The organism is Shewanella sp. 10N.286.52.E4 (genome assembly GCF_041468785.1).
Lineage (GTDB): Bacteria > Pseudomonadota > Gammaproteobacteria > Enterobacterales > Shewanellaceae > Shewanella > Shewanella electrodiphila.
Genome location: NZ_JBFRJJ010000022.1, coordinates 351313 through 396954, shown reverse-complemented (window position 1 = coordinate 396954; position 45642 = coordinate 351313). Strand labels below are relative to the sequence as shown.

40 protein-coding genes (1 of these 40 only partly in view) are annotated in these 45642 nt (G+C 40.2%); 22 read left to right on the top strand and 18 right to left on the bottom strand.

What is annotated here, in order from left to right:
* The first annotated feature begins 692 nt into the window (after positions 1-692).
* From AB4153_RS13485 to AB4153_RS13470, 4 genes are all read left to right on the top strand, one after another.
* On the top strand, positions 693-1364 hold the full coding sequence (locus tag AB4153_RS13485) for a hypothetical protein (protein WP_371997774.1): 672 nt from the start codon (positions 693-695) through the stop codon (positions 1362-1364).
* 43 nt (positions 1365-1407) lie between these two features.
* Positions 1408-2037 carry a hypothetical protein gene (locus tag AB4153_RS13480; protein ID WP_371997773.1) on the top strand — a complete coding sequence of 210 codons (630 nt, stop codon included), beginning with the start codon at positions 1408-1410 and terminating at the stop codon, positions 2035-2037.
* Positions 2038-2342: 305 nt separating this feature from the next.
* The gene (locus tag AB4153_RS13475; RefSeq protein WP_371997772.1) at positions 2343-3239 is read left to right on the top strand and encodes a multidrug transporter; all 897 of its coding nucleotides are present in this window, start codon (positions 2343-2345) and stop codon (positions 3237-3239) included.
* A gap of 127 nt (positions 3240-3366) precedes the next feature.
* Positions 3367-4518, top strand: a complete 1152-nt coding sequence (locus tag AB4153_RS13470) for a YdiY family protein (RefSeq protein WP_371997771.1) — start codon at positions 3367-3369, stop codon at positions 4516-4518.
* A gap of 57 nt (positions 4519-4575) precedes the next feature.
* Here AB4153_RS13470 and AB4153_RS13465 read toward each other — a convergent pair whose 3' ends face one another.
* The 3 genes from AB4153_RS13465 to AB4153_RS13455 are packed head-to-tail and all read right to left on the bottom strand — an operon-like array spanning position 4576 to position 6700.
* Positions 4576-5271, bottom strand: coding sequence for a phosphatase PAP2 family protein (locus AB4153_RS13465; RefSeq protein WP_371997770.1), 696 nt, complete (start codon positions 5269-5271; stop codon positions 4576-4578).
* On the bottom strand, positions 5271-6314 hold the full coding sequence (locus tag AB4153_RS13460) for a ketopantoate reductase family protein (RefSeq protein ID WP_371997769.1): 1044 nt from the start codon (positions 6312-6314) through the stop codon (positions 5271-5273). Before AB4153_RS13460 ends, AB4153_RS13465 begins: the two co-directional genes overlap by 1 nt.
* 11 nt (positions 6315-6325) lie before the next feature.
* Positions 6326-6700, bottom strand: a complete 375-nt coding sequence (locus tag AB4153_RS13455) for a VanZ family protein (RefSeq protein ID WP_102529898.1) — start codon at positions 6698-6700, stop codon at positions 6326-6328.
* Between the two features lie 169 nt (positions 6701-6869).
* Between AB4153_RS13455 and AB4153_RS13450 the strand changes: the two genes are divergently transcribed.
* The 4 genes from AB4153_RS13450 to AB4153_RS13435 all read left to right on the top strand — a co-directional run bounded on the left by AB4153_RS13450 (position 6870) and on the right by AB4153_RS13435 (position 10958).
* Entirely contained in the window at positions 6870-7355 is a 486-nt protein-coding gene (locus AB4153_RS13450; RefSeq protein WP_102529897.1) for a YajQ family cyclic di-GMP-binding protein, read from the top strand.
* 101 nt (positions 7356-7456) lie between these two features.
* Positions 7457-7633: a plasmid segregation protein ParM domain-containing protein gene (gene parM, locus AB4153_RS13445; RefSeq protein WP_371997788.1), complete on the top strand. Its 177-nt coding sequence runs from the start codon at positions 7457-7459 to the stop codon at positions 7631-7633.
* Between the two features lie 353 nt (positions 7634-7986).
* Positions 7987-9699, top strand: a complete 1713-nt coding sequence (locus AB4153_RS13440; RefSeq protein WP_371997768.1) for a hypothetical protein — start codon at positions 7987-7989, stop codon at positions 9697-9699.
* Between the two features lie 89 nt (positions 9700-9788).
* Positions 9789-10958: a BamA/TamA family outer membrane protein gene (locus AB4153_RS13435; protein ID WP_102529895.1), complete on the top strand. Its 1170-nt coding sequence runs from the start codon at positions 9789-9791 to the stop codon at positions 10956-10958.
* A gap of 98 nt (positions 10959-11056) precedes the next feature.
* Here the strand turns inward: AB4153_RS13435 and AB4153_RS13430 are convergent, their stop codons facing one another.
* From AB4153_RS13430 to AB4153_RS13415, 4 genes are all read right to left on the bottom strand, one after another.
* The gene (locus AB4153_RS13430) at positions 11057-12466 is read right to left on the bottom strand and encodes an AmpG family muropeptide MFS transporter (RefSeq protein WP_229368080.1); all 1410 of its coding nucleotides are present in this window, start codon (positions 12464-12466) and stop codon (positions 11057-11059) included.
* Positions 12467-12586: 120 nt separating this feature from the next.
* Positions 12587-12925, bottom strand: a complete 339-nt coding sequence (locus AB4153_RS13425) for a hypothetical protein (RefSeq protein WP_102529893.1) — start codon at positions 12923-12925, stop codon at positions 12587-12589.
* 412 nt (positions 12926-13337) lie between these two features.
* Positions 13338-13922: a peptidylprolyl isomerase gene (locus AB4153_RS13420; RefSeq protein WP_229368078.1), complete on the bottom strand. Its 585-nt coding sequence runs from the start codon at positions 13920-13922 to the stop codon at positions 13338-13340.
* Between the two features lie 39 nt (positions 13923-13961).
* Positions 13962-14528 carry a YajG family lipoprotein gene (locus tag AB4153_RS13415; RefSeq protein WP_102529891.1) on the bottom strand — a complete coding sequence of 189 codons (567 nt, stop codon included), beginning with the start codon at positions 14526-14528 and terminating at the stop codon, positions 13962-13964.
* A 324-nt stretch (positions 14529-14852) separates the two neighbouring features.
* On the opposite strand from AB4153_RS13415, the gene AB4153_RS13410 reads away from it, so the two are divergent.
* Together AB4153_RS13410 and AB4153_RS13405 are read left to right on the top strand one after the other, a co-directional pair.
* A complete protein-coding gene (locus tag AB4153_RS13410) occupies positions 14853-15878 on the top strand; it encodes a DUF2804 domain-containing protein (RefSeq protein WP_102529890.1) in 1026 nt (341 codons plus the stop codon).
* A 55-nt stretch (positions 15879-15933) separates the two neighbouring features.
* Entirely contained in the window at positions 15934-16842 is a 909-nt protein-coding gene (locus AB4153_RS13405; protein ID WP_102529889.1) for a sterol desaturase family protein, read from the top strand.
* Between the two features lie 271 nt (positions 16843-17113).
* Here the strand turns inward: AB4153_RS13405 and AB4153_RS13400 are convergent, their stop codons facing one another.
* From AB4153_RS13400 to AB4153_RS13375, 6 genes are all read right to left on the bottom strand, one after another.
* Positions 17114-18415 (bottom strand): MFS transporter, encoded by a 1302-nt coding sequence (locus AB4153_RS13400; RefSeq protein WP_371997767.1) that lies wholly within the window; start codon positions 18413-18415, stop codon positions 17114-17116.
* Positions 18412-18759: a cupin domain-containing protein gene (locus AB4153_RS13395; protein ID WP_102529887.1), complete on the bottom strand. Its 348-nt coding sequence runs from the start codon at positions 18757-18759 to the stop codon at positions 18412-18414. Before AB4153_RS13395 ends, AB4153_RS13400 begins: the two co-directional genes overlap by 4 nt.
* A 9-nt stretch (positions 18760-18768) precedes the next feature.
* The gene (locus AB4153_RS13390) at positions 18769-21162 is read right to left on the bottom strand and encodes an alginate lyase family protein (RefSeq protein ID WP_371997766.1); all 2394 of its coding nucleotides are present in this window, start codon (positions 21160-21162) and stop codon (positions 18769-18771) included.
* Between the two features lie 2 nt (positions 21163-21164).
* Complete coding sequence (locus AB4153_RS13385; protein ID WP_371997786.1) at positions 21165-23399, bottom strand: polysaccharide lyase 6 family protein; 2235 nt, start codon at positions 23397-23399, stop codon at positions 21165-21167.
* 501 nt (positions 23400-23900) lie between these two features.
* The gene (locus AB4153_RS13380) at positions 23901-24317 is read right to left on the bottom strand and encodes a hypothetical protein (protein WP_371997765.1); all 417 of its coding nucleotides are present in this window, start codon (positions 24315-24317) and stop codon (positions 23901-23903) included.
* Positions 24308-24511, bottom strand: coding sequence for a hypothetical protein (locus AB4153_RS13375; protein ID WP_371997763.1), 204 nt, complete (start codon positions 24509-24511; stop codon positions 24308-24310). Before AB4153_RS13375 ends, AB4153_RS13380 begins: the two co-directional genes overlap by 10 nt.
* Positions 24512-24824: 313 nt before the next feature.
* On the opposite strand from AB4153_RS13375, the gene AB4153_RS13370 reads away from it, so the two are divergent.
* Positions 24825-25565, top strand: coding sequence for a FadR/GntR family transcriptional regulator (locus tag AB4153_RS13370; RefSeq protein ID WP_102529884.1), 741 nt, complete (start codon positions 24825-24827; stop codon positions 25563-25565).
* 1179 nt (positions 25566-26744) lie between these two features.
* Here the strand turns inward: AB4153_RS13370 and AB4153_RS13365 are convergent.
* Positions 26745-27881, bottom strand: coding sequence for a methyltransferase (locus AB4153_RS13365; protein WP_102529883.1), 1137 nt, complete (start codon positions 27879-27881; stop codon positions 26745-26747).
* Positions 27882-28045: 164 nt separating this feature from the next.
* Entirely contained in the window at positions 28046-29617 is a 1572-nt protein-coding gene (locus AB4153_RS13360) for an arylsulfatase (protein WP_102529882.1), read from the bottom strand.
* A 215-nt stretch (positions 29618-29832) separates the two neighbouring features.
* Here AB4153_RS13360 and AB4153_RS13355 point away from each other — a divergent pair, with 215 nt between their 5' ends.
* The 7 genes from AB4153_RS13355 (at position 29833) to AB4153_RS13325 (ending at position 37734) form a co-directional block, all read left to right on the top strand.
* Positions 29833-30813: a MoxR family ATPase gene (locus tag AB4153_RS13355; protein ID WP_303512255.1), complete on the top strand. Its 981-nt coding sequence runs from the start codon at positions 29833-29835 to the stop codon at positions 30811-30813.
* Positions 30814-30819: 6 nt separating this feature from the next.
* Positions 30820-31767, top strand: coding sequence for a DUF58 domain-containing protein (locus AB4153_RS13350; RefSeq protein WP_303512256.1), 948 nt, complete (start codon positions 30820-30822; stop codon positions 31765-31767).
* Between the two features lies 1 nt (position 31768).
* A complete protein-coding gene (locus AB4153_RS13345; RefSeq protein ID WP_371997761.1) occupies positions 31769-32359 on the top strand; it encodes a DUF4381 domain-containing protein in 591 nt (196 codons plus the stop codon).
* A 1-nt stretch (position 32360) separates the two neighbouring features.
* The gene (locus AB4153_RS13340; RefSeq protein ID WP_371997759.1) at positions 32361-33551 is read left to right on the top strand and encodes a VWA domain-containing protein; all 1191 of its coding nucleotides are present in this window, start codon (positions 32361-32363) and stop codon (positions 33549-33551) included.
* Entirely contained in the window at positions 33544-35328 is a 1785-nt protein-coding gene (locus AB4153_RS13335) for a VWA domain-containing protein (RefSeq protein ID WP_371997757.1), read from the top strand. Before AB4153_RS13340 ends, AB4153_RS13335 begins: the two co-directional genes overlap by 8 nt.
* Before the next feature lies 1 nt (position 35329).
* Positions 35330-36712, top strand: a complete 1383-nt coding sequence (locus AB4153_RS13330) for a BatD family protein (RefSeq protein WP_371997756.1) — start codon at positions 35330-35332, stop codon at positions 36710-36712.
* Between the two features lie 71 nt (positions 36713-36783).
* The gene (locus AB4153_RS13325; RefSeq protein WP_371997755.1) at positions 36784-37734 is read left to right on the top strand and encodes a LysR substrate-binding domain-containing protein; all 951 of its coding nucleotides are present in this window, start codon (positions 36784-36786) and stop codon (positions 37732-37734) included.
* Positions 37735-37839: 105 nt separating this feature from the next.
* Here AB4153_RS13325 and AB4153_RS13320 read toward each other — a convergent pair whose 3' ends face one another.
* Entirely contained in the window at positions 37840-38862 is a 1023-nt protein-coding gene (locus AB4153_RS13320) for a hypothetical protein (RefSeq protein ID WP_371997753.1), read from the bottom strand.
* Between the two features lie 74 nt (positions 38863-38936).
* Complete coding sequence (locus AB4153_RS13315; RefSeq protein ID WP_303512271.1) at positions 38937-40238, bottom strand: anaerobic sulfatase maturase; 1302 nt, start codon at positions 40236-40238, stop codon at positions 38937-38939.
* A 222-nt stretch (positions 40239-40460) separates the two neighbouring features.
* On the opposite strand from AB4153_RS13315, the gene AB4153_RS13310 reads away from it, so the two are divergent.
* Genes AB4153_RS13310 through AB4153_RS13300 form a run of 3 tightly spaced genes read left to right on the top strand, consistent with a single transcriptional unit; the run spans position 40461 to position 43507 of the window.
* Complete coding sequence (locus tag AB4153_RS13310) at positions 40461-41309, top strand: formylglycine-generating enzyme family protein (protein WP_371997752.1); 849 nt, start codon at positions 40461-40463, stop codon at positions 41307-41309.
* Positions 41310-41355: 46 nt separating this feature from the next.
* Complete coding sequence (locus AB4153_RS13305) at positions 41356-43050, top strand: alkaline phosphatase family protein (protein ID WP_371997751.1); 1695 nt, start codon at positions 41356-41358, stop codon at positions 43048-43050.
* Between the two features lie 46 nt (positions 43051-43096).
* Positions 43097-43507: a hypothetical protein gene (locus tag AB4153_RS13300; RefSeq protein WP_229368010.1), complete on the top strand. Its 411-nt coding sequence runs from the start codon at positions 43097-43099 to the stop codon at positions 43505-43507.
* Between the two features lie 24 nt (positions 43508-43531).
* Here the strand turns inward: AB4153_RS13300 and AB4153_RS13295 are convergent, their stop codons facing one another.
* A complete protein-coding gene (locus tag AB4153_RS13295; RefSeq protein ID WP_371997749.1) occupies positions 43532-44053 on the bottom strand; it encodes a prepilin-type N-terminal cleavage/methylation domain-containing protein in 522 nt (173 codons plus the stop codon).
* Between the two features lie 234 nt (positions 44054-44287).
* Here AB4153_RS13295 and AB4153_RS13290 point away from each other — a divergent pair, with 234 nt between their 5' ends.
* Positions 44288-45642, top strand: the 5' portion of a protein-coding gene (locus tag AB4153_RS13290) for an ABC transporter transmembrane domain-containing protein (protein ID WP_371997785.1). Its footprint extends 385 nt past the window's final position; the window shows 1355 of its 1740 coding nt (coding positions 1-1355); the start codon lies at positions 44288-44290; its stop codon lies off the right edge, out of view.

Here is a 45642-nt window from a genome sequence, read left to right as displayed (position 1 = left end):
TTCGGCAAGCTACAAAAATCACTAACGCTTACGATGGGGCGTCCCTTCCCCTCGAAAGCTAGCCAGACATCCATGTCTGGACTCACGCGACTTTCTTGCTTACCTCGATTCAAATTGAATCTTCTAGCTAATTAAAACTAGATATTTTAGTTTTTTAAATTGACACGAATACAGTCAAATCGAAGAGATGAAAATTCGGGTGTAAGCACCGCGGTGACCGTCCATGACATGGACGTCATGGCCGAGCTTTCAGGGACCTTTTGATTTAAATAAAGAATGCAGCGTATCGCAGTTGTATCTGCACGATAGCCTGCGGCAGGCAATGGGTTAAATTACAGTCATGGACTACTGAAATTGAGTCAATGTAAATGAAGTATAAAGTTGATGCTAGTAACTCGTTTATGCCCCTTTGCGAGTTACATCCGATAAGCAGTACAGATAAGTAACATGCCCGTTGACCTACTTTTACGAATCGATAAGTGACTGCTGCTGATTACTTCTGATAAGGCATCAATTTCAATGCTCACTTTGCAAATATTTGTGCTCGTTTATCCAATACCACTCTGGTAGAGTGCATATAAATCAATAGCTTTACTTTAGTAAGGCTTAAATAATAGGTTTATTAAATGTGCATGCGCGCTTGCCAAATAAACGCGCATGCGCACTATACAAATGTTAGGTTCTTAAGGAGATTGAGCATCGATTATTCGAATATACCACTAGCACCAATTGCTACTGTGGTTGCTGCACTTATAACTTCACTTATTGCTTTTGTGAACCTGACTCTTAGTAAGGAACAAAAAACCTCAGAGTTTAGGCAAGCGTGGATAGATGGTTTACGTAATGACTTATCCGTATTTTTGTCTTCTGCGCGAGCTTTGTGTCGAGTTATGCAAGAGGTGCGAAGTCCACAAAGCGCAGATGAAGACGTTGAGTGTTTTAGGTTTAATAACGATCAAGTTGGAAAAATGAGATTTGAAGGCGCTGAAGCGCTATATCGTATAAAACTACGATTAAACAAAAGTGAACCTAAACATATCAAACTCAATGAATTGCTTACGTCTGCTACAACAATTCAGAATCAAATAAACATTGCTAAGGGTACGGATTACACTGAAGCCCTTAATGCTATAGAGAATGCATCGTCATATTCTCAAGATATTTTGAAAGATGAGTGGGAAAGGGTTAAAAGCGGAGAAAAATCATTTCGAGTGGCTAAAAATATAGTTATGCCATTAATAATGGCCATTTCTTTAGTCTTTATTACTGCTTTGCTGTTTAACTCACCAGAACCTAACAAGAAAATAAACAAGGACAAAAAACAGTTGGCTTTTGCTCCTGCGTCGCTTATTTTAACCAACTAATTTTTGCCTGTTATTTAGGCGTTATGTTTCAAAGGAGTAGTAGTTGTTACCTAAAGAAAAAATCTTGTTTCTTTGCGCATTTTTAGTCGCGGCATTTGCTGTAGTAACATACTTTTTCAACTTTCATTATGGATTTTCTAGTGAAGCAGCTGACTGGGGGAGTTTTGGTAGTTATTTGGCAGGAACAATTACAATTCCATTTAGTATCGTAACGTTGTATTTTATATATAAAACATATGTAGCTACTGAAAATACTTTAACAAGCAATTTGATCTCAATTAGAGCTTCTGAAGCTCACGATGCAATACGTGAAGCTTCTAATTTTGTAGAACAATCTCTAGATAATACGGTTTTATTCCAAGATAATGAAGTTACCTTTAGAGACTTGCACAATGATTTATCAAAATTTAAGCATATTCCAACACTTATAGAAACAGATCATATTTTCAAGCATCGCTACCGAATTTCTGTAGCTAAACCTATTCTTTGTCTCTATGATTTTTTAAACGCAGCAGAAAGTCAATTTGGAATAACGCCAACAATTCGGTTCTACAAAATACGTTATCAGTGGCTCATTAATTTACACAATGAACATAATCTTCAAGAAATAAATATGCCAAAATTTGGTATTACGTCAAAACAACTTGAAGATTACTTCTACAATATCGAGTGAAAACATAACAAGAAATTCCAGCAGACGCCTACGGCGCAGTTGAATTTGGCGTTACCGAATATCCGCTTGCCATATTTCACTACTGAGACTCACCACTTTACGAGCTTTACTCTATCTAATTTCTGTCCAACAACATGTCGGGACGTAAACCATTTACCTTCTATTATTGAGTTTGCAAGCGAACATATTCTAATGTTTTCCACCACCTATCTCGTAATTCTAAGCTAGAACAAATTACCAACAATGCTATTCAGATAATGTGATACTTTATCTGTCTCAAACCTCTGTATTATTGGGATAAATCTATGTGGATAGCGCTGACAATCCTTGCCGCTTTTATGCAGTCTTGGCGTAATGCATTTCAAAGTGAACTGAGTCAACAAGTGAAAGTTAGCGGTGTTACCCTTGCGCGGTTTATTTGGGCTGGGCCTATTGCGGCCGTGTATCTCATTAGTCTTTATCAGCTGCAACCGAGTGCTATTCCTACCTTTAGTTATCCTTTTTACCTGTTTGTTATTGGTGCATCTTTAATGCAAATCCTTGCGACAGGGTTGATGGTTAAATTATTCCAACTGAAAAACTTTGCGGTTGGGGCTGGGCTTGCTAAAAGTGAAGCCTTAGTGGCCGCCATATTAGGTGTACTGTTTTTTGGTACTAGCTTGAGCTTGTTAGGTTGGCTCGGGGTTATTATTGGTGCTGTTGCTGTCATGCTACTGAGTACGCAAAAAGGGGTTAAACGCTTATCGCTTAATACCATAATACTGGGTATTAGTAGCGGTATTGCGTTTGCGTTTACTTCGCTATGGGTACGAGAGGCGAGTTTGCTGTTAATTGTAGACTCTGCAGTTTCTACTCCTATTCCTTTTACTCACCGCGCTGCTTGGGTACTGCTGTCAGTGATTGGCTTGCAAACAATTATTCTAGTGACTTATCTAGCGATGAAAGACCGATTGACGTTATTGGCATTATGGCAGCGACCAAGGCTGACGATTTTGATCAGTGTTTGCAGTTGTATCGCATCCATTGGTTGGTTTAGCGCGATGTCATTGCAAGCGGTGCCTTATGTAAAAACCTTAGGCCAAATTGAAGTGTTTTTTACTATGCTCATCAGCGTTTTTTGGCTCAAACAAAAGATTAAGGTAAATGAGGTATTAGGGTTAGTGCTAATCGCAGTCGCCGCAATTTTAGTGATGTGGACCTAGTGCGTACTTAATCATTAAGTGTTTTAAACTAATGATGAAATAATGCCAAAAGGTGATTTTAATTTGTTGTTTTTTCATACTATACTGGCGTAAATAAAACCAAGAAGTTCGATTCAGGGAGTGTTTTATGCGTTATTCTTTTCGGCTAACTCGTATCGCGTTGGCGTGCGCCAGTTTATCTTTAGTATTCAGTGCCACTATAGATGCTAATAGCATACCTACTGGCACATCTACCTCCGCAGTAACTAATGCTAGCAATGATATGCCACCTGCAGCTTTTACTCCTGAGCAAGTCACTACGCCTCAAGACAGCGAATTTGATTGGTTGCAATTATCTTCACTTGAACTGCTAAAAGGTGAAATTAAGAACCTTTATGATGATCAATTAGAGTTCGAAAGTGATGAGTTAGACACCTTATTTATCGATTGGGAAGATGTAAAGGTGCTGCAAAGTGCTGATGTGGTGAGTATTGGCTTTATGGATTTAAGCACCCAAAGCGGCAAGCTATTAGTTCGAGATGGCAAAATGTATATAGACGGGCAAGAATTTCAGCGAGATCAGATTCTAACGATCATTGCTGGTGAACAATCTGAGTCTAATTATTGGTCGAGCAAAATTAGTTTAGGGGCAAATTTTCGCTCAGGTAATACGGAACAAATAGACTATAGCGCCATTGCTAAAACCAAACGCCGTACTACTGAATCTCGTTTCAATATTGATTATATTGGGAATTATTCAAAATCGGACAGCGAAGAGAAGATTAACAATAATCGTATTAATACCAACTTTGATTGGTTTTTATCAAAGCAGTTCTATTTGCGTCCTGTGTTTGCCGAAATTTATACCGACAAGTTTTTAAACATTGAATACAAGGTTACTGTCGGTTCTGGTTTGGGTTATAACATTATTGATAACTCGAAAACGGAGTGGAGTATTTCGGGCGGTCCTGCATATACATATACCAAGTTTAATAATGTTGAAGATGGTGAAAGCACTGATAGCAGTTCGGCTACAGTGGTGGTTGAAACGGTGTACGATACTGAATTAACCAGTGATATGGATTTTATTACTTCTTATCGTGTGCAATACGGTGATGACGACTCTGGTGGCTATACTCACCATGCTTTGGCGACATTAGAGATTGAGCTAACCGACATTTTTGATTTAGATTTATCCTTCGTGTGGGATCATACCGCCAGTCCGCAACCTGATTCAGACGGTTTGACGCCGAAAAAAAATGATTATCAATTTATTGTGGGTTTTGGTATCGATATTTAAGTGAGTTTTTAAGCTTACAAGTTAACGTTAAAGGCTCAGTAATGAGCCTTTTTTATTTCAGCTGTCTCGTTCTGGCATGTGTTTTCGATTGTAATGACTATAGCCATTAATCACTAAGTGGCTGACCAAGGTGCCAATTAATGCACCCGCAAGTAAATCCCCTAAGTAATGATAGTTCTGACCCAATTGTCCCATCAAAACAGCCACCATTGAGCTACACCAAAGCAACCGATATTGCGGCGCAAAGTGCCAAAATAGACTGGCAAAAGCAAAGGTGAGCAATGCATGACCTGATGGAAATGAATGAAAGCTATTAGAAAGTGAAAAGGGGTGAAACTCTTCAACGCCATGGGTAATCCACGAAAAATTATCGTTAGTCCAGGTTTCTGGCCAAGTACGGCCAAAGACCATTTTAGCGCTTACGCGCACTATGGTGGCGATGATGGCGACTAAAATGATGATGCGCCTGAGATGAAAAAGGTGTTTGTAGTGTTTGTAAAAGCTTACTAGCACAACAATGAGTGCAATGATTTCAAGTAATAAAGGGGTTTTAGAAAAGCTTTGTAATAGCAGGTTAGATTGAAGATTAACGTGCATGTACTCAGCAATAGTTCGATCAAAAAACGCGATACTGATCAGGGTTACTAGCCCACAACAGATGTAAGCAGCAACCATTTTTCGAGTAAAAGGAATTGTCTGAACCACAGAAGATGTTTTAATTCGTTTGCTATCGTCGTATTTATTAACAGACATTATAAGTCGGGTTGAGTTAATTGGTTGATCTTGTCCGTCATCGCGTTATTGGCTGGGGTTTTGATTTGATGAACACCGGCACGAGCTGCAACAAAGCCATTAATCTGAGCTATTTCTGTCATGCGTTGATATTTCACATCTTGATGCATGGATGAGAAGTTATTAGCTGTGAGGGTAATGACCTGAGCAATAGTCTCAAGTGATTCCGATAAAGATATAGTGATGCCTTCAGCATTTGCGACAGCGACACATTCAGTGGTGATGGCATTTATTTGCTGCTGATACTGTGGTTGAGCTAATTGACCATTTGGGCATTGCTCGATGGCAGTGATGGGGTTAATGGCGCAATTCACAATGAGTTTTTGCCATAAACCGAGCAAGATATTATCACTGATTTGGCTGTTAGGAATGGCTGTAACGAGTAGTTCAATTAACTGCGGAGTTAATTTATGGCCATGAAAATGTCCGAATACTGTTTTGCCGGTACCTGTTTGACGGACATGACGCTCAGTTACTTTTATTGCCGCTTGAGAGGTTGTGCCGAGATACAGATTGATATCAGTTCTTTGCTGAGATGCTAACAACGCCATGACCTGTAAATGCGGCCCCATACCGTTGTGCAAAAGGAGTAAAGTGGCATTGTGGGGCAGTTTGTCAATTAACGCTGTTAACGCCGCTTCGACTTGATAGGACTTAACGCACACAATAACCAGTTCAATGCAGGCCAACTGCTTAGGTGTCACCGTTTTAAGATTGTTAACTAAACATGGTTCGGTATGCACGTTAACAACATTGTTAGGCTTAACGTCACTGGATAAAGCTTCAAAAGTCAGCGGCTGAGTTTGGTTTTCTGCATCAGCTAGGGTGAAATTTCGTCCCAGTAATAATGGCTGAGTAAATGCATTAAGCTGATGATAGATCAACATGCCAATGGCGCCAGCGCCGACAACTGCAATGTTAGCGGGTGCAATATTTGGAGTCACATTGTCAGGGGTAACAGTGTTTGAAGTAACAGTGTTAGGAGCCGGGGAGTGCGAGCGCATAACGGGCTCTCTTATGATGCTTTTGAAGAACGTTTAGGGAACAGCTTGGCTGCCTGGTACTTTCTAAAAACAAACAGAAAGATATAAAACAACGCGATACCAGCTAAATCGGCAACCACATCAGCAATAGAAGCACTGCGATAAGGAATTTGAGATTGGATGACTTCAATTAAAATAGCGTAAAAAGCCAGTATCGAACACATCCAATACCATTTAGGTTTAAAGGCGAAATAAGCTAAAAATGCCAAGCCGAAAAAGCTTAATACATGACCGACTTTATCCATGTTGTTAAACGTAACGGGGTAATTGGGCTTTGAGAAAACAAGGTAACTGACAACAAGTACAGCAAACGCAAATGATGCTGTAAAAAATAGTTTTAATTTCATGCTGTCGAGTACTTAGCCTGATGCGATATCTTTTGATTGAAGCAATAATAAAAAATGCAGCGACTAAAGTCATTAATTTCCAGTTAATTATTGTTTTCTATTTTATGGAGGGTTTGCGCTTTCGCTGAAAATGTTAGTATTAGCACAAAGATTAATTGGGAGAATAACAATGCCATCAATGGACATCGTTTCAGAAGTAGATGAAGTTGAATTACGAAATGCTGTTGAGAACTCACGCCGTGAACTCGCTGGTCGTTTTGATTTTCGCGGCAAAGAAGCCGATATTGAACATAAAGATCATACCGTGACTTTAAAAGCCGAAGATGATTTCCAATGTCGTCAGTTAGTGGACATTCTGCGTATTCAATTGAGTAAGCGTAGCGTTGAGCCTTCAGCTATGGATGTTGATGAAAAGTCAGTTCATAGCGGTAAAACCTTCAGCTTAAAAGTTAACTTTAAGCAAGGCATTGATACTTTAGTGGCTAAAAAGCTGGTTAAGCAAATTAAAGACAGCAAGCTGAAAGTACAATCGTCTATTCAAGGTGACTCAGTACGAGTCACGGGTAAAAAACGTGATGATTTACAAGCGGTCATGCGTTTAGCGAAAGAGTCTGAATTAGGCCAACCTTTTCAGTTTAATAATTTCCGCGACTAGTTTTGATTGGCTTTAAGCCATTTATGTTGTTTTAAATAAAAATGATATCAAAAAAAGATGCTGTAACAGTTTGCTGTTGCAGCATTTCTCAATGAAAGAAGATACTTAATTATCAAATCCGCTCAACCCAATACACCTTTGATGCCACATCTGACTTAACATTGTCGATCACTCACCTCGCGTTCCAATATGATGATTTAACCTTATTGTCGGTACATCATGCGCTAATGCAAACCAGCCGATTTGTATCATTTGACAGAGCCAGAGAAATGAATTGACATTAAATGAAGTAAAGTAAAGCCAAAGGCTTGTGCTAACTGGGCATCAGTTGTTTAAAGTCATTGATGCTGATTAATCTGAATCTGTTGGTTTTTATACGCTATTTCGTTACCCCTTAGCTTAAAAGCCTCAACGTTCTTCCCTCAAGTGTGCCTCTTTTAAAATTATGTAGGGTTTTATCCTTCATGCGCGATTATGACTGTCATCTTATCAGCCATAGAATCAGCGTTAATTAAATACCTGAAATCTCCATAGGCCTTAATTGCGCTCTTTAACAGAGATTTTTGCGTTGTAACAACCTGATTTCAATTATGGCCGATATTCAGTGCCAGTGATAAAAAGTGACATAACGATGGAAGAAATACAGCTTTTATTGGGAGAATCACCATATTTTTCCGTTTTGGTCACCTTAGTTTTAGGGTGTTTGCTAGGCAAGTTATCAATCAAAGGTTTCTCTTTAGGTTGTGTGGCGGGCACCTTGTTAGTTGGTATTTTAATTGGCCAATTGGGTGGTTATATTGAACCTTCGTCTCGATGGATTTTCTTCGGTTTATTTCTGTATGTTATCGGTTATCAAGGTGGTTATAGCATTTTAAGGGTGTGGCAATTACGTAAAAAAACAATCTTAATGACCAGTTTGATTATAAGCCTTATCACTATATCCACCATGTGCTTGGCCACCTGGTTTTTTAATCTCGATTTGTATACCAGCATAGGCATGATCTCAGGAAGCTTTGTCCATCCAGAGGTAATGTACATGGTCACTGATTCGATTGAAAAGTTGCCTGAACTTTCTGAAACAGTGAAATTAGTGGCGCTTAATAATGCTTACATGGGATATGTACTGACGGTCATTTTTGGCATGGTAGGGCCTGTGATCATGATGAAATGGCTCCAATCTGCTGCAATGAAGCAAAGTGATTCACCTTTTGATAAAGCGACTCAAAATGAATTGGATGAAAGTCATTGTGATAGATACTACCCAATCGACACTCTTGAAACGGTCGTAAAACGTGTTTTTGAAGTTAATCCAACCAGTACGGTTCTTGGTAAAAGCATTGAACAACTGAACGCACCGTATTTTGACATCATGTTCGAACGAGTCAATCTAGTTGATAAGGCAAAAAGTAGTTCGAATGAGATTGATGACGCAGTTAATCACAATGAGCCACTTGTCGCGGGCGATATCGTTACCATAACGGGCAGACACGACACGCTATATTATTTTGAAGATGATGTAATAGGTAGTGAATTACCTAGTGACACTCAAGTCGATAACAATGAAGCGCATTTTAATGTACTCATCAATACCCATGGCTTTGTTGGCAAATCATTAAATGATATCAAGACTGAAATTAACCAAAATACCTACAAAAACCTTTGCATCATTCGACTTGTCAGAGATCAACAATCTATAGAAATCACGCCAGATTTAATTGTGAAACAAGATGATATTTTACAAATCATGGGCAGTGCTAGTGATATTCAATTCGTTAAACATAACTTTAGTAACAATGTTGGCCGTAATACCGAGAGTTTCGCCTTGTTTGGAATAGGGTTAGTGGCAGCTTATTTAATGAGCTTATGGAATCTCAACATTGGTGGTTTGTATTTTTATTTAAGCATTGGGCTGAGTAGCTTGATTGCTGGTACTTTCGTAGGCTGGCTGAGCAATAAAATCAATCCACTTTCTCAGTTACCTCGTCACACTATCACGTTTGTTAGAGAGTTATCCTTGCTGGCATTCATCGCCATCACAGGGTTGTATTTTGGCCCGCAAATGATTAACGAAATGAATACCAGTGGTATGAAAATCCCCTTAATTGGTTTAGGTGTCGTACTCGTATCCCAACTATTTTCATTAATGATTGCCAGTAAGATGCTGAAATTTAACAAACCTTCAGTAGCAATAGGCAAGAATATTGAAAGCAAAAGTGATGGTGTTGGCATATCAAGTCGTTATCGTTTGCACGAGCAGAGTGCAATGTATGCGATAGCCATTTCATATATTACTTCAAGCTTTTTGATGTTGTTGGTTATTTCCATGGTGTTGAACTTTATGTAGCGCTGAAACACCACAAGTCACTGCCTATCGCAGTGACTCAAATCTTACTTCCTCTATATTTAAAACCACATTAATAGGTTGAAAAAACCATGTTTAAATTTGTTTCTTTGTGCTTTCTGAGCTTAGTTTCTTCAGTGGCGATCGCCGAGAGTTCGTACTTTTTTGATGAAAAAGATGGTCAGTTTGATTTAGGGTATCACCTTGCTGAAAACGCTTACGGGTTTCTTCCTGTTCCGGTATTAATTACTGAACCAGCCGTTGGTGCTGGTGGGGGGATCGTTGGGTTGTTTTTACATGAAACAGAAGCTGAGAAAGAAGCGAGAAGACAAAAAGCCCTTGAGTCAATTGATGGCGGAGCCCAATTAATGCCAGCTGCGATGACATTGGTTGGCGCGGGTGGGACGGCCAATGGTACTTGGTTTGGTATTGCTGGTCATCGTCATTCTTGGTTAGATGATAGCATTCGCTATACCGTAGTAGGCGGCGCAGCTAATGCCAATCTTGATATTTATACTCGTTTAGGTGGGCTACTTCCTCCTGATAAAGCTATTCAATTTGATACCACAACAGAAGCGCTATTCGCCTTACAAAAAATTCAATTTAGAGTGGCTGAAACCCCATTAATGCTAGGGCTTAAACAATTCTGGGCTGAATCATCAGTTTCATCTTCTAACGCTGTGGTTGACTGGATTTTACAGCAACAATTGGGTGATAAAACAACAACCTCTGGTTTAGGGCTTATTGCGGAATATGACACCCGCGACAATATTTTCTTTCCTAAGAAGGGTTATATATTCTCGGCAGAATATATGGTGTTTGATGAATCTATTGGCTCTGATCATAATTATCAAACATTAGAAGCAAGCGGTGAAGTCTACCTTCCTCTTTCTAATCATTGGACATTAGCGTTCGCAGGTGGCTATGACCAGTTATATGCTGGCGATATTCAGCTGTCACCTACGACTAAACCTTATGTAGAGTTACGCGGTGTGTCGGCGTTTAAGTATCAAGGTGACCAAGTGGCTACAGTTCAATCTCAGTTGATGTATCACCTCAATCATCGTTGGACGTTATCTGCATTCTACGGTTATGGCGTGACAGACAGTGATGCTATTGAAGAAAATAGTGATTCTGTTGATAGTTATGGGGTTGGCTTTCGTTACCAAATTGCCCGTCGATATGGCATTCATATGGGGATGGATTTCGCCACCAGTGGTGATGAAAATGCAGTTTACTTTACTTTGGGTTCAGGGTTTTAAAAGTGAGGGTTTACCACAAGCTCTGATGGCATGATTACAGCCATTATTATCTAATCTATGCCAATTGAGCTTGGGTGGTATTATTGAGCGCCTTACTATTACGGTGTGTTTTGTGGCTCTGTTTCAGAGTTTATATTGCTTTTATCTGACTGCTGCTCGGGCTGCATACGCGATAACAGACTGATTAATATTAACACCGGAAATCCAATCAAACTGGCGGCAATAAAGAAGTTTACGTAGCCATAAGCATTGACGTATACCCCTGAGAATCCGGCAATAAACTTAGGGAACAACAGCATAATTGAAGACAGTAAAGCATACTGACTAGCGCTGTAGCCACTACTGGTTAAGCTGGATAAATAGGCGATAAAGGCTGCGGTGGCTATGCCTGCACTGAAATTATCAACCGATATCGCAAAGGTTAAGAATGGTACGTTATAGCCAATGTAAGCTTGCCATGCAAAGAGTAAGTTGGTGACAGCAACCAATAAAGCACCGACAAATAGTATCTTCATCGTGCCATAGCGCATGATTAAAATTCCGCCTGCGCCCGCGCCAAGTAACGTCATGATTAAACCATATACTTTGCTTAAAAAGGCAATTTCTTCTTTACTGAAACCCATATCCACATAAAACACATTGGCCATAATGCCCATGACAATATCGGAGATCCGATAGCAAGAAATCAGCAATAAAATCAAGATGGCACTTTTGCCGTAACGTTTAAAGAAATCGACAAAAGGCAGGACGCTGGCACTGTATAACCAGGCCATAGCACTGGCTATTTTAGTCGGATACTTTTGGGCAAACTGCGCTTTAAGTTGGCGTTCTTTTTCATCTGCAGCTTTTGTATCGACTTGTGGCTCTTTACTAAACAAAGTGGTGATTAAGCCTACAGACATCAGCATTGCCATGACAAAATATGCGGTTTGCCATGCTTCTAAATTATATTCGGTATTACCTGGGTCTACCCAAGCGGCAATGGTTAGCGCCCCTGCGGTTGCTACAATCATTGCGCTACGATAGCCCACTTGATATGCAGCAGCTAATGCTGCCTGCATGTCTTGGGGGGCTGATTCGATACGGAAGGCATCAATGACGATATCTTGAGTCGCTGAGGCAAATGCCAGTATCAGGGCAAAAATGGCCAGTTGCTCTAAATCAACTAAGGGATCACTTTGTGCCATGCCCAATATCGCGGCCACTAGGCCGAGCTGGGCGAAGATCATCCAGCCTCTTCGCCGTCCGAAAAATCGGGTGAATAGGGGAAGCGCCATACGGTCCACTAATGGTGACCAAGCCCATTTGAATGCATACGTTAATGCGATCCAACTAAAGTAGCCAATAGCGGCACGGTCAACACCTGCTTCGCGAAGCCAAAAGCTTAATGTTGAAAACACCAGCATAAGCGGTAGGCCAGCAGAAAACCCCAGCAATAACATGATTAGAACACGCTTGTGATAATAAACAGACAAGGCTTCACGGGTACGAGTTAGCAGTTCAGACATTAAGGCAACGGATTGAAGGAGAATGGCTCTAGCTTATGTCGCGTAGCGTATTGGTTCAAGCCATTCTGGTTGGAAATTTTGAAGAGTGTAAAATTAACTTAAAGTAATTGAAGTTGTTGGTCAATTTGTCGGCCTGATCCCGATACAACCATGGGGCATATCCCCTCCAATATTAATGTAATCACAGCAGTCATGAATTTGTTGCCTTAGATACTGATTACCTCTAATAACCATATCTGGCCATTGATCGAAGCAGTGTAATAAATGCCAAAACACTTTTTCGGTATCTGTGGGGGTTGCTGCGTCTGTGTTGGTATCGAGGCTGATACTTTGCCATTCTTCTAGTACATCCCACATGTAAAGCTTGATTTCTTTATGCTCTAGTTGGTTATCTAAAAAAGCCTTTCCATAATAGGCCAGTTGTGGCGCCTTGGTTTCTATGAAGTCATTTGGGGTCATTGATGACATCCTTTTTATTGCAGCTATTAATCAAATAGCACTCAAAACTAAACGAATTTACTCATCAAATAATACAGAGTGAACAAGCAGCGATTTATTGACAACTTAATGAGTAATTATCTAAACACGGGAAAAAGCTGCTTACAGGTAAAAATAAGTATAGTCAGGATTGTTGAATAATTACTCAAATTTACAATGTAAGTGCTAAAAAAGTGGTTTTAGCTGTTATTAGAAATCAGCGAAGAAGAACATGCTAAAAAAAAGTGGAATGAAATCAATATTTCACTCCACTTATTCTGTTTTGTGTATCACGCAGTAGTAATCAAATTAAACTTTATTTACTTCAAAAAGTGCTTGCTGCAGTCTTATTTCTCGAGTCTTTAACGCAAAAAAGACATATAAATAAAGTCGCTTATTGCGGCAAAAGCGTCGCTTTATTAAGTTTAATTTCTTTTACTGGAAAGTCAGGCCAATTTAACTCTGGATTGGTCATGGTTGGTGTGTAAGACATTGCTTCAAGCACCGCCATACCTTCAATGACTTCACCAAATACAGCGTAGCCCCAGCGGCGTTTAGATGGGTTGAGATTTTTGTTGTCGCCAACGTTAAAGTAGAACTGACGCGTTGCAGAGTGAGGATCGTTATCGCGTGCCATTGCGATAGTGCCAACAGAATTTGATAGACCATTACCCGACTCATTAACAATAGGGTCCATTGATGGGCCTTCTTCTAACTGCGGATTTAACCCACCACCTTGAACAACGAAATCAGCAATCACACGATGAAAAAGGGTGTTGTCATAGTCCCCTTGAACCACATAAGTGAGGAAGTTATCGACGGTGATAGGCGCTCGAGTGCGGTCTAGCTCCACCACTACTTTGCCCATTGTGGTATCAAATTCCACTTTTGGGTAAAGGGTATTAGGCTGAATATCGACGGCAGCATTTACCATCATTGACGAAAACAACATTACACTGGCTACAATCCGTTTAAGCATAAGGCATTCCTAATTTGTGGTCTGACGTTAATATTGAGATTACTGTTGTAAAAACTGATGTAATTCAGGGTCGTTAATAATCTTAGTTGTAAGCTCATCGATAAGCTTGTTCATATCCAACTCTAAGGTGGCAAAATCTGGGCTAAAAGGTCCTTTTAACATGCCTTTACCATTATAAATTTTAGTGAATTCTTGAGTTTGGTTTTTAGCGACAACATTGATGGTTAAGTTAGTGTTGGCTTCAAAGCCAAAAGTAGACTCAGTAACATCTGTCAGTAAGTAATCTAACTGGAACTCAACAGTATTGCTGGCGGCGGGATCCACTTGGTATCCGGCATTACTCATTGATTTTTTAAACACGCTATCAAGTTGCTGTCTGATTGGTTCACTCGGACTAACAAGCTTTGCTGCCTCATCGCCTTGATTAAAGCGAACAATAAAGTTGGCTTTACGGACATCAATGGTGCTCACTGCGACAGTGTCGTAACGATCTATTTTATTGATGACATTAGGCACATTGGGATTAAGTGCAATATGAGTAGGAGTATGACTAGCACAAGCTGATAAAAATAATGCGGAGCACAACAATAATGACAATGATTTCATGACTAAAAACGGTAAAAAATGGTGCGGTCAGAATAACAGATTTTTAGCGCCTTTCCAGTCAAAAAATGGCAGTTAATTAGATTGTGCCAATATAGTGAGTCGCAACAAATTTTAGCTCGTTAAATAAAAGCAGTGCCATCTTAATTCAATCACTAGCCATTGACTTATGCTGATAATTTATTCACGTTAGTGTGGTGTATTTGATGATTTACTCTAAATAAAGATTCTTGATAAAAACGCTAGAAAGCAATCAAGCCATTATTACCTCGGATAATGCTCGAAAAATATCGACACAATAACCAGTTTTAATATTACGGATGAAGTATGTCTTTGAATCATTTACAACTTGCGCCAGACAAGCTAATGAACACTGAAGGTCAGCCTATTTTCGGACACTTTGATGGTGTGGTAGGGGACTTAGGGGTAAAACAGTTTAACTATTTTAATGAAATGGATAAGCCTTGCTCTTGGTTTGCTAAGTATTTTGATTATAAACAGTTTCAATTTATTAATATTACCACTGCGAGATACATCATTGGTGTCGCGATTGCCGATATTCGCTATGTGGGCAGCAGTTTTTGTTACTTATATGATATTGAAAAGAATAAGCTGACAGAAACTCAAGCCTTAAAACCGTTATCCTGGGGGATGTCTGTATCACGCTCGCCTCAGCAAGGTAAGGCAAGGATTAAGCACCGCCAAGGTAAGATTGAATTTTCAATTAAAGACTCCCTGTGGCAATTAACCATTAACACCGATGATATAAAAGCAGAATTACAGCTCAATCCTCCGCCATTAAGTTTACCCATGAGCTTGTGTACTCCAACTGGCTATAACGGCTGGACTTATACTCAAAAGCACAATGGTTTAAAAGTCTCTGGTCGCTTAACCATAAAAGATGAACCGCAGCCGCTTAACTTCGCTTTAGGTGGTTATGACTTTTCTGCAGGTTATATGCGCCGCGAAACCAGTTGGCGCTGGGCGTCAATCAATGCGCAAGTGGAGCAAGGGGTTTTAGGCTTAAACCTTGCCGCAGGGGTGAACGAAACAGGCGCGACTGAAAATGTCTTATGGATTAATGGTGAGCGCCATTTACTCCCAGGAGTAAAGTTCGATTTTAATCGGCATGTGAGTGACGACTTTTGGCAAATCAGCACTGCCACAGGTCAAGTCGATCTGACTTTTAGGGCACTTAATTGCCGCAGCGAAAAACTCAATTTTGGTTTTCTAAAAAGTAACTTTAGGCAGTACATCGGCTATTTTAGCGGCCACATCATCGATAATAATGGCCACAAACATGTATTGCGTAATCAGCTTGGTTTAACTGAAGATCACTTTGCTAAGTGGTAGCGTTTAATTATCCGCCCAAAACAATTTAAATAAAATAATAATATAAAGGTTTTCAATGGATTTGAACTCAATCATCAATCACCCGGAAATGCTGCTGCTTGCATTAGCGCCAGTATTTTTTGTTTGTATTTTCCTCGAATGGTATTTAGGTGATAAACGCCAAAAACTCCCTCTTTCCGCGCGATATAAAAAAGCGGAAGTGTTTTGCAATATCAGCTTAGCGGGCATGCATCAGTTAACTGATATTCTTGCAGGGCTGCTCATTGCCAAAATCTATTTAGCAGTATTTGGCTGGAAATTATTTGATATCCAAATGGGCGCGGTCAGTTTTATCGTATTAATGGTGCTACAGGATTTCTTCTATTACTGGTTCCATCGTGCAAGTCATAGAGTGCGTTGGATGTGGGCGGCTCATGTCGTTCATCATAGCTCTGAGAATATGAACTTTAGCACCGCATTTAGACAAAGCTTAATGTACCCGCTTGCTGGAATGTGGCTGTTTTGGTTACCGCTGATTGTGATTGGCTTTGACCCTAACTGGGTAGTATTTGTGGTGCTTTTAAATCTTGGGCTGCAATTTTTTGTTCATACCCAGGCTGTCAAATCATTGGGTCCAATTGAGTGGCTATTTAATACCCCTTCACATCACCGTGTTCATCATGGTCAAAACCAGCAATACATAGACAAAAACTACGCCGGTGTATTGATCATCTGGGATAAGCTTTTCGGCACATTTGAGCCGGAAAAAGAAACCGTGATTTATGGGATCACTAAGCCTGTTAATAGCTTTAATCCTTTGATTGTCAGTTTTGCTGAATGGCGCGAGATGTTTAAAGAGGTGAGTAAGTCAGGATTGAGCATAAAGCAGCGACTAGGTGTTTTATTTTCACCCCCGTCTCAAGCTGATGTTAATACTCGTGAGAAGGTCGCTGTTGAAAGAAATGATGATAGTGTGGTCGATTGACCCATTGTCGTGTAAAGGAAAGAAGGTTTAACCTACTTACCACATACTCGGAAGGGGTTGAGTACGTGATAAGTAGGTCTCACCAAATAAAAAAGGGCTCTTTGGGTACAGCCCCAGCTTAAATTATCAATATCAAATCCATAACCTCATTCTAAAAATCAACTGAGCAATGAGTAGTTTTTCAGTCAATCTATCGACATGGTTATCAATTTATACGTTAAAGATAATGTCTTGCTAAATCGTTATAAATCGCAGACTTGTTATTTCACCACTACTTTTGAGGTGACTTAACAGGTTCGATTTTAGGGATCAAAATCCACACAGATGCAATGGCAATAACCGCTAAAGATGCGCCAATCACAAATGCAGGGGTGTAGTTGCCATCAGCAGTTAGATAAGGCACTAAAGCGGTTAAGCCTAATGCGCCTAATTTTGCTGCCATACCTGAAAATCCTGCTAGGGTTCCCACGGCTTTTTTACCGAACAAGTCACTTGGCAGTGTTTGCACATTACCAATGGCTGTTTGAAAACCAAATAGGATCACTGCCATGATCATCACTGCAGTTGTGGGACCACCTGGACTTGCCATTGAAAGCAAAGCAGGCAACATAATCAAACAACCTAAAGTGATAGTCAGTTTGCGCGTTTTATTGATATTCCAACCCGCTTTGAGTCGGTTTTGTGCTAATAAACCACCAAACCAAGCGCCAAGCATTGCACCAACATAAGGAACCCAACCGTATATCCCAATGGATTTAACATCCATTGCGTACACTTCATTCAGGTAAATAGGGATCCAGAATACAAATAGCCACCAAATAGGATCGATAGCTGCCGAAGCAATAATCACTCCCCAACTTTGCTTATGAGAAAGCAGTTGGACGGTTGATGGGTTGTACTCTTCAGCATAACTTCCATTGTCAGTGTCAGTGGACTTTTGCCCAGTTAGGATGTATTGACGTTCTTCTTCAGTAATCCAAGGGTGTGATTTAGGCGGCGCTTTAACTAAGATAATCCAAGGGATTAACCAGAGTAAACCGACCAGGCCGATGATCACAAAGACCATTTGCCAGCTAAAGTAGACGGTCATATAGGCAATGAGTGGAATAGAAATAATGCCACCGATTGCTGCCCCTGAATTAAAAATGCCTTGGGCTAAAGCACGCTCTTTAGTTGGAAACCAATCAGCGTTACTTTTAGCTGCACCTGGCCAGTTACCGGCCTCAGCGACACCTAAGATTGCTCTAAAGATACTGAAACTCAGCATACCTTGTGCAAAGGCATGGGCCGCGGTTGCAATAGACCAAACACCAATAGATAAAACGAAACCAAGACGAGTGCCAATCCAGTCAAATATCTTGCCGAATATCGCCTGACCAAACGCATAAGATAAGATGAACACAATAGAGATATTGGCGTAAATCTGTTTACGCTCAAGCGCGGTTTCGTTAGGAAATATATCTTCAACAATATCAGGCCAAAGCACACTAAGGGCTGAGCGATCGATATAATTAATCACCGTCGCTAGCGCAATAAGCAGTATGATCCACCATCGAAGATTGTTTATCTTCATTTTAAGCCCTCGATGAAGTCTTCTCGTGCTGGGCTAAAGGTATCAATCAAAATACCGCCGGTTGGGCAAGTTGCACCATGGTCAGCATGAGGTGGGATCATGCAGCTGTCACCCGGTCGAAGGATTTTAGTGACGCCATCAATGTTAAAGTGGAACTCACCTTCAACAACATAGGTCACTTGAGAATGTCTGTGGGCATGGTTGTAGCCAATAGCGCCTTTCTCAAACCAAATTTTTACAGCCATTAATTCTTCATTAAACCCAAGCATTTGACGCTTAAGACCGCCGCCGATATCTTCAATTTCTGTTTCATTTCCGAAAGAAAAATGTGCACTCTGTTTCATGGTTAACTCCTACTGCGTAATGGTTAATAACTGGTATCTTCCGCTAAAGCTGTATGGCTTGTTTGCGTAAGAAAAACGATTAGTTATTGGTTGGTTTGATTGTTGTTTTTGGTTGTTTTTTACATTCTCGTTTTCAAGACTGTGTTGAAAACGAGTGGCAAGGTTCAAATCCTGACGGTGAGAAATAGCCAATACGAACTGCTGAGTTGTACTCGGTGTCGTTTGTAGGCTAAACCCAATGACACTGATGTCGTCCTGACTATCATAGGTTAATGATTGCAACTTGCTGGTGGCATTTAATGTGTATTCTGCTGATGGGTTATATTCGCCATGGGGCTCTAATACACTGACAAATTGATGTTGCTTACTGTCTTGCACTCGTTGAATAAAGCTATGCTCAAGGCGAAGGTTTTGATTTGGGTCATTGGCACCAAGCTGAGTAAATAGTACTTCAGTATTGCCGGCATTGATGCTGCTATGAGTGTAAAAATGGCCGTTGTCATTTAACCAAGTTATTTGAGCAAGGTTTGATGCTGCCTCAAGTTTTGATTTTGCATTTGGCAGTTGAGACGTAGCGGTTAACCATAAATGCTGGTAACCCGAGTGTTCACCTAATGGATTGAGCTGACGAGTATAAGCGTGGCGCGTAAAGTTTGAATCAATAAACTGACCTTGATAATGCACGGGTAAGTCATATTGATGAGCATTTTCACTGCTGACATCCATGATATCGATTACAAGAGGGTATGAGGCATTTGCAGTTTCAACTGTAACCATCGCCATGGTGCGGGTGAAACTGACATCTTCATAGGCGCTGTTAATGCTTGCAGATGCTAATGTGGCCTTTGCATCATGATGATAAAACAGGATGTCAGGGTGATGGTTGTTGCCCACTTTTGTTTTGCCACCAAAGTGACTTGTTTGATCAACGATGAGGGTGTTGTGGGCAATGGTTTGTTTCGCCCAGGTTTTGTTTTCAGTTAAATAACCGCCACCAGATTTGGCTTCAATATTCAGAAAACGCGCCGCGCCATAGTCAGAGACAATTTCTTCACCATCATCATAAAACTGCCAATTAAGCTTATCGAAATGGCCATGACCTAAACCTTGGGCTGTGGCTTTAAACACTAATGCTTGGTCGGTAAGCTTTTGTTCGATTGGTGCTTGCTGGCGCATAACAATCAATGCGCCTTCATTTCCCGCTTTACCGTCACGGAATACCATAGATGAAAACGGGTATTGGCTGATGCTATTTGTTTTAGCTTCTGCATCAATCGCTTGGGCGAGTTTAAGTCCATCACCTGTGAGTAAAATACGATTCTGCTGTTTGGCAATATCAAGCAAATTGTTATCGCCGTTGAGCCCATAAGCAATACTGACGGCAATAACCAGTTCCATGGTATCGATGCCTTTACTTTTAATCGCATCATTTAACGGAAAGAATAAGCCGTTATAGCTTAGCTCGATGGTGCTATAAATTGCTTTTAATAAAATACCATCGCGATAGCTGAAGATTTTTTGCTGCGGTTGGTTTTGCTCAATGGCTTTAGCAAAAGTGACAAAAGGTAGCAGAGCAAAACGTTGGTAGTAAGGGCCTTCGTTATAATAACCATCTGGTGAGAACAGCTCATCGAGTTGACGCAAGAAACCACCTGTACCGGACTTGTCTAATCCAAGTAGAGCTATTTCTACTAACTCAGGTTTATTGAGTACAAATCCTGTCATCCCAACAGCGGCCGTTGCCCAAGTGCCATGATTATGGATTTTATCGAAGGTCTTAGGTGACTCTATCGACAAGAAATTAGCCACAGGCAAAATGATGCCAGTTTCTATCGTTTGCTGGTCTTGTTCATCTAAAGCATCAACAATAAAATCGTAGGCTTGAATGGTGTACACCAGCCACATGGCTTCGTTTAGACCTTGCCAGAACAACTTACCTTCATTGCTGTTTCTCCGCTTTGGATGACGCGGTAATCTTGGATAAAGTTCGGCATATTGTAGCAACATGTCGCGAACAAAATGCGCGTATTGAATATCTTGAGTGAGCTGATACATCACGCCCGCATCGTACATCTGCAGGTAGTTTTTCTTATGACGTTCGTGTGAATAACCACCGCCGCCATCTACAGGAAACGGCACAACTAACGGTTGGTTTATCACTTTATCTACAGCTGTTTTTTTAGCAGTAAAAGTTTGCTGAAAAGCGCCTGCTTGTTTAAGTGCTGCGCGCATCTGAGTCACATCATGCTGATTAATCACTAAACTAGGATGGCTTAATGTACTTGCCTGTGCAGCGAATAAACTGCCTTGCAGCAATAAAAAGCCAATTAACAAGTGTGCTGTTCTCATCAGGTTCATCTTAGACATGATGTTATTGATAAGCGCTTTCATGATGTTATTCATTATTAGAGCGCTTTTTTATCTGATTGTTGTACAAGGTTGTCGCTTAGCTTGGCAGTGGATTCACTGATTGAATAAAGCTCTGTCACTTTTACTGCCCCAGAATCTATAAATTGGTTATGCGTCACCTGAGTCATTGGTTCACCTGTAGTGTGTTCGATATTAATGTAGGCACTATTGTTAAAGTGGTTTTTATTGATATCTGCAACTTGGGCACCATGAAGGTATAAACTGGCTTGGCTCTTATTTCGCTTACCATTTCCTACATTAGTAATGTCGTTGTTATTAAAGCTAATGTGCGGGCCGAAAGTGCTTTCGTCAGTGCCTCCACGATAAAGCTTAACCAGTGCACCGCCAATATCATTAAATTGATTGTTATTGATTGTGAGATATTCCACGTTATAAATACCGCGATCATCGGTTTCTTTGTTAAGTCTAAAAAGGTCGCCTGTGATAGTGCTAAATTGGTTATTAATAACCTCAATTTTGTTGGCAAAAGCGCGAGCGCCAGAGTCAAAAAAGTGGAAGGAATGGTTGATGTTTAACTGGCTGATTTTGCTGTTGTACATGCTAAAGCGATAGTTGGTTAACATGCCCCATTTACTGGTTCTTACCACAGTATTACCAGATGAATCTGGGCTGCTTGTGCCTGTAATTATCAGACTATCAAGCTTTAAGCTGCCGCCATTTTGAATTTCAAATAGATTGCCTCGACTAAAGGTCAATGTTGGTTTTTGGGTATCTTGGGCAATAATCGAAAGGGTTTTGTTGATTTCGATGATTTTCTCTATCTGATATTTGCCTGCTTTTAGCGCAATAATATCGCCATCTTTAGCATTACTTACGGCAGTCAACAGTTGTTCGGCTGTAGATACACTATGAGTTATTCCCGAATCGAAGGCGGTGTTAGGCTCAGCTTTGGTGTACCAACTCACGCCAGTGTTAGCTTTTAAGGTTGGGGTGAGTGTTTGAGTCGCACCAAATTCAGCATTATGGCTGTTTGATGGGTAAAATAGGCCATTATCTGCACGCTGTAGTGATATTGCTGTTGGTTTAATACCTTGGTTTATTTGATTATTATTAAGCTCATTGGATAAGTTGTCAGAAAATTGAATCCCTGAGATGTCATCAAAAATGGAGAAGGGTGCTTGTTGGTTATTATTAACAAATAAATTGTGTGTAAATGCTGAGTCTTTTGGCACTGCAGAGCGCTCTTTATCACTGCCTGCAGCTAAATGAATATGGTCGACATTGATAAAGCTGTTGCGGCTTACCTTGGCATTAACCACTTGATGATAGCGATTGATTGGCGAATTTGGTACACCATTCATAATGGTAAAGCCACTGCCGAAACGATAGCCTTTTAGCCCTTCTAAATAGTTATTAGTAATTGTTTGATCTCGGTTAATAATCCGAATACCGCCCGTATGGTCAACGCCATTACCTAAAAACACATTACTGTCGACTTGGTTACCGTTACCGTGGCGCATAGTCAGAGTGCCGCGAGACTCAAAAAAGGTGTTATTGCGAATTATATTCTTGCCGGCTTTGATTGAGATAATTTCAACCTCGCCATCACAGCGATCAAAATAGTTGTCTTCGATTACCGTATATGAATTCGTCATTGAGAAATGACTGGTACCGATGCGAATGGTTTCTCCGCCATTTGAGCCTAAAGTTGGGCGAGGGCCAAAATAGTTATGATCTATTCTGTGGTGATTTTGTTGACTGTCTTCACCGCGAAGCCTAACTGTCAGCGTAACGCCTTTGTTGCGTTTACCGACGAGGTGGTTGTGATCAAAACGGTTATGTTGACCATATAGTGCAACCCAATAATCAGACTCATGACGGTCAGGATTATTAAAATTGTCGATAACCACTTCTGTTACACGGGAGTGGTTGGCTAATTCATCCTCACTGGTTCGATATGAGATAACCGAATTGTTTGGGGTGTAGCCGTCTTTAAAGACTAAGCCAGACACTTCTAAATAGGTGCCGGACATTTGTAGATTGGATTGACCCGATAAAATCACTTTGCCTTTGGTTTGAGCTGAAAGGCGAATAGGGGCTTCTTTGCTGCCTTGGCCGATGAAGTTGATCTCAAAGTCTTGCCAAGTGCCATTTGAAAGAATGATGTCATCGCCCGCGACCAGTTTTTTTACTGCTTGATTAAACTCATCTTGCGTACTTACGGTAAAGGTTTCGGCGTTGACTTGAACAGACAGCAGACATAAACCCATTAAGAGAGTTGATTTAACAGGAACCGATAACAGTGTGCTGTGAGCAACTGAGTGAAGCTTGATTCTGTTTTGAAAACGCATAAAGACTCTCTTATTATTTTTAGTGGCTGTAATTGTTATTGATGTCAGGCTAAACCTGCGATTTCATACTCATTAGTTCGTACATTGATTCAGTGCATTATTTCTCTTACTTCACTTTCTACTTCACTTTCTCTACTTCACTTTCTCTACTTCACTTTCTCTACTTCACTTTCTTTACTTTACTTTTTGCTTATATTGCTCGCTTCTAAACAAAATAACTCCTACCTCAATATTAAGGTAGGAGTTGCACGACTAAGTTTTACTTAAGGCTAAAACTTAACTTTTGCACCAAGGAAATATTTTGAACCAGAACGAGAGTAGTCCGATACAGTAGTATCGTTACCACAAGTCATAATTTGCGGTTCATCTAACAAGTTCAGCGCTTTAAGTGATAGTGATAAGTAATCTGTCACTTTGAAGTTAGCTGAGAAATCTAAGTAGCTTCGCATCAGCGACAGCATAAGGGCTACCAGGCTCAGCTGTGACAAAACTTGAATCAGCATAGTTGTAAGCCACTTTGGCACCTAAGCCATCAAATGGGTAAGGTAGCTCAGAGAAATGTTTTTGCGCAGTGACTTCAATACTCTGAATGACAGATGAGTCATCAGAGGTTTGACGTGTAGTATGGGTGACTCCTGGATAAATACTCTCAACACCATCGAGCGACACCGTAATATCACGGTTTTCTTCGACATTTTCATAGCCACCAGTAAAGTCTTTATAGTAATAAGCTAATGAGAACGCAGCATCTTCACTTGGATACCACTCTAACGATAAGTCATAGTTGTTAGAAAAATAAGGATCCATGTGGTTATCACTGACTTTGATCACTTCCATTTCTGGATCATCTTTTTAACGTCAACTGTTTGTTCTGCTACTTGGGCAGTTGGCGCTGTAACTTCAATGGCTTCATTTTCATCTTGTGCGAATACCGGTGATGCTAATAAAGATAATAATGCTGAACTATAAATGGCAATTTTAGGCTGTATTCTGATCGTGTTTAATGCGCGACTTATTTTATTAAGTTTCACGTTAATCTCCCCAGATTAATTGTTTGTTTAAATAAAAGTGAACATAATCCTTTAAACATGATCTTTAAATACAACTTTGCGTTAGATAGAAACTTACTAATGGTCATGTTGGTTGTCAACCAATTTATGTTACCAACAAGATCTTAAATATATGCTACTGTTATTACCAATAACATTTTTTTAACCAAATCAGGGCTAATATGAAATTTGCTCTAGTACAACAAATTTTCAAAATAGGATTTGCGTTGACTAGGTAAACAGATATTATGTTAGTAATACAATAAAATTGGTTTTAACCATTGAAGGACCAAAGATGAAAAGTAGGCGTATGTTTTGGCGCATCGTAGAAGAGATCGAAGCGTCTATTGCTAGCGGCGAATATACTCCTGGAAGTCGTTTACCTCCAGAAAGGGAGTTGGCTGAAAAATTTGATGTCAGTCGACCAACAGTTCGTGAAGCAATTATTGCACTGGAAGTGCGTGAGAAAATTGAAGTTAAAACGGGCTCTGGTGTATATGTATTGCACTCTGCTAATCAAGCTGATCAAACCAATAAGATTAATGCATTTGAGCTGACGCAAGCTCGTGCTCTTATAGAGGGTGAGATTGCCGCTCTTGCTGCAAATACGATAACTAAAGAAGAACTTGTTGAGTTAAACAAAACATTGATAATGATGGAAAATAAGTCATATGTTGAAGAAGCGGATGAGATGTTTCATCAGATCATCGCTAACTCGACTCGCAATGGTGCTTTGATTAAATCATTTCAAAACTTGTGGGCATTACGAGCTTCAAGCCAAAAGATTATTACTGATTACGACAGTGTATGTAGCAAGGATAATAAGAAAACCCTTGATGAGCATACTTCTATATATGAAGCTTTGTTAGCCAATGATGCTTCTGAAGCAAGACTGGCAATGCATAGACACTTTAACCGACTCATTAATGTTTTATTTGATACTGTCGAAGCGCGATCTCTTGAAGAAGTCCGTCGTAAAAACAGTGAAAAACGCGACTTATACTCTATTGATAATTTGGTTAACCGATTAAGTTAACGTAGTTCTGTTATTTAAGATAATAATCGATTCGTTAACAAGTAACTGATTATATTTCATCAAAGCCTTTCTATATGAAAGGCTTTTTTATATCTACGAATTGACTAAAAACCTGCATAAATTATTAAAATTAAAGGATTTACTTTGAAGGAGGAAAACGTTAGAAATGAGAGTTGTTTTACTTCGAACTAATCGAGGGGGGAAGGTTTAGAGCGAACTTTGATGATTTAAACATACAAGATGACAAAGCGAGTAGCGCTACTGATTAAAAATTGAATGTCACCTCGTATAAGCTGTTGATTATTTTCACCGTACTAGCGTTCAATTCTGTTCATTCCTTTTATGGCCATCATGATTTTCAAATTGTTTAAAACAGTTTTAGGCAATTAATTTTATCCTTGAACTGAAACAAAATTCATACAATTACACTTCTTTTTTTGAATTTTAGCAAAATTTGGTTAGCCTAAATTCACGTTTTTATCTTATAAATCGATTGGGATTATATTGTTTGTTGCTAGGATGTTAGGTTATGTTTGTGCAATTCTTACTGTTAAACATCATGTTGTGGCTATATAAAGGAGCGGGTCGAAACTCTTTGTCGACCAATGGCTTCTTATGTTATTACCAATATCTCGATGTGGCAGTGAGATTTTAGTTGTGTATGCCAAGGAGTAATCTATCTCAAGCTCCTCATTAATCATCCGTTTCAGGCTACTAGTTTTAGGCTATTAGTTTTAGGCTACTAGTTTTATGTTATTAGTTTTAGGCTACTAGTAATAGCATCGACTTCAATATTGAGTATGTGCGGGTTGAGTTAAGCTTATGATTTTTGGCTCAACACTTAGGTATCACTATTTACATACCGTCTGTGCTTAATACAAAGCAGCACTCGAATATAGAGCAGCACTTAATACAAAGCAGCACTCGAATATAGAGCAGCACTTAATACAAAGCAGCACTTAACGCCTTGCACTTAGGGATATAGGTCATAGTGTTAAGCTGAGTTGTAGGGCTTGGAGTTAACACGTGGTTTGCTAGTGAGTCGCGCTTGGTTTGTAAAAAGCGTTTACATGCTAAAAAATAGAATAAGGTGTTTAAAGGAGATAAACCATGAGCTACTTTATCTAACTCACAGTTTTTATTAAGAAAACGCGTTTAAAACCAGATAAATAGATTTTGCTATTTTCGTGCCTGCAAAATAACAAATTTACCGTTTGATGCGACCGTCTTACAGTTTTTGAATATGCGCTGTAGCTTGATGTGATAAGACAAATGGCGATTACCAACAACTTGTAATAACCCGCCAGGCGCCAGTCTTCTTCTAGCATCGAGGAACATTTGCCAAGCGATATGATCGGTAATGGCTTCGCCTTGGTGAAATGGCGGGTTACATAAGACTAAGTCAGCACTGATTTCACTGTCTAAATGGGTTAAACAGTCATCCCAATGAAAGTGGCCTAATTCACTCGGTAAATTGTTTAGCTGCCAATTATGTTTGCTTGATGCAACGGCCATTTCAGAATCGTCGACAAAGTGAATATTCGCATCTTGATATAATTGCGCTGCGCGCAACCCTAAAACGCCATTCCCGCAACCTAAATCAATCACTGTTTTAAATTCATCTTTTGGCATGTTGTCGAGCATGATGCGGGCACCAATATCGAGCTTATTGGCCGCAAACACATTACTGAGGTTACTGATGGTGAGATTCAATTCATCGACCGTCCAAGTGACTTCAGCCACGCTTGGACGTTTTTTTCCATCAGCTATACAACTAATTACTCGAGTTTTCTTCCAGGTTAAACTGGCTGAGGCAGAGCCCAGATGTTGCTCAATTAATGCCAATAATGATTTGTTGATGCTTTTGGCTTTCGCGCCAATCAGTACTTGTGTTCCTTTAGGGAGAACTTGCGATAATCGCTGAAGCTGGTGGGCAAAGTAAGTCAGGTTTTTAGGCAACTTAATTAATACAAGTTGCGTGTCTGCAGGTAATAAGTCGCGGCTATTAAAACGAGTAATATTGCTATCTGCTAACTGGTTGTCTGTTAGGTTTTGTTTCGCACCCAATAAACTGGTTTTAGCATCGGTTTCAACAAATAAAGGCCATGAAGCTTCTAATTGGGTTAGGGCACATTGAATTGCGCCAAAGTTGTCATTAAGAATGGCGGTATTTTGAGCGACAATCTCGTTATCGACTAATTGTTTAATTAGGTGTTCATCGGCAGCATCCCAAGCTTGAAGGTTTGACTCTTGCTGTTTAGGATAGCGAAAAAGTGATAACTCAATCCCTGAACAAGAGAATTGGTTTGCCGTCATGATGATTACCTTAATTAAAAACTCGAAGTCAGCAATTATCGCAGTTAAATGCAGTGATTGAAATCTTAGACACGGTTCAAATAAAGAAAAAGCCAGTATCTGAGAGATACTGGCTTGGAAAGGTACTTTTTACTCACTTTTAAACAAAGCAGTTAATTAAAAAGTTACTTTAATACTTTTTGACGGATTTGCTCAATTTGTTGCAGTTTACCCTGAAGCATATAAGTATTTTGGTTAATGTTACCTGGGTTCAATACCTGACTTTCCTGACGAGGATAGTCTTTTAATGTTGCCATGAACTCTTGTACTTGGTTACCAACAGGTACGAATAACCACATGTTGTCAGCCATCCAGCGTAAGTACATACCAGATTCGTGAGGCGCTTTTTCAAAAGGGTCAGCTCTTAAATGAACCACTTGAGGCCAGTTTGACTGGAAGCGAACCGCATCAACAATATTACCTTCTAGTGTGGCAAACGATACTTTGAAGTCACCTGTACGAACAGCATTTAGCTCAGCGTTAGCTGAAAAATATAACATACCGTCACGAGGGCCTTTATCAACTTTACCTTCGAAGTAAGGTTTAAAGTTGTAACCATCTAAATGTACACGCCAGTTTGTGCCATTGTAACGAGCACCTTTATCTGACTTAAGCTTTTCAATGACTTTGTCATCACCCGCAACAGCTGCGAATGTTGGTAGCCAATCTTTATGCGACATGATGTCGTTAATTTTAGTGCCAGGTTTAATAACGCCAGGCCAGCGAACTAACTGAGGTACTCGCATACCACCTTCAAAGGTTGTCCCTTTTTCACCGTGGAAGTATGTCGCACCACCGTCAGGCCATGAAACCGTTTCAGCACCATTATCGGTTGTGTAAAGTACGATAGTGTTATCAGCAACCCCTAATGAATCTAGCTTATCAAGTAAGATACCAACATGATCATCATGTTCTATCATGCCGTCAGCGTAGATAGAGATACCTGAAATACCTTGATATTTTTCTTGTAAACGAGTCCATACATGCATACGGGTTGTGTTATGCCAAATAAAGAATGGTTTTTCAGCTTTTACTGCTTTTTCCATGAAGGCTAGCGATTCTTCTAAAAACTCTTCATCAGCATGCTCCATACGCTTACGCGTCATCGGGCCGGTATCTTCTATTTTTCCGTCAGCACTTGAGCGGATAACACCACGAGGACCATACTTTTTACGGAACTCAGGATCCTTTGGATAGTAATAAGTCTCTGGTTCTTCTTCAGCATTTAAGTGATATAGGTTACCGAAAAACTCATCAAAACCATGGGCAGTTGGCAGATGTTTATCTTGATCGCCCATGTGGTTTTTACCAAATTGCGCGGTCATATAACCTTGCTCTTTTAACACATCAGCAATCGTAGGAGTCCAATCAGGAATACCAGCATCAGAACCAGGCATACCAATAGTTAATAGGCCTGTTCTAAATGGCTCTTGTCCTGTTAAAAACGCAGAACGTCCAGCGGTACAAGACTGTTGAGCATAGTGATCAGTAAATAATGCACCTTCATTCGCAATTCGATCAATGTTTGGGGTTTGATATCCCATCATGCCATTGTTATAAGCACTGATATTGAATATACCAATATCATCGCCCCAAATAGCGAGAATATTGGGTTTGTCAGCAGCGTTTGCAACTGAAGATGCAGCTAGCAACCCTGTGCAAAGAGCGATCTTACTCGTATTAAAGAAACTTGCCATATAGACTCCGTGATGCTTTGTTTAGCTTAACGTTTTTAATCGTAAATAATTTAAATCAATTAGTTAGTTTGATTTTTTAACTGTTTAATTATATTAAGTGGATAAAATTTAGCACTGAATACAGAATATAACCTTTTGTTATACGTCTATTTACTTAAAAACGTTTATGATTATTGATTAAAAAGTATGGACTAAATGATAGTGAGGAGTGACGAATGAGCCATAGTTTACAAAGTATTACGGCATTAATAAGCCAAGTTGAAAAGTCTGTCATTGGACAATCCCATGTCATTAGAGCTTTAGTCATAGGTTTATTAACTAAAGGCCATGTCCTATTAGAGGGTCTTCCTGGTACAGCGAAAACACGCTCGGTAAAATCTCTTGCTGATGCAATGAATGCCTCATTTGGTCGAGTACAATTTACCCCTGATTTATTACCTTCCGACATAACTGGCACGGTGCAATATCAAGACAACAACGGTAGCCCATTGCTAACCTTTCAACAAGGACCACTGTTTCATAATTTAGTGTTAGCTGATGAAATCAATCGTGCTCCAGCAAAAGTGCAAGCTGCATTATTAGAAGCGATGGCTGAAGGCACGGTAACTGTGGGTGATACCACGCATCAACTTGATGAACTTTTCATGGTGTTAGCAACGCAAAATCCAGTTGAGCAAGAAGGAACCTACCCATTACCTGAAGCGCAAATGGATCGCTTTATGATGAAAATTAATGTGGATTATCCAGATGATGAAGCTGAGTTAAATATTATTCGCTTGGTGCGTGCAGAAGAAAATGCGCCTGTAATGAATGAAGGATCAGCAGTGTCGAAAATAGACCCATTGGTTTTTCTAACGGCTCGCCAGCAGTTATCCACTCTCAGCGTTTCTGACATTGTAGAACGATATATTGTTGCCTTAGTGATGGCTACTCGACACCCAGAACGTTATCCTGACTCGCCTTTATCCGCTTGGATTAAAACGGGTTCTAGCCCTAGAGCTTCAATTGCACTGGATAAATGTGCACGTGCAGAGGCATGGTTATCTGGCCGAGATCATGTTCTTCCTGATGATGTCAGAAGTATTGCTCATTCAGTGTTATCTCACCGTATAACCCTTAGTTATGATGCATTAGCAGATAATATTGATGGGCAAGCAGTGGTTAATGAGTTATTGGATATTGTGGCTGTTGGGTAATTAATGATGAATGGCAATATACCGCGTCATGCAAAGCAATCGACATTAGATCCACGATTGCATGTCGAATATCGACATTTGGTCAAGCTGCAGGCATTGAGCCATTCATTTAGATTATTACCTCATTGGCAGGCAAAGAGTTTAATGGCGGGTCGTCATAGCTCCCAGTTTCGAGGCCGTGGATTAAACTTTGAAGAACTAAAGCATTACCAGATAGGCGATGATATTCGTTGTTTAGATTGGAAAGTGACCCTAAGAACTGGTCAACCTCATGTGCGTTTATATACCGAAGAAAAAGATCGTAATGTGGTGATTTTGGTCGATCAAGGTGCCAATATGTTTTTTGCTTCTACCCATACCATGAAGTCAGTGGTGGCAGCTGAAGTGGCAGCATTAATTTCATGGCGGGTATTAAGAGAAGGCGACCGCATTGGTATGCTACTTAAAACACCGAAGGCATGCCTATGGTCAGAGCCGATGCGTGGCCAAAACCATGTATTGCAGCTATTAAAAACACTCAGTCAAAGTAACCAATCTCTTAATGTGAACTCGACTGATTCGGTGAATTTTTCTGAGTCACTAACCAAGCTAGCCCAGCGAGATCTTCGCCAATCCACAGTGATTATTTTAAGTGACTTTTTGTCATTAAATCTTAGCGATATCAATAAACTTAAACAAATTCAACGTAGCAATGACTTACTGGCAGTAAGGATTTCAGATCCGATGGAACAAGCGATTCCTGATGATGCTCAGTGGGTGATGGGTGATGGTAATTATCAACTTAGTTTGCATCAAACTCAGCAAATATCAAAGGTTAATGAAAGCTTTACCACGACCGCGACAGAAAATGCTAAGGCACTTAATTACTTGATGGCACGTCACAATTTACCGTTAGTTGAGTTGAGTACAGACGGTAATCATTTAAGTCAGCTTAAACGCGCTATTGGAGCTTAAAATGCAGCATAACCCGCCGTCGACTTATATTTTACGGGAGCTTGTTGATGTCTACCCAGTTGATGCTGTGTCATGGTGGCCAGGGTTTGAGCAACTTCCTACAGGTTGGTGGTGTCTGCTTGTCATAACAAGTTTATTGATTGTCACAGCAGTGATTATTGGTTTGAATTATCGCTGGCAAAATCGCTATCGCGCTGAAGCGATATTGGCGATTAAACAAATCATGTTAGGTCATCAGGTTATTCAACCTGAACCTAAAACTCAGGCTATGCTGAATCAGCAATTATTTTTTGTGTTAAAACAAGTTCTCATCTATGTAGAGCCACAGACTGCAAAACTTGCTGATAACTCGGTATTAAACGCAATGGATAAATTAATCAGCCATCAATCTAAAAATGATGCATTTAGTTGGCAAAGTGACGTAGGCCAGCGCTGGATTAACAGCTTATACAACCCCAACATTTGTTTGAGTGAAAGTGAAATGACGACATTAGTCCAACAGTTAATACTGTGGATTAACGGCCACATAAATCAATTTTCGATTAAGTCATGGCCTTTATCGGTTGTACGTTCATTTGTGAGGGGGCAGTAACATGTCCTCCATAGACCTAACTTACCCATGGTTATTACTATTATTGCCGTTGCCTTTTCTCGTTATGCGCTTCTCGAAAGCCTATAAAACTAAGCAAACTGCGATTAAAGTGCCATTTTTTCAAGTGCTGATTGATACCTTAAATGAAAAACCCAGTGAGGGAGCGAGTATGCTCTCACCGCGTTTGTGGCAACGAGTTATTCTAGTGTTGAGTTGGTGCTGTTTAGTGCTAGCAATGACTAAACCAACTCAATTAAGTGAGCCACAATTACGCGAACAATTAGGTCGAGATGTGATGATCGCATTAGATTTATCTGGTTCGATGAACGAAACCGATTTTGTGGATGATTCAGGTAAGCGTATTAGTCGTATTGATGCTGCAAAACAAGTTTTGCAGGACTTTTCAGCAACGAGACAAGGCGATCGTTTAGGGCTAATTTTATTTGCCGATGCGGCCTTTTTACAAACCCCGTTTACTGCTGATATTAGTGTGTGGCAGAGTTTATTAACACAATCAGATACTGGGATGGCAGGGCAAAGTACTCATCTTGGTGATGCGATTGGTTTATCAATCAAAGTGTTCGAACAAGCTGAGCAAGATACCGTTTCTGCTCAAGGAACAGACCGAGGCATAAATGAAACTTCGGTTGAGAAAGTTGTTATTTTGCTAACTGATGGTAATGATACCGGAAGCTTTGTTGCTCCTACAGATGCCGCTAAAGTGGCTGCAGTTAAAGGCATTAGGGTACATGTTATTGCGATGGGCGATCCTTTGACTGTAGGTGAGCAAGCGTTAGATATGGAAACTATTGATCGGATAACCAGCGAAACGGGCGGTAGCACTTTTACTGCGTTAGATAAACAACAACTTGATGAGGCATACCAGGCAGTTTCGTTACTCGAACCTCAACTATTTAATAGTACTAGTTACCAAATAACCTATACATTGCATCATTATCTAGTCATTTTTGTCGTCATGCTTTACTTGCTCGCCTTCAGTGCCAGTTTATTGCTTCAAAGTGGCGGGCATCAATCTAAATTAGCTGGCTCAAAGGTCGTTAATACTAAAGCGACTCAAGAAACTAAAGCGACTCACGAAACTAAAGCTACTCAACAAACTAAAGCGACTCACGAAACTAAAGCTACTCAACAAACTAGTGTAGAAAAAATCAAAGGAGAGCAAGATGTTTGATAGCTCCTTTTTGAGTTTATTATGGGCCAACTTTCATTTTATCCGTCCATGGGCGTTGTGCTTATTGTTGCCGCTTGCACTGATTGTGTATATCCGCTGGTATCGAAATGAAGCTGCGCAATCTCAACAAGTTTTACCTGAACATTTGCGGAAAGCGTTAACTGTTGGTGAACAAGGCTGGCGAAAACTATTGCCACTAAAGTTACTCTCAGTGTTGATGATGATGGGCATAATTGTCAGTGCAGGACCTACCTGGAACCGCTATGAGTCGCCATTTAATGAAGATAAAGCCGCTTTGGTGGTCTTAGTTGATTTAAGCCAATCCATGTTAGAAAAAGATGTCGCGCCAAATAGGCTTATACGAGCGCAACATAAAATTCTTGATTTAATTGAATTAAGAAGCGGCGGTAAAACAGGATTAATTGCTTATGCTGGCTCGGCACATGTTGTCGCACCGCTAACCGAAGATAAGCAAGTCTTTACACCTTTTGTCAGTGCATTAGCACCTGAAATTATGCCTGTAGAGGGTAAGCAAGCCCAAGAAGCCTTAACCTTAGTTGATACATTATTGGCAGATGAAGTGGGTGCTAGTGTTATTTTATTTACTGACGGTATGGTGCCCAACGCCATTGATGCTTACGAGGCTTATTTTGAACATTCCGCTCACCAGTTATTAATATTAGGTGTGGGAAATTCTAATCGCGAAGCCACTATTCCCCTAGATGTTCGCTCTTTAGAAACCTTAGCCAGTAAAGCTAATGCTAGTTTGCAGTTAGTGACAGTCGATAATCAAGATGTGCAGTGGTTAATCAGAAAAATAGATCGGCATATGCAGATATCAACTGACAGCATTATGCCCTGGAAAGATATGGGTTATTACTTGCTCTTTCCTATGGCATTGCTGTTATTGCTTTGGTTCAGAAAGGGCTGGTTAGTGCATTGGGGGCTAGTATTAATCGTTTGCGGTAGCAGCGTTGTTGCTCCTTCGCCAGCGTACGCAGAAACATCGTCATTACCTCAAGATGAGTCTGCGAGTGTTAAGGCGCAGGCATCAACTCCAGACACTGATAGTGATCTCCAAGCTAGTGAAAGTTCCGAACTGGCTAGTCAAGAGTTGAAGACTGATGTTTGGCAGAATATACATCAAGCTTGGCTGGACTTTTGGTTTACGCCTGATCAACAAGGCGATCGGGCTTTTCATCAACAAGAATACTTTCAGGCTGCTCAGCATTATCAAGACCCTTTACGCAAAGGTATTGCCTACTACTATGCGGCTCAGTACAAAGCGGCGCAGATTAGTTTTATGCAACAACCGTCGCATCTAAGTTTATTTTATGCTGGCAGCGCATTGGCAAGACAGCGTGAATACATAGCGGCTAGAAATTTATTGCGCGATCTCATCAATGAAATGGATAAGTCTCCACTTGAGTCTGAAGTTCAATTGCGTGCCGATGTGGCGCATAACCTTGCCGCTGTTCAAGCTATCATTGATGAAATTAACCGTTTCAGTGAGAGTCAGCAAGGTACGACCGATGGACTGGAAGAGTCTACTGAACTTGGTAAAGATGAGCCACTGACCTCTGACGGTTTTGAAGAGATAGCCCCCGAAGAAGTGCTAGGTAAAGATACGCTAAATGCTCGTGAGATATTAGGCAGTGAAGAGTTAGCGAACAAATGGTTATCACGAGTTGAAGCCGATCCTAAACGTTTTTTACAAGCCAAATTTTATTTACAGCGACAGTTACAATTGCAGCAAAAGCAAGATGAGGCGCAATAATATGAACATGTCATTGAATAAACTTAATCCGCTGCTGTGTTTGATATGTTTGATTTCATTAGTTTCGTTCTCTGCTTCAGCAGTGACTGTGAGTGATTTACAGCATCAAAAAATGTTAACTATCGAGACCTGGTTATCTAGTGAGGCTGATTCGAATCGAGCGGACCGAAATCAAGCCAGTCAGCAGCCTGATAGTGCTAAAGGGGAGGCTTTGCTAACAACGGTTGTGGGCGAACAGATAACCTTAAATATCAAACTTGGCACCAATAGGTGGTTTACTCGTGGTACGCAAATAGACAATATCGAACTGCCTAATGTGATGAGTAAGCAGCGTGAACAGTTTTCAGTGAATTCTACCCAAAGAATTAATGGCGAAACCTGGTCATTTCAATTGTGGCAAATTTCTTTGTATCCACAAGCTTCTGGAAGTTATCAAGTTCCTGAATTAGGACTATCAGTAGAGGTGATGACCCCGAGCGATGGCAAAGTCAGTGGCATGCTTGTTAGCCAAGCACAATTGTTTGAATCGATTATACCTGATGCGAGTTTACCCGATGATAATTGGTTCAGTTCGCCAGACGTTAATATTGAGCAACAATGGCAGCAATCAAACTCACCTGTATATGTTGGTGATAGCTTTACGCGAACAGTAACAATTAAGGCCGCTGATACTTTATCTGTTTTAATCGGCGATATTATTCCCCAAACGGCTAATGAACAATTTCAAACCTATAGCGATCCTGTTCAATTATTTGATTCTGAACAACGCGGGGATTATTTATCGACTCGAATTGAGCAGCAAGTTTACATTGTTCAACAAGGCGGAGAGCTGAAATTTGATGATGTGGTTATTCGTTGGTGGGATACCGTTAACAAAGAGATGAAACAACAAGTACTCGAAGGAAAAGTTGTTATTGTTAAGCATACTTTAACTTCTTGGCTTAAATATTATCGCAATACACTCATTGTAATGACTTGTTTAGTGATTGGTTTGATAAGTTTATTTTTGGCTATGGCTAGATATTATCAAAGTCACCAGAAGCCAATAGGCTGGTTATATCTGCAGGCGGTGAAAGCTAAAACCTGGCCCAAGGTGCGCAGACTACTTTACTACAAGGTGCGTCAGTCAAACCAACAGCTCACGTTGTTTGATGGGGTTAAGCAACAAAATCAAAATCTTGCTGTTAATATTCAGCAACTTGATCCATCAAAAGCAAACTCAAAACCATTAACTAAGCGTTCAGCTTATGCCTTATGGTTTGCAGTTAAAACGGATGAGGAAAAACCGCAAAGTCGTTTAATTCGACGATTTCTAACTAAGGTTTTTCCTAAAGCATTGCCGCAGCTAACAAAATATTCAAATCAAGATCCTGAATCAAAGTAATCCTTGTTATGCTTAAACGGGTAAATAGTTTATGATTATTGGGTTTATGGCTAGGTGAAAAATGCGTAAAAATGAAAAATACCGATCTAAACCTTATTCCCATTTTTGTGGCTATTTATGAGGAGTGCAGTTTATCTAAATCTGCCAACCGATTAAATATTACTCAGCCTGCGGTAAGTAAAGCATTAAAACGGTTACGGGATATTTATAATGATCCGTTATTTTTACGCGATAATAGTGCCATGGTACCGACACCTCGTGCGATAGATATTTACCCTGCGTTGGCTGCAGCACTGACAAATTACACGAGTACTATCGCAATTGATGGCGGTTTCGATTCGGCCTCTGCAGAGCGTGTGTATTCATTTGCAGTTATATCGGGCCTCGGCCATACGTTCTTGCCATTGGTATTTAGCCATCTTCGCAAAGAAGCGCCACATCTTCATTTTGAAGTTCACCCCATATTTTCAAAAGATACTGAATTAGATTTGCGCTTGCAGCGCTATGATTTTGTCATCGATGCAGATCATTTTTCGCCATCTTTTATTAAGTCTCATCACTTATTTGATGAAGAATTAGTGGCTGTGATGAATGCTGAGCATCCACGGATCCATGATGAGATGACGTTAGAGCAGTTTTTAGCAGAAGAGCATATTACAGTCTCAGGTTGGCAAGCGCGGAGTAGTATTATGCGATCTGCTCATATCTCTGAACTGGATTCTCGTAATGTGGTGTATCGAACTAGCACTGTGACTGAATGTTTACCTTTGGTTTCACAAACCGATTTATTGGCTATTTGCGCTAAGAGTATCGTCAAACAGCAAGGCCTGTTATATAAGGTTAAATCATTCGCTTTACCCCTCGACAAAAATACACTGAGTATCAAATTGTACTGGCATCCTTCTAGAGATACCGATGCTGGGCATGTGTGGCTAAGAAACTATTTAGTAAATGAAGCATCCCAGTTTGGTAATTCACAGTTTGGTATATCGCAGTTTGGTCTAGAGAAAAACGCTGATTAAGAGTCAGATATTATGTGGCTGTGAATGACATAATATAAAAGCTAAAGCCTACTATTTGCAGGCTTTTTCTTATGCGTTCTTTATTGTTCGTCTTTACTGTATGTGTTACTGCGCCTGTTTAGCGCGTAGGTCATTAATAACTTGTGGTGGGGCGATGTCAGCTAACGCACTGATGCATTCTTCTGTGTTTTTGTGGTTATTACGAATATAAATATCGCACATTGCATACAGGTTTTCAGGTGAGCCTGAAATTAAATATGCTTGCTCAAATGATTCAATAGATAATTCGATATCCAGTGGCTCTTGAAGCACACCATTTAAATACCAGTAATAGGCATTTTCAGGCGCTAATTCAGTGGCTTTACTCATCGAGATTGCGGCAATGCTTTTCTGATTTAAACGAACTAGCGTCAGCGCTTTAGAGTAATGCAGGTTAGCATTACTGCTATCAAACTCAATGCCTTTATCCAATGTACTCAGTGCGAGTTCATCTTGTCCCTGTGCATAGTAATTAGTGGATAGATTTAAATATAACTCTGTAGTCTTATCTACTGATGTTAATAAACCGAGATATATGTTTTGCGCCAAATTAGGACGTAATGTCCAACGATAAACATCAGCTAATAACAGTTGCTGGGTATAAGACTCATCAAGTTTAAGTTGTGCAATCAGCTTATCAGCTTGGCTTCTAAGCTCTGCTTGTTGTCCCATTTGTAATTGTTCAAAATCTTTTATCAAGCTAACTGTTGCGCTAAAACGTACAGACTCAACGTCATCTTGCAGTAACGGTGCGACCATACGGTAACGGTGTTCTAAAGGGTAGGGCATTGCACCTGCAATTGCTGCTTCACGGACTATAGGTTGGCTGTCCTTTAAAGCTCTAGCGACTGCAACCAGACTGTTTTCATTTGGGTATTGGGCAATAAATCGCAGTGCTTGAGCGCGTTTTTCTGCAGGCTCATTAATATTTTGGGCAATATAAGCCATTGCTTGAGGAGTTACTGTTTCACTTGAATCACTGGTTGTCGTTTCAGTTTGTGCAGCATTGGCTGGCAAGCTGATACTGATTGCAGGTAGCGACATTGAAAGCGCTACTAAGGTGAACAATGTCAATGGACGAAATGTCATAGTTAAAACCTATCAATTCATGTAGTGAAGGCATACAAATACCCTCTATTAAAAATAATATGTAAAGGTAAATGTTATCGGTTTTTTGTGGCTTGTTGGATTAACTTATCGCTATATTTACCGTGTGCGACAGGGTGGCCTGTATTGCGTAAAATGTACGCTAAAGGTTTATCGATATAGGCGAAAAACTTTTTCCAGCCTGCACATAAATAATTCAGGCCAGGCTCACCATCACGGCTGCTGATAAAGCGGTTTTTAGGGCATTCGCCATAACATGCAAACTGATACTCACACTGGCTGCACTGGGAGTTTATCCCGCGTGATTTTGCTAAACCAAAACTTTGCTGTTTTTCTGAAAATGCCATATCAGCTAAAGGCGTGTCTTTTATATTGCCAATTTTATATTCAGGGTAGACATAGTGATCACAGGCAAAAACATCACCATTAGGCTCGAGCGCTAAGCCTTTGCCACAGACTTGACCTAAAGTGCATAACGGATTTTTATTGCCCATCCAGGCTTCAACACTGGCTTCGAAATATTGCACCATGATTTTACCAAAATCATGCATCACCCATTCATTAAATACAGCAATGAGGAAGTTACCCCATGCTTCATCTGAAACACACCAAGGCTCCATTACAGAACTTTTGTTTCCTGGAATAAGACGTTTATCACCTTGACGATATTGAGGAGCTTTAGTGTCGGTTTGAGGTGCATCGGTTCTAAAGGTTTTTTGCTCAACAATTGGGATGAATTGCATTTGCGGAGACTTCACCACATCGCGTAAAAAGCGGTATACCTCAACAGGGCTTTGGCTGGTCACTTTGTTGACACAGGTTAATGTTGCGAACCTGACTTCATATTTATGCAGCAGTTCTACCGCAAGCATGACTTGTCTAAATGTACCACGACCAGCTCGGTTGGTGCGGTAAGTGTTATGCATCAACTCTGGACCATCAATGCTCAGTCCAATCAGGAAGTTATTTACTTTAAAAAACTGACACCATTCGTCGTTAAGCAATGTGCCGTTGGTTTGCAAGTCGTTAGAGATGACAACCCCTTTCGGACAATGCTTTTGTTGGTATTCAACGACTTTTTTAAAGTAATCGAGCCCCAGCATCGTCGGCTCACCGCCTTGCCAAGAGAAGATTATTTCTGGTGTGTTCTGCTGAAGAATATATTGCTGAATATATTCTTCTAGTAAGGCCTCATCCATTTCAGGGGAGCAGCCTTTTTTATATTCTAGCAAGTCTTGTTTACTGAGGTAGTAACAATAGTCACAATCAATGTTGCACACAGCGCCAATGGGTTTTGCCATGACGTGCATACGTTTTGAGGCTTTACCATTAAATTGTGGACCTTGAGTTATCTTCATATCACTACCTCTTAATGGCTGAGCGTGTCTGTTTCGTACAGAATTACTTTGTATCGTATGTAAGCTGACAGGTTTGTATCAATTGAGGTAAATTGTAAGCTATTCACTTTGACGATATAAGCTCAATTCGGCTATATCCAATATAACCATTAGTTTGGTTAACAAATCGATATAGCGTTTTATAATTGCTACTTAAAACAGCGGATTAATAATGGGAAATATATGAAACAAGCTGGTGAAAATCTTGGTCACATTAACCATAGTGTTAAACCGTCAATACTGCAGAGCACTCGCACGATAGTGTCGGGAGTGATTGGCGCAACATGTCTTGTTTTTTTAAGCGCTTGCAGCACCACTAACATTTCATCTCACCCAATTTCTGTGTCGATTATGGCTGACATGGTGTTAGTTGATGGCGGCTCCTTCGTCATGGGTTCCAACTTGGAAACAGCTAAAAAGTCAGAACAGCCGGCTCATGAAGTCAGTGTAGATAGTTTTTATATTTCAAAATTTGAAGTGACTCAGGAACTGTTTGAGTCAGTAATGGGTGGTTCAAATAGCTTTTTTGTTAACCCTAAAGTGCCAGTTAATAATTTAAGTTGGCAGCAAGCGGTATATTTCATTGAGCGTTTAAACGAATTAACTGGCGATAATTATCGTTTACCTACTGAAGCTGAGTGGGAATTTGCTGCCATTGGTGGCAATAAATCTAAAGGCTTTACTTACAGTGGCTCGAACAATATCGATGATGTTGGCTGGTATGCCCAAAATGCTAATAATCGTGCACAACCTGTAGGGCTCAAAAAGCCAAATGAACTTGGCCTTTACGACATGACAGGTAATGTTGGCGAGTTTGTTATTGATAAATTTGATGAAGGTTTTTATCGAGTATCGCCTAAGCATAATCCTAATAATGCTCAGCATTCAGATATCAATTTAGCCCATAAAACTACCCGTGGTGGCAGCTTTGCTTATGATGCCAACGAGTCTGAAAACTTTCGACGAGACTTTGCAAGTCAGTCCATCTTAATGTCTGATTTAGGGCTAAGGTTAGCAAAAGATGCTAACTAGTTTTAAATGAATATGGAACGTTCTATTTTTAAATCACGGAGTCCTAATGAATAAACTTAGTTTGTCTTTATATGCTTTGGCGTGCATGACGTGTTTAAGCCCACTAGCAGCAATTTCAGCAGAAACACCACCTAAATTAATCCTACAAATTACCGTTGATGGTCTACGAGGTGATTTACTGGATCGCTACAAACATAACTTTGGTGACAATGGGTTTAAGTACCTGCTTGATGAAGGCACTCATTATACTAATGCCCATTATCAACACAGTAACACTGAAACGATTGTAGGCCACGTATCGCTTGCGACAGGCGCAACACCCAGTGTGCATGGCATGGTGGGTAATGTTTGGTATGACCGAAGCCAAGAACGCCTCGTTTATAATGTTGAAGATGAAAATTATCATATGTTGTCAGCGAATGCTGGCGTTGATAAATCAACTGAAATAGATCCAACTCAGAAGACGGCTTTAATGGATGGACGTTCTCCAATTCCAATGCTGAGTACTACGTTTTCTGACGAGCTGATGGTGGCGACCAATGGTCAATCAAAAGTGTACTCCGTATCCGTAAAAGATCGTGGCGCGATTTCACTTGCAGGGCATATGGGAAAAGCTTTTTGGTTTTCTAAGAGTCAAGGTGAGTTTGCCACCAGTAACTATTATTATCCGCAATATCCTCAGTGGGTTAATGATTGGAATGACAGTAAGCTTTTCAAGCGTTACTCAGACAAAAGTTGGCAGTTAAGTTTAGCGAAAAAAGAATATACCTTAGTCGATTCATCCGCGACTCATAAAATTGACTTAGCAGGATTTAATAACCAATTTCCTCACCCTTACGGTGCAGGTGATAGTAAGTATTTCACGACAAAATTAACCTTAAGCCCTGCAGGGGATGAGCTGACTGCAGATTTTGCTAAAACCTTATTATCTAAAGAAGCATTAGGACAAAATAAGCATACTGACTTTTTAGCGGTGAGTTTCTCATCTAATGATTATGTCGTGCATATGTTTGGCTCCAATAGTCTGGAAACCGAAGATAATTTACTGCGTTTGGATAAAACCCTTGCTGATCTATTCAGTCATGTTGATAAGCAAGTCGGTCTAGAAAATACTTTGATAGTGTTATCGGCAGATCATGGTGTACCAGAAACTGCGCCACATGTGCATGATATCGGGTATCACGATGCGGGATACTTTGAAGTTGATAGCTTATTAAACCAAGGGGTTAAAAAACGCTTAAAACAAGAGTTTGGTTTAAATGATGATGTAGTAACTTTGTTTTCAGAACCTTATATTTATTTAGACCGTGAATTAATTGCCAGAAAGAATCTGTCTCTTGCACAAGTGCAAACCGCGATAGCTCAAGAAGTGATGAAAGTTAAAGGGGTCGAAATGGCCATTACGTCGACTGATATTGAGTTGAATAATGTTCCGCCAACCCGAGTCGGGCAGCTGGTAATGAACAACCATCATCGACAGCGTTCTGGCGACGTTTATATCGTGTTTGCTCCACGTAAGTATATTAATGATTTAGAAGGTTTGGTTATCGCATCTAAACACGGTTCACCTTGGCGATACGATACCCATGTACCAATTATTTTTGCTGGGTATAATATTAAAGGTCAACGCATTGATCGTGAGGTGACACCATATGACATTGCGCCAACCTTATCGAATAAATTACGGATCACTCAACCTAGCGGTGCAACAGGGCAAGTGCTTGAAGAAGTAAGTCGATAAACACTCAATACAGAAATAGTAATTTTACTCAAAACAAAGGAATGATATGAACGGTGCAGGTGGAACATCAGGTGGGATTGGCTCATTTTTTATTGGATTAATTATGATGTGCGGTGGCTTTTATATGCTATTAAAAGCGATAAAAGTGACCAGTTCATTCGGCTTTAGTCATAGCCTTTATAATGTGGGCGGGGTTGGGTTAACCAGTGGCATGATCATGATCCCATTCATGTTTGGTATTGGACTGATGTTTTATAATGCTAAGAATATCTTTGGCTGGATCCTCACTTTTGGTTCATTAGTCGGCTTGATATTTGGTGTGATAAGTTCAATCAATTTCCGCTTTAGCCATATGAGCGCGTTCGATTTAATCGTTATATTGGTGTTAAGTGTCGGTGGGTTAGGGATATTTCTACGCTCGTTAAAAAGTATAGAAAAAAGATACCCTGATGCTTAATGCTGTAAATATGGTGGTGTGTCGTTAACAGCCATTGGTGACGACATTAATAATAGGTCTTGCACTTGCTGAAGTAGCTTGTCGATAACGTAAATAGCAAGCTGCTTGACCTGCATCTTCAGTGATAACGCCATGCCAATAAATCCAAGCGCCTGCAAATACACTAGGGCGTTTATTCCAATCCTCATCTGGGAAGTCCATAAGTAAATCAATCCCTGCGGCAGTGCCATCTGGATAACCGTAGGCTAGTTCAACATCAATATCGTTAATACTTAGAGTTGATGTGGGCAGTTTTTCAACGCCAGCGATAGATGCTTTTGAATAGGTAAGTGTTGCAGCCGACTGCATGGCACTTTCCATTCCATCCATTGTTGCGACAATAGAATCTTTTCTAAAATCAATAAATTTGCTGCTAGCTACTATGGCTAAAATAGCCAATATAATGATAACCACAACCAGTTCAATTAATGTGAAACCAAATGATTTTTTCGAATAACTGAATTGGGCTGAGTGATTTTTAGGTGAGCAAAATAATGTTTTATTCATATATTTCAAAATGTATTTCTATGTAATGTTATTATTTTTGGCTTACTTATGTTGTTAACAATAGTAGCAGCATTTTAGGTTGTGTTGATACATAACGCCGATTGATAATACATCTACATTACTTGTTTTTGTTGTTATTATCCTAATTAACTTAGTTTCTGGTGGATGTAAACTGTGCCGAATTCAAAAGAGAGAGCGTCAACAGAGGCTCTCTTATCTAATACTTCCTCTTCTATTGCTGTATTACCTTGGATATTTGATTTTCTCAAACCTTATAAACTAAAAGTGTTTGCAGCAATAATCTTTTTGTTTATTGGCTCCTTTGCTTGGCTTTCTTTAGGTCAAGGCGTGCGGATGATGGTGGATGAAGGCTTCTTGGCTGATAACGCTGAGCGCCTTAATGAAATTGTACTGTTCATATTAGTCATCACGGCCATTAGCGGCAGTGCCGTATTTTGTCGTTTTTACTTAATGACCTGGCTTGGCGAACGAGTTATCGCTGATATTCGTTTGACTGTTTACAACCATTTATTGAATTTATCCCCTGCATTTTTTGCCGAGCAGCGTACTGGTGAAGTCATATCAAGGTTTACCGCTGACAGCACACTATTACAAAGTGTTGTTGGCAGTAGTTTATCAATGGCATTTCGCTCAACTGTGACAGTACTCGGTGCTATTGTGATGATGGCGATAACCAGTCTTAAACTCACAGGACTAGTGTTACTCGCTGTGCCAATGGTGTTTATTCCGGTGATCTTTTTAGGCAAAAAAGTGCGTCAGTATTCACGTAAAAGCCAAGATAAAGTCGGCGATTTAGGCGCATACATTGATGAAACTCTGCATGAGATCCATACCGTGCAGGCTTATGGGCATGAGCGTAAAGATAGAACCGAGTTTAATAGCCAAGTTGAATCGGTTATGACCGCAGCGAAAGGGCGAATTTTATATCGGTCAATTTTAATCTCGTCAGTGATGTTCTTAAGTATTGCAGCAATAGCCTTGGTTTTGTGGGTAGGCGCACAAGATGTAATGCAAAATAATATCAGTGCGGGTGAATTGTCTGCCTTTATGTTTTATGCGGTGATGGCAGCAGGTTCTGTTGCCACAATCAGCGAAGTCTTTAGTGAAATACAACGTGCTTCAGGGGCTGCAGAAAGACTGATTGAGTTAGTACGTACTCCGGTTGATATCCCCGAAGTGACAACCCCTGTAGTTTTACCTGCCAACATCAATGGGTGTTTGAGTCTTGAAGCGCTTCGTTTTGCCTATCCAAGTAGTAAAGAAGACGTTATTAAAGGCATTGACCTTACTATATCAGCAGGCGAAAGGGTGGCCTTAGTGGGCGAGAGTGGTGCAGGTAAAAGCACGCTTTTTGAGCTATTACTGCGCTTTTATCAGCCTAAAGCAGGTCTGGTAAGGTTAGACGATATTGATGTATCGAGGTTAAGTCTAGAGCAGCTTAGGGCGCAATATGCATTGGTGCCTCAAGAGTCAGTCATATTTGCCACCAGTGTATTTGAAAACGTGCGCTACGGTCGTATTGATGCAACAAAAGAGCAAGTGCAGCAAGCTTGCATTACCGCAAAAGC

What these genes read in the sequence shown, in the direction of transcription:
- AB4153_RS13455 (WP_102529898.1), bottom strand. Translation starts at nt 6,700, where the DNA reads ATGAAATTAAAACTATTTTTTACAGCATCATTTGCGTTTGCTGTACTT.
- AB4153_RS13345 (WP_371997761.1), top strand. Translation starts at nt 31,769, where the DNA reads ATGCAGCATAACCCGCCGTCGACTTATATTTTACGGGAGCTTGTTGAT.
- AB4153_RS13420 (WP_229368078.1), bottom strand. Translation starts at nt 13,922, where the DNA reads ATGCTTAAACGGATTGTAGCCAGTGTAATGTTGTTTTCGTCAATGATG.
- AB4153_RS13415 (WP_102529891.1), bottom strand. Translation starts at nt 14,528, where the DNA reads ATGAAATCATTGTCATTATTGTTGTGCTCCGCATTATTTTTATCAGCT.
- AB4153_RS13315 (WP_303512271.1), bottom strand. Translation starts at nt 40,238, where the DNA reads ATGAAGATAACTCAAGGTCCACAATTTAATGGTAAAGCCTCAAAACGT.
- AB4153_RS13395 (WP_102529887.1), bottom strand. Translation starts at nt 18,759, where the DNA reads ATGAAACAGAGTGCACATTTTTCTTTCGGAAATGAAACAGAAATTGAA.
- AB4153_RS13310 (WP_371997752.1), top strand. Translation starts at nt 40,461, where the DNA reads ATGAAACAAGCTGGTGAAAATCTTGGTCACATTAACCATAGTGTTAAA.
- AB4153_RS13425 (WP_102529893.1), bottom strand. Translation starts at nt 12,925, where the DNA reads ATGACCCCAAATGACTTCATAGAAACCAAGGCGCCACAACTGGCCTAT.
- AB4153_RS13475 (WP_371997772.1), top strand. Translation starts at nt 2,343, where the DNA reads ATGTGGATAGCGCTGACAATCCTTGCCGCTTTTATGCAGTCTTGGCGT.
- AB4153_RS13295 (WP_371997749.1), bottom strand. Translation starts at nt 44,053, where the DNA reads ATGAATAAAACATTATTTTGCTCACCTAAAAATCACTCAGCCCAATTC.
- AB4153_RS13370 (WP_102529884.1), top strand. Translation starts at nt 24,825, where the DNA reads ATGAAAAGTAGGCGTATGTTTTGGCGCATCGTAGAAGAGATCGAAGCG.
- AB4153_RS13430 (WP_229368080.1), bottom strand. Translation starts at nt 12,466, where the DNA reads ATGTCTGAACTGCTAACTCGTACCCGTGAAGCCTTGTCTGTTTATTAT.
- AB4153_RS13380 (WP_371997765.1), bottom strand. Translation starts at nt 24,317, where the DNA reads ATGGAAGTGATCAAAGTCAGTGATAACCACATGGATCCTTATTTTTCT.
- AB4153_RS13350 (WP_303512256.1), top strand. Translation starts at nt 30,820, where the DNA reads ATGAATGGCAATATACCGCGTCATGCAAAGCAATCGACATTAGATCCA.
- AB4153_RS13450 (WP_102529897.1), top strand. Translation starts at nt 6,870, where the DNA reads ATGCCATCAATGGACATCGTTTCAGAAGTAGATGAAGTTGAATTACGA.
- AB4153_RS13465 (WP_371997770.1), bottom strand. Translation starts at nt 5,271, where the DNA reads ATGTCTGTTAATAAATACGACGATAGCAAACGAATTAAAACATCTTCT.
- AB4153_RS13410 (WP_102529890.1), top strand. Translation starts at nt 14,853, where the DNA reads ATGTCTTTGAATCATTTACAACTTGCGCCAGACAAGCTAATGAACACT.
- AB4153_RS13390 (WP_371997766.1), bottom strand. Translation starts at nt 21,162, where the DNA reads ATGAATAACATCATGAAAGCGCTTATCAATAACATCATGTCTAAGATG.
- AB4153_RS13435 (WP_102529895.1), top strand. Translation starts at nt 9,789, where the DNA reads ATGTTTAAATTTGTTTCTTTGTGCTTTCTGAGCTTAGTTTCTTCAGTG.
- AB4153_RS13325 (WP_371997755.1), top strand. Translation starts at nt 36,784, where the DNA reads ATGAAAAATACCGATCTAAACCTTATTCCCATTTTTGTGGCTATTTAT.
- AB4153_RS13320 (WP_371997753.1), bottom strand. Translation starts at nt 38,862, where the DNA reads ATGACATTTCGTCCATTGACATTGTTCACCTTAGTAGCGCTTTCAATG.
- AB4153_RS13440 (WP_371997768.1), top strand. Translation starts at nt 7,987, where the DNA reads ATGGAAGAAATACAGCTTTTATTGGGAGAATCACCATATTTTTCCGTT.
- AB4153_RS13460 (WP_371997769.1), bottom strand. Translation starts at nt 6,314, where the DNA reads ATGCGCTCGCACTCCCCGGCTCCTAACACTGTTACTTCAAACACTGTT.
- AB4153_RS13470 (WP_371997771.1), top strand. Translation starts at nt 3,367, where the DNA reads ATGCGTTATTCTTTTCGGCTAACTCGTATCGCGTTGGCGTGCGCCAGT.
- AB4153_RS13405 (WP_102529889.1), top strand. Translation starts at nt 15,934, where the DNA reads ATGGATTTGAACTCAATCATCAATCACCCGGAAATGCTGCTGCTTGCA.
- AB4153_RS13330 (WP_371997756.1), top strand. Translation starts at nt 35,330, where the DNA reads ATGAACATGTCATTGAATAAACTTAATCCGCTGCTGTGTTTGATATGT.
- AB4153_RS13400 (WP_371997767.1), bottom strand. Translation starts at nt 18,415, where the DNA reads ATGAAGATAAACAATCTTCGATGGTGGATCATACTGCTTATTGCGCTA.
- AB4153_RS13340 (WP_371997759.1), top strand. Translation starts at nt 32,361, where the DNA reads ATGTCCTCCATAGACCTAACTTACCCATGGTTATTACTATTATTGCCG.
- AB4153_RS13355 (WP_303512255.1), top strand. Translation starts at nt 29,833, where the DNA reads ATGAGCCATAGTTTACAAAGTATTACGGCATTAATAAGCCAAGTTGAA.
- AB4153_RS13385 (WP_371997786.1), bottom strand. Translation starts at nt 23,399, where the DNA reads ATGGGTTTATGTCTGCTGTCTGTTCAAGTCAACGCCGAAACCTTTACC.
- AB4153_RS13365 (WP_102529883.1), bottom strand. Translation starts at nt 27,881, where the DNA reads ATGACGGCAAACCAATTCTCTTGTTCAGGGATTGAGTTATCACTTTTT.
- AB4153_RS13360 (WP_102529882.1), bottom strand. Translation starts at nt 29,617, where the DNA reads ATGGCAAGTTTCTTTAATACGAGTAAGATCGCTCTTTGCACAGGGTTG.
- AB4153_RS13335 (WP_371997757.1), top strand. Translation starts at nt 33,544, where the DNA reads ATGTTTGATAGCTCCTTTTTGAGTTTATTATGGGCCAACTTTCATTTT.
- AB4153_RS13305 (WP_371997751.1), top strand. Translation starts at nt 41,356, where the DNA reads ATGAATAAACTTAGTTTGTCTTTATATGCTTTGGCGTGCATGACGTGT.
- AB4153_RS13300 (WP_229368010.1), top strand. Translation starts at nt 43,097, where the DNA reads ATGAACGGTGCAGGTGGAACATCAGGTGGGATTGGCTCATTTTTTATT.